The organism is Nitrosomonas sp. Is35 (assembly GCF_033063295.1).
In the GTDB taxonomy this organism is placed as follows: domain Bacteria; phylum Pseudomonadota; class Gammaproteobacteria; order Burkholderiales; family Nitrosomonadaceae; genus Nitrosomonas.
This window is the reverse complement of sequence record NZ_JAWJZH010000001.1, coordinates 173,015-230,288: the sequence shown is the minus strand read 5'-3', so window position 1 is coordinate 230,288 and position 57,274 is coordinate 173,015. Positions and strand designations below refer to the sequence as shown.

The 57,274-nt window shown below is 50.7% G+C and carries 61 protein-coding genes, 1 tRNA gene and 1 CRISPR repeat array (2 of these 63 cut by a window edge); of the genes, 26 read left to right on the top strand and 36 right to left on the bottom strand.

The features are described 5' to 3' along the window. The 8 genes from tolA to R2083_RS01075 form a co-directional block, all read right to left on the bottom strand. A protein-coding gene (gene tolA / locus R2083_RS01110; RefSeq protein ID WP_317537237.1) for a cell envelope integrity protein TolA crosses the window boundary here: on the bottom strand, nt 1–58 show its beginning. It extends 986 nt beyond the left edge of the window; only the first 58 of its 1,044 coding nucleotides appear in the window; it begins with the start codon at nt 56–58; its stop codon lies beyond the left edge, outside the window. 9 nt (nt 59–67) lie between these two features. Beyond that, entirely contained in the window at nt 68–481 is a 414-nt protein-coding gene (tolR, locus tag R2083_RS01105; protein ID WP_317529721.1) for a protein TolR, read from the bottom strand. Between the two features lie 19 nt (nt 482–500). Beyond that, nucleotides 501–1,181 (bottom strand): protein TolQ, encoded by a 681-nt coding sequence (gene tolQ, locus R2083_RS01100; protein ID WP_317529720.1) that lies wholly within the window; start codon nt 1,179–1,181, stop codon nt 501–503. After that, entirely contained in the window at nt 1,178–1,588 is a 411-nt protein-coding gene (ybgC, locus tag R2083_RS01095; protein WP_317537236.1) for a tol-pal system-associated acyl-CoA thioesterase, read from the bottom strand. Before ybgC ends, tolQ begins: the two co-directional genes overlap by 4 nt. Nucleotides 1,589–1,633: 45 nt before the next feature. Further along, nucleotides 1,634–2,521, bottom strand: a complete 888-nt coding sequence (cysM, locus tag R2083_RS01090; RefSeq protein ID WP_317529718.1) for a cysteine synthase CysM — start codon at nt 2,519–2,521, stop codon at nt 1,634–1,636. A gap of 129 nt (nt 2,522–2,650) precedes the next feature. Further along, nucleotides 2,651–2,938, bottom strand: coding sequence for a ComEA family DNA-binding protein (locus tag R2083_RS01085; RefSeq protein ID WP_317537235.1), 288 nt, complete (start codon nt 2,936–2,938; stop codon nt 2,651–2,653). A gap of 201 nt (nt 2,939–3,139) precedes the next feature. Next, on the bottom strand, nt 3,140–4,792 hold the full coding sequence (locus R2083_RS01080; protein WP_317537234.1) for a hypothetical protein: 1,653 nt from the start codon (nt 4,790–4,792) through the stop codon (nt 3,140–3,142). A gap of 42 nt (nt 4,793–4,834) precedes the next feature. Then, a complete protein-coding gene (locus tag R2083_RS01075; protein ID WP_317529715.1) occupies nt 4,835–5,974 on the bottom strand; it encodes a Do family serine endopeptidase in 1,140 nt (379 codons plus the stop codon). A gap of 81 nt (nt 5,975–6,055) precedes the next feature. On the opposite strand from R2083_RS01075, the gene R2083_RS01070 reads away from it, so the two are divergent. Continuing rightward, on the top strand, nt 6,056–6,802 hold the full coding sequence (locus R2083_RS01070; protein WP_317537233.1) for a Nif3-like dinuclear metal center hexameric protein: 747 nt from the start codon (nt 6,056–6,058) through the stop codon (nt 6,800–6,802). 66 nt (nt 6,803–6,868) lie between these two features. Here R2083_RS01070 and R2083_RS01065 read toward each other — a convergent pair whose 3' ends face one another. After that, entirely contained in the window at nt 6,869–7,006 is a 138-nt protein-coding gene (locus R2083_RS01065; RefSeq protein WP_317537232.1) for a hypothetical protein, read from the bottom strand. 34 nt (nt 7,007–7,040) lie between these two features. Between R2083_RS01065 and R2083_RS01060 the strand changes: the two genes are divergently transcribed. Continuing rightward, nucleotides 7,041–8,243 carry a murein transglycosylase A gene (locus tag R2083_RS01060; protein ID WP_317537231.1) on the top strand — a complete coding sequence of 401 codons (1,203 nt, stop codon included), beginning with the start codon at nt 7,041–7,043 and terminating at the stop codon, nt 8,241–8,243. Between the two features lie 54 nt (nt 8,244–8,297). On the opposite strand, the gene R2083_RS01055 is transcribed toward R2083_RS01060, so the two are convergent. Together R2083_RS01055 and R2083_RS01050 are read right to left on the bottom strand one after the other, a co-directional pair. Next, entirely contained in the window at nt 8,298–9,020 is a 723-nt protein-coding gene (locus R2083_RS01055) for a DsbC family protein (RefSeq protein ID WP_317537230.1), read from the bottom strand. Between the two features lie 27 nt (nt 9,021–9,047). Further along, nucleotides 9,048–10,217 (bottom strand): UbiH/UbiF family hydroxylase, encoded by a 1,170-nt coding sequence (locus R2083_RS01050; RefSeq protein WP_317537229.1) that lies wholly within the window; start codon nt 10,215–10,217, stop codon nt 9,048–9,050. Nucleotides 10,218–10,444: 227 nt separating this feature from the next. Here R2083_RS01050 and R2083_RS01045 point away from each other — a divergent pair. Beyond that, a tRNA-Met gene (locus R2083_RS01045) sits at nt 10,445–10,520 on the top strand. A 935-nt stretch (nt 10,521–11,455) separates the two neighbouring features. On the opposite strand, the gene R2083_RS01040 is transcribed toward R2083_RS01045, so the two are convergent. Further along, nucleotides 11,456–11,683 carry a CRISPR-associated endonuclease Cas1 gene (locus tag R2083_RS01040; RefSeq protein ID WP_317537228.1) on the bottom strand — a complete coding sequence of 76 codons (228 nt, stop codon included), beginning with the start codon at nt 11,681–11,683 and terminating at the stop codon, nt 11,456–11,458. 153 nt (nt 11,684–11,836) lie between these two features. Here R2083_RS01040 and R2083_RS01035 point away from each other — a divergent pair, with 153 nt between their 5' ends. Together R2083_RS01035 and R2083_RS01030 are read left to right on the top strand one after the other, a co-directional pair. Then, complete coding sequence (locus R2083_RS01035) at nt 11,837–12,154, top strand: hypothetical protein (RefSeq protein ID WP_317529710.1); 318 nt, start codon at nt 11,837–11,839, stop codon at nt 12,152–12,154. Beyond that, nucleotides 12,142–12,525, top strand: coding sequence for a type II toxin-antitoxin system PemK/MazF family toxin (locus R2083_RS01030; RefSeq protein ID WP_317537227.1), 384 nt, complete (start codon nt 12,142–12,144; stop codon nt 12,523–12,525). The genes R2083_RS01035 and R2083_RS01030 overlap by 13 nt, the downstream gene beginning before the upstream one ends. Before the next feature lie 133 nt (nt 12,526–12,658). Then, nucleotides 12,659–16,902: direct repeats of the CRISPR family, unit length 29 nt; unit sequence CGGTTCATCCCCACGGGCGTGGGGAACAC. Nucleotides 16,903–16,962: 60 nt separating this feature from the next. Here the strand turns inward: R2083_RS01030 and cas2e are convergent. From cas2e to R2083_RS00970, 12 genes are all read right to left on the bottom strand, one after another. Continuing rightward, on the bottom strand, nt 16,963–17,259 hold the full coding sequence (cas2e, locus tag R2083_RS01025) for a type I-E CRISPR-associated endoribonuclease Cas2e (protein ID WP_317537226.1): 297 nt from the start codon (nt 17,257–17,259) through the stop codon (nt 16,963–16,965). Next, the gene (gene cas1e, locus R2083_RS01020; RefSeq protein ID WP_317537225.1) at nt 17,240–18,151 is read right to left on the bottom strand and encodes a type I-E CRISPR-associated endonuclease Cas1e; all 912 of its coding nucleotides are present in this window, start codon (nt 18,149–18,151) and stop codon (nt 17,240–17,242) included. The genes cas2e and cas1e overlap by 20 nt, the downstream gene beginning before the upstream one ends. Beyond that, nucleotides 18,151–18,573, bottom strand: coding sequence for a type II toxin-antitoxin system VapC family toxin (locus tag R2083_RS01015; protein ID WP_317537224.1), 423 nt, complete (start codon nt 18,571–18,573; stop codon nt 18,151–18,153). Before R2083_RS01015 ends, cas1e begins: the two co-directional genes overlap by 1 nt. Then, entirely contained in the window at nt 18,560–18,820 is a 261-nt protein-coding gene (locus tag R2083_RS01010; protein WP_317537223.1) for a hypothetical protein, read from the bottom strand. Before R2083_RS01010 ends, R2083_RS01015 begins: the two co-directional genes overlap by 14 nt. Before the next feature lie 129 nt (nt 18,821–18,949). Beyond that, nucleotides 18,950–19,681, bottom strand: coding sequence for a type I-E CRISPR-associated protein Cas6/Cse3/CasE (cas6e, locus tag R2083_RS01005; RefSeq protein ID WP_317537222.1), 732 nt, complete (start codon nt 19,679–19,681; stop codon nt 18,950–18,952). A gap of 1 nt (nt 19,682) precedes the next feature. Next, a complete protein-coding gene (gene cas5e, locus R2083_RS01000; protein WP_317537221.1) occupies nt 19,683–20,408 on the bottom strand; it encodes a type I-E CRISPR-associated protein Cas5/CasD in 726 nt (241 codons plus the stop codon). Nucleotides 20,409–20,413: 5 nt separating this feature from the next. After that, nucleotides 20,414–21,469, bottom strand: a complete 1,056-nt coding sequence (gene cas7e, locus R2083_RS00995) for a type I-E CRISPR-associated protein Cas7/Cse4/CasC (RefSeq protein WP_317537220.1) — start codon at nt 21,467–21,469, stop codon at nt 20,414–20,416. Between the two features lie 32 nt (nt 21,470–21,501). Then, entirely contained in the window at nt 21,502–22,014 is a 513-nt protein-coding gene (casB, locus tag R2083_RS00990) for a type I-E CRISPR-associated protein Cse2/CasB (RefSeq protein ID WP_317537219.1), read from the bottom strand. 19 nt (nt 22,015–22,033) lie between these two features. Next, nucleotides 22,034–23,671: a type I-E CRISPR-associated protein Cse1/CasA gene (gene casA, locus R2083_RS00985; protein ID WP_317537218.1), complete on the bottom strand. Its 1,638-nt coding sequence runs from the start codon at nt 23,669–23,671 to the stop codon at nt 22,034–22,036. Continuing rightward, complete coding sequence (gene cas3 / locus R2083_RS00980) at nt 23,668–26,445, bottom strand: CRISPR-associated helicase Cas3' (RefSeq protein WP_317537217.1); 2,778 nt, start codon at nt 26,443–26,445, stop codon at nt 23,668–23,670. Before cas3 ends, casA begins: the two co-directional genes overlap by 4 nt. Before the next feature lie 125 nt (nt 26,446–26,570). Next, entirely contained in the window at nt 26,571–26,966 is a 396-nt protein-coding gene (locus tag R2083_RS00975) for an HIRAN domain-containing protein (protein WP_317537216.1), read from the bottom strand. 215 nt (nt 26,967–27,181) lie between these two features. After that, nucleotides 27,182–28,165, bottom strand: coding sequence for a helix-turn-helix transcriptional regulator (locus tag R2083_RS00970; protein ID WP_317537215.1), 984 nt, complete (start codon nt 28,163–28,165; stop codon nt 27,182–27,184). Nucleotides 28,166–28,327: 162 nt separating this feature from the next. On the opposite strand from R2083_RS00970, the gene R2083_RS00965 reads away from it, so the two are divergent. The 7 genes from R2083_RS00965 to R2083_RS00935 all read left to right on the top strand — a co-directional run bounded on the left by R2083_RS00965 (nt 28,328) and on the right by R2083_RS00935 (nt 35,561). After that, nucleotides 28,328–28,696 (top strand): hypothetical protein, encoded by a 369-nt coding sequence (locus R2083_RS00965; protein WP_317529700.1) that lies wholly within the window; start codon nt 28,328–28,330, stop codon nt 28,694–28,696. Nucleotides 28,697–28,714: 18 nt separating this feature from the next. Continuing rightward, nucleotides 28,715–30,043: a tRNA (N6-isopentenyl adenosine(37)-C2)-methylthiotransferase MiaB gene (gene miaB, locus R2083_RS00960; RefSeq protein WP_317537214.1), complete on the top strand. Its 1,329-nt coding sequence runs from the start codon at nt 28,715–28,717 to the stop codon at nt 30,041–30,043. A gap of 84 nt (nt 30,044–30,127) precedes the next feature. After that, nucleotides 30,128–31,132, top strand: coding sequence for a PhoH family protein (locus R2083_RS00955; RefSeq protein WP_317537213.1), 1,005 nt, complete (start codon nt 30,128–30,130; stop codon nt 31,130–31,132). Nucleotides 31,133–31,138: 6 nt separating this feature from the next. After that, nucleotides 31,139–31,606 (top strand): rRNA maturation RNase YbeY, encoded by a 468-nt coding sequence (gene ybeY, locus R2083_RS00950; RefSeq protein ID WP_411172370.1) that lies wholly within the window; start codon nt 31,139–31,141, stop codon nt 31,604–31,606. 48 nt (nt 31,607–31,654) lie between these two features. Then, a complete protein-coding gene (locus tag R2083_RS00945) occupies nt 31,655–32,503 on the top strand; it encodes an HlyC/CorC family transporter (protein WP_132427214.1) in 849 nt (282 codons plus the stop codon). Between the two features lie 27 nt (nt 32,504–32,530). Next, complete coding sequence (gene recJ, locus R2083_RS00940; protein ID WP_317537212.1) at nt 32,531–34,315, top strand: single-stranded-DNA-specific exonuclease RecJ; 1,785 nt, start codon at nt 32,531–32,533, stop codon at nt 34,313–34,315. After that, the gene (locus R2083_RS00935; protein ID WP_317537211.1) at nt 34,305–35,561 is read left to right on the top strand and encodes an MgtC/SapB family protein; all 1,257 of its coding nucleotides are present in this window, start codon (nt 34,305–34,307) and stop codon (nt 35,559–35,561) included. The genes recJ and R2083_RS00935 overlap by 11 nt, the downstream gene beginning before the upstream one ends. A 122-nt stretch (nt 35,562–35,683) precedes the next feature. Here the strand turns inward: R2083_RS00935 and R2083_RS00930 are convergent, their stop codons facing one another. Beyond that, nucleotides 35,684–35,929 carry a type II toxin-antitoxin system Phd/YefM family antitoxin gene (locus tag R2083_RS00930; protein ID WP_090314772.1) on the bottom strand — a complete coding sequence of 82 codons (246 nt, stop codon included), beginning with the start codon at nt 35,927–35,929 and terminating at the stop codon, nt 35,684–35,686. 179 nt (nt 35,930–36,108) lie between these two features. Between R2083_RS00930 and R2083_RS00925 the strand changes: the two genes are divergently transcribed. Then, a protein-coding gene (locus R2083_RS00925; RefSeq protein WP_317530936.1) for an IS5 family transposase occupies nt 36,109–36,872 on the top strand; the annotation gives its coding sequence in 2 pieces (ribosomal slippage) (nt 36,109–36,424 and nt 36,424–36,872; 765 coding nt in all). Between the two features lie 24 nt (nt 36,873–36,896). Here the strand turns inward: R2083_RS00925 and R2083_RS00920 are convergent. Both R2083_RS00920 and R2083_RS00915 read right to left on the bottom strand, forming a co-directional pair. Continuing rightward, the gene (locus tag R2083_RS00920) at nt 36,897–37,496 is read right to left on the bottom strand and encodes a histidine phosphatase family protein (RefSeq protein WP_317529695.1); all 600 of its coding nucleotides are present in this window, start codon (nt 37,494–37,496) and stop codon (nt 36,897–36,899) included. 129 nt (nt 37,497–37,625) lie between these two features. Then, the gene (locus R2083_RS00915) at nt 37,626–38,447 is read right to left on the bottom strand and encodes a TRAP transporter TatT component family protein (protein ID WP_317529694.1); all 822 of its coding nucleotides are present in this window, start codon (nt 38,445–38,447) and stop codon (nt 37,626–37,628) included. Between the two features lie 273 nt (nt 38,448–38,720). On the opposite strand from R2083_RS00915, the gene mfd reads away from it, so the two are divergent. From mfd to R2083_RS00900, 3 genes are all read left to right on the top strand, one after another. Then, the gene (mfd, locus tag R2083_RS00910; protein ID WP_317537210.1) at nt 38,721–42,185 is read left to right on the top strand and encodes a transcription-repair coupling factor; all 3,465 of its coding nucleotides are present in this window, start codon (nt 38,721–38,723) and stop codon (nt 42,183–42,185) included. 119 nt (nt 42,186–42,304) lie between these two features. Then, on the top strand, nt 42,305–42,577 hold the full coding sequence (locus R2083_RS00905) for a BrnT family toxin (protein ID WP_317537209.1): 273 nt from the start codon (nt 42,305–42,307) through the stop codon (nt 42,575–42,577). Then, a complete protein-coding gene (locus R2083_RS00900; protein WP_317537208.1) occupies nt 42,564–42,809 on the top strand; it encodes a hypothetical protein in 246 nt (81 codons plus the stop codon). The genes R2083_RS00905 and R2083_RS00900 overlap by 14 nt, the downstream gene beginning before the upstream one ends. 319 nt (nt 42,810–43,128) lie before the next feature. Here R2083_RS00900 and R2083_RS00895 read toward each other — a convergent pair. Further along, nucleotides 43,129–43,892 (bottom strand): IS5 family transposase gene (locus R2083_RS00895; protein WP_317537102.1). Its coding sequence is split into 2 segments (ribosomal slippage): nt 43,129–43,577 and nt 43,577–43,892, totalling 765 coding nucleotides; the frame shifts between segments, so codons are not numbered across the junction. A gap of 83 nt (nt 43,893–43,975) precedes the next feature. Between R2083_RS00895 and R2083_RS00890 the strand changes: the two genes are divergently transcribed. From R2083_RS00890 to R2083_RS00865, 6 genes are all read left to right on the top strand, one after another. Then, a complete protein-coding gene (locus tag R2083_RS00890) occupies nt 43,976–44,197 on the top strand; it encodes a hypothetical protein (RefSeq protein WP_317537207.1) in 222 nt (73 codons plus the stop codon). A gap of 283 nt (nt 44,198–44,480) precedes the next feature. Then, entirely contained in the window at nt 44,481–44,714 is a 234-nt protein-coding gene (locus R2083_RS00885; protein ID WP_317537206.1) for an addiction module protein, read from the top strand. Beyond that, complete coding sequence (locus tag R2083_RS00880; protein ID WP_317537205.1) at nt 44,699–44,995, top strand: type II toxin-antitoxin system RelE/ParE family toxin; 297 nt, start codon at nt 44,699–44,701, stop codon at nt 44,993–44,995. The genes R2083_RS00885 and R2083_RS00880 overlap by 16 nt, the downstream gene beginning before the upstream one ends. Before the next feature lie 54 nt (nt 44,996–45,049). Next, nucleotides 45,050–45,583 carry a cupin domain-containing protein gene (locus R2083_RS00875; protein WP_317537204.1) on the top strand — a complete coding sequence of 178 codons (534 nt, stop codon included), beginning with the start codon at nt 45,050–45,052 and terminating at the stop codon, nt 45,581–45,583. A gap of 174 nt (nt 45,584–45,757) precedes the next feature. After that, complete coding sequence (locus R2083_RS00870; RefSeq protein WP_317537203.1) at nt 45,758–45,952, top strand: type II toxin-antitoxin system VapB family antitoxin; 195 nt, start codon at nt 45,758–45,760, stop codon at nt 45,950–45,952. Between the two features lie 65 nt (nt 45,953–46,017). Then, nucleotides 46,018–46,353, top strand: coding sequence for a hypothetical protein (locus R2083_RS00865; protein ID WP_317537202.1), 336 nt, complete (start codon nt 46,018–46,020; stop codon nt 46,351–46,353). 121 nt (nt 46,354–46,474) lie between these two features. Here the strand turns inward: R2083_RS00865 and R2083_RS00860 are convergent, their stop codons facing one another. From R2083_RS00860 to R2083_RS00845, 4 genes are all read right to left on the bottom strand, one after another. Beyond that, nucleotides 46,475–46,771 (bottom strand): type II toxin-antitoxin system RelE/ParE family toxin, encoded by a 297-nt coding sequence (locus R2083_RS00860; RefSeq protein ID WP_317537201.1) that lies wholly within the window; start codon nt 46,769–46,771, stop codon nt 46,475–46,477. Then, nucleotides 46,761–47,009 (bottom strand): type II toxin-antitoxin system Phd/YefM family antitoxin, encoded by a 249-nt coding sequence (locus tag R2083_RS00855; RefSeq protein WP_317537200.1) that lies wholly within the window; start codon nt 47,007–47,009, stop codon nt 46,761–46,763. The genes R2083_RS00860 and R2083_RS00855 overlap by 11 nt, the downstream gene beginning before the upstream one ends. A 64-nt stretch (nt 47,010–47,073) precedes the next feature. Then, nucleotides 47,074–48,246 carry a M20 aminoacylase family protein gene (locus R2083_RS00850; RefSeq protein WP_317537199.1) on the bottom strand — a complete coding sequence of 391 codons (1,173 nt, stop codon included), beginning with the start codon at nt 48,244–48,246 and terminating at the stop codon, nt 47,074–47,076. Between the two features lie 82 nt (nt 48,247–48,328). After that, on the bottom strand, nt 48,329–49,816 hold the full coding sequence (locus tag R2083_RS00845; RefSeq protein WP_317537198.1) for a DegQ family serine endoprotease: 1,488 nt from the start codon (nt 49,814–49,816) through the stop codon (nt 48,329–48,331). A 136-nt stretch (nt 49,817–49,952) separates the two neighbouring features. On the opposite strand from R2083_RS00845, the gene yaaA reads away from it, so the two are divergent. The 4 genes from yaaA to phoU all read left to right on the top strand — a co-directional run bounded on the left by yaaA (nt 49,953) and on the right by phoU (nt 52,671). Then, a complete protein-coding gene (gene yaaA, locus R2083_RS00840) occupies nt 49,953–50,735 on the top strand; it encodes a peroxide stress protein YaaA (protein ID WP_317537197.1) in 783 nt (260 codons plus the stop codon). Between the two features lie 31 nt (nt 50,736–50,766). Further along, nucleotides 50,767–51,147: a nuclear transport factor 2 family protein gene (locus R2083_RS00835; RefSeq protein ID WP_317537196.1), complete on the top strand. Its 381-nt coding sequence runs from the start codon at nt 50,767–50,769 to the stop codon at nt 51,145–51,147. Nucleotides 51,148–51,235: 88 nt separating this feature from the next. Next, on the top strand, nt 51,236–51,895 hold the full coding sequence (rpiA, locus tag R2083_RS00830) for a ribose-5-phosphate isomerase RpiA (RefSeq protein ID WP_317537195.1): 660 nt from the start codon (nt 51,236–51,238) through the stop codon (nt 51,893–51,895). A gap of 68 nt (nt 51,896–51,963) precedes the next feature. Then, entirely contained in the window at nt 51,964–52,671 is a 708-nt protein-coding gene (phoU, locus tag R2083_RS00825; protein WP_108698158.1) for a phosphate signaling complex protein PhoU, read from the top strand. Between the two features lie 50 nt (nt 52,672–52,721). Here the strand turns inward: phoU and R2083_RS00820 are convergent, their stop codons facing one another. The 4 genes in view from R2083_RS00820 to R2083_RS00805 are tightly spaced (at most 27 nt apart) and all read right to left on the bottom strand, a layout consistent with a single transcriptional unit that may run on beyond the window. Beyond that, nucleotides 52,722–53,279: a GspH/FimT family pseudopilin gene (locus tag R2083_RS00820; protein WP_317529685.1), complete on the bottom strand. Its 558-nt coding sequence runs from the start codon at nt 53,277–53,279 to the stop codon at nt 52,722–52,724. 27 nt (nt 53,280–53,306) lie between these two features. After that, nucleotides 53,307–56,411, bottom strand: coding sequence for a PilC/PilY family type IV pilus protein (locus R2083_RS00815; protein ID WP_317537194.1), 3,105 nt, complete (start codon nt 56,409–56,411; stop codon nt 53,307–53,309). 24 nt (nt 56,412–56,435) lie between these two features. Further along, complete coding sequence (locus tag R2083_RS00810) at nt 56,436–56,927, bottom strand: hypothetical protein (protein WP_317537193.1); 492 nt, start codon at nt 56,925–56,927, stop codon at nt 56,436–56,438. Nucleotides 56,928–56,938: 11 nt separating this feature from the next. Beyond that, on the bottom strand, nt 56,939–57,274 hold the 3' portion of the coding sequence (locus tag R2083_RS00805) for a PilW family protein (protein ID WP_317537192.1). It continues 741 nt past the right edge of the window; only the last 336 of its 1,077 coding nucleotides appear in the window; its start codon lies beyond the right edge, outside the window; its stop codon occupies nt 56,939–56,941.

The following is a 57,274-nucleotide window of genomic DNA, read 5'->3' as shown; positions in this document are numbered from 1 at the left end:
CTGCCAATAATGATTTTGGTTCTGAATGGGGAGAATTGCGCGGGTCGCTCGAACTCATGAGCAATCGTTATTTCTGTTGAGCCAGCAAACCGACTTTCTGTACCTGGTTCTGCTGCAGAATATCCATCACTTTGATGACTTCTTCATAGCGTACATTTTTGTCTGCGGCGATGACTACCGGTTGCTCGGCATTTTGCGCTTGTTTTTGCTTGATCGCTTCGATCAGCTGATTGCGATCCACTTTCTGCTCCGTGGCCGACTTGGCCCGATCGCGCAGTGTCAGGCTGCCATCCGCCTTAATGATTACTTCCAGCGGCGCCACCGGTGCCGCCAGCGATTTGCCGATTTGCGGCAATTCAATCTGGCCGTGGTTAATCATCGGCGCCGTGATCATAAAAATGATCAGCAACACCAGCATCACATCAATGTAGGGCACCACATTGATCTCATTCACCAATTTATGCTTGGCACGACGCGCCATAACAACCTCTCAATCTCGTTTATTCAGCTGCTCGCCGTTGCAACACATTGGACAACTCTTCCATGAAACTCTCAAAACGCGTCGCCAGTTGATCCGTTCTGCTGGCATAGCGGTTGTAAGCAACCACCGCCGGGATGGCGGCAAATAATCCCATCGCCGTGGCGATCAGCGCTTCGGCAATCCCCGGCGCGACATGGGCGATGGTCGCCTGGGTAACACTCGATAAACTGCGGAAGGAATTCATAATGCCCCATACGGTACCAAACAGTCCGATGTAAGGGCTGACCGATCCGACGGTCGCCAGAAACGACAGATGCGATTCCAGATAATCCATTTCCCGTTGATAGGTAGCGCGCATGGCCCGGCGTGTGCTTTCCATCACCGCGTCGAGATCGGAACCGGCGGGGTGCTTGGTGAATTCGCCGAAACCGGCGGCAAAAATGCGCTCCAAGCTGCCCGATTCATAACGCGAACTGATGATGCGCTGATGCAGTGCATTCAAGTCGACACCGCGCCAGAAAATATCCTCGAAATCATCGGTTTTCTTGATTTCGTAGCGAATGACGAATAATTTCCGAAAAATAAACCACCACGATGAAAGCGAAATCAAGACCAGAATCAGCATCACCAGTTGCACCAGCACGCTGGCACTGGTGATCAGATGAAGAAACGACATATCTTGTGTTACTGATGTACTCATGCGACTTTCCCAATTTTCTCACGTAATGGCGCAGGAATACGCACCAGCTTAAGCGTATCCGCACCGACACAAACCACCTGAATCGTGGCACTCACTAGTTTGACATGATTGCATATTATTTCCTGAAATAATGCAATCCGGCTTCTACCGACCTCTGTCACCGCAACCGTTACACTCAACAAATCATCCAGGATAGCTGGTTTCAAATATTCAACCTCAAGCGAACGTACCATGAACAGTATGTTGTGCACTTCAACCATGGAGTGCACATTGAATCCCAGCGCCCTGAGCCACTCATAGCGCGCCCGTTCCATGAAGTTCAGGTAGTTTGAGTGATAGACGACCCCGCCTGCATCGGTATCCTGGTAGTAAACTCGAACGGGCAGCGAAAAATTATCGTTTAGCATGACTTCAATACCAGCATGGCAATGATACCGCAACCAGCGCCATCGCTATGCAGCAAAAACACCGGTTGACAAATAGCGATCGCCCCGGTCGCATACAATGAATACGATCACTGCGTTTTCAACCGTAGCGGATACGCGCAAGGCCGCGACCAATGCGCCGCCGGATGAAATACCGGCAAAAATGCCTTCTTCACGCGCCAACCGGCGCGTCATCTCTTCCGCTTCAGGTTGAGACACGTAAATCATGTCATCCACTTGTTTGGTATCGAAAATTTTCGGTAAATATGCCGGTGACCATTTGCGGATACCGGGAATCTGCGCCCCCTCTTCGGGCTGCACACCGATCACTTTAACCGGCGTCGCTTGCTCTTTAAAAAACCGCGAGCAGCCCATGATCGTTCCGGTGGTTCCCATACTACTGACAAAATGGGTGATTTTCCCTTGGGTATCGCGCCAAATCTCCGGCGCCGTGCTTTCATAGTGCGCTAGCGGATTATCCGGATTGGCAAATTGATCGAGAATGATTCCTTGTCCTTCATCGCGCATCTTTTCGGCCAAATCGCGCGCTTGCTCCATGCCGCCGCTTTTCGGCGTCAGAATGATTTCCGCACCGTAGGCGCTCATCGATTGGCGCCGCTCGATACTGAGGTTTTCCGGCATGACCAGCACCATGCGATAGCCCATCATGGCGGCAGCCATCGCCAGCGCGATGCCGGTATTGCCACTGGTGGCCTCGATCAGGGTATCGCCCGGTTTAATTTCACCGCGCTTCTGTGCATGCGAAATCATCGATAGTGCCGGCCGGTCTTTTACCGATCCAGCCGGATTATTGCCTTCAAGTTTGGCGAGAATAACATTACGGGTTGTGCCAGGCAGGTGCTTGAGTCTTACTAAAGGCGTATTGCCAACAAAATTCTCAATCGTTTTATACATGAACTTAGACTTTATAACGAATGCTCGAGATTATCGCACAAGCAACCGGCATTGAAACAATGTTATTACGCAAATAAAAACCCCCTCCGAATTTCTCCGGAGAGGGTTTTTTAATCTACCGCCGGAACATTACTCCTGCTTAGCTGGCGCTTCCACGCTTTTTTCGCCTTCGACGGTAACCGCATCACGCAATTGCTTGAGTGTTCCCGCACCAATTCCGCTCACTTTTGCCAAATCATCAACGGAAGCAAAAGCACCGCTTTTTTCGCGATACTCAATGATCGCTTTTGCTTTAGCGGGGCCAATCCCTTGCAGGGACTCAAGCTCAGCTTGCGAAGCGGTATTGATGTTGACAGCCGCGAACGTGGTGCCAGTAACCAGGAAAAACAAAGTCATTATTAAAAATAATTGCTTCATGCACTCTCCTTATCAAAACAAAAACAAATACTAATGCGCAAGTAAAAAAACGCTTCAGTTTTTGCGGATTAAAAAAACCTGCATACATAAGCTGCTATGTAGGCAGGTTTAAGTGATATCGGATTGGGCTAAAATTAATTTAGCGAGTATGTGAACTTTCAAGCACTTGCGAGAAAAATAACAATTCCTTCATCAAGCCGGTCAAGCATTACGGAAGCGCGAGTGCTTAACGATCAGAATCGTAACGAGTGGCAAAACAAAACCGATAATCGTGACAGTAATCAATAAATGCCCCAGCTCGCTGTAATCGGCCGGAACCGTGATCTGGCCAGTTGCCATATCTTTCACTTCGCGCTTCACTTCATAAATCTGGTTGAGATACTTGGTGCCCAGTTGCGAAGCCGACAACGCCAGGTTAGTAAACGAAGCCATCACGGCAAAAAAAGTGGCTTTGAGTTTTTCCGGTGCGGAATTGGCAATCCACGCGAGCATCGGAATCATGGCAATTTGCCCCAGCGGTGACTCCAACGCGGTATCGACCAGTGCAATAAAACGCGCATCGACAATGCCGCCCGTGACCGCCGCCGTCCATTCGTGCAGACCAAAGTACATACCGACGATCGGCAGTGACAGGAAGCTGCTCACGATGGTGAGAAAAGCGATGATATACGCGATTGAGCGCTCCGCCATGAAACGGCGGAAAATGAACATGCCAAACAGCGTCAACACCGCACCAATCAGCGATAAAACCGCCAGAAATTGCTGATCGAACCCCAATTCATCGATCATCCACCAAGTAGAACCTGCGCCGGGACTGGGAATCGCGCGGAATATGAAAATCATCACGGCGGTTCCAACCAGCACATTGCGCGCATCGGGCTCGAGTTCTCCAGTCAATCGCCACATCAGAAACACGATAATCGCCATGGAAATGGCAAACACGATCTCCTCCCCGCCGGATACACCACTGACACCAACGCCCAGCGACATGACGGTAAAAACCAATCCGCCGCCAAGAATCCACCAGTTGATTGCGGGCGGTTCCGAATGCATACCGAGTAATTTATCCACTTCCTGCCGGTTATACCCTTGCGCCTGAAAGCGCTTGCGTTCACGCCGCTGTAACCAAGCCGCAAAAACAACCCCGAAAATGGAAACCGCCGGAATGATTAAAGCCAACTCGTAAACCAACAGATACAACGCATCCTTTTCCACTTCCGGTAATGATGCTGCATCGCGCAGTAAAACAACGTTGGCAACGGATACCAGCACACCGCCGCCAATGATGGCGACACGCCCCAAAGTCTGCATGGTGACGTGCATCAGTTTGCGTTTTTCCGCATCCAATTTATTGCCGTTCTCGTCGACGCGCGGCACCGCTTCAACGGTCATCGCATCGGCAACCACATCCTGCAACACATAGCCGACCGGTGCCAGCAAAGCGGATAACACATACCAGGTTTCAACCGGCGCCAGCGCGGCCATGGCTTCGGTGTGCCCGAGCAGGCCGATCATGATAATCAGGCTCAGCATGATCAAGCTGGCGCCCAGATACACCAGCAACCCTTTCCAGCGCCACACTAAATCGACCAGATGACCCAGCGGCATCTTGAGCGCCCACGGCAACATCATCCAGAATCCGAGCGCCGCCAGGAATTCGGCGGAAAGGCCGAGCTTTTCCTTGACGTAAAATGTGCCCACAATCCCCGTTAAGCCGGAAATACCGGCGGCAACGTACACCATCAACGGCGGCAGGTAAGACAAGCGCATTTCCCGCCCGAGCGCCAGAATATTGGCGCTAAACCACTGCGCGATGATGGATAAGAATCCGTTAGCAGGTAATAGATTTTTCATAAATTTTAATTGGCATCATCACATTAGAATGCTGGCATGCGGTTACTTCTGTTTAGGGCGCACGCCTACTTTGATCGGAATCGATTTTTCCTGCTTGTTGCGGATGACCGTAACCGTCACGGTTTCACCCGGCGCCAGCGCGGCCACCACATTCAGCATCTCGGAAGAATTCTTGAGCGCTTTGCCCGCTATCGCAACCAAAATATCGCCCGCCTTGATGCCAGCCTTGTCCGCCGGACCATCTTTCAGCACGCTGGCGATCAATGCACCACCCGGTTCTTCAAGACCGAACGATTCCGCCAGCTCCTGCGTCATGTCTTGCATACTGACGCCCAGCCAGCCGCGAGTCACACCGCCGGTTTGCACAATTTGTTCCATGATCTGTCTGGCAATATGCACCGGAATCGCGAAGCCGATACCCAACGAGCCGCCGCTGCGGGAATAGATCGCTGTATTGATACCGATCAAATTGCCCGATGTATCGGTCAGCGCGCCGCCGGAATTACCGGGATTGATCGCGGCATCGGTTTGAATGAAATCTTCAAAGGTATTGATACCAACCCGGCTTCTGCTCAGCGCGCTGACAATGCCCATGGTAACACTTTGTCCGACACCGAAAGGATTGCCGACCGCCAGCACCACATCGCCAATCTTAACTTGTTGCGATTGCCCGAATGTGATCACCGGCAAATCCTTCAGATCGGTTTTCAGTACCGCCAGGTCGGTTTCCGGATCGGAACCGATCAATTTGGCCTTGGCTTTTCTGCCGTCGAGCAGAGCGATTTCAACTTCATCCGCGGCTTCGACCACATGATGGTTGGTTAGGATATAACCGTTAGCGCTGACGATCACGCCGGAACCCAGGCTCGATGTGCGCTTCGGCCTGGATTCGAATTGCTCGCCAAAAAACCGCCGCAATGCGGGATCGTCCAGCAAAGGATGCGATGGTTCCTTGGTTTCTTTGCTAGTAAAAATATTCACCACCGACGGCATAGCAACTTCCGCCGCTCTGGAATAACTGTCCGGCCTATCCGCTTCAACCGCTGGTGCGGCTTCTCGGATGGTCACGATTTCTCCGCGCGGTTTCAACGGCAGCAACTCCGGCCGTAGCGTGGAAATCACAAAAAAAATAGCCAGCAAAACTGCCGCCGTTTGTGCAAAAATCAACCAGAGTCTGTACATCAAAGTTCGTTACTCCAAAATTAAAATAGCCGCAGAAATGAATTGATTGCGGTGTAGTATATGCACCAAGGAGAAAAATCAATGCATCGAGATGAACTGGAAAATCATCTGAACCAACTACTGGACATATCCCGTTTTCATGATTATTGCCCAAATGGCCTGCAAGTGGAAGGGCGTGACAGCATTCATGTCATGATCAGCGGCGTTACCGCCTCGCTCGATCTGCTGCAAGCCGCTGCCGCCGCGAAAGCGGATGCCATTCTCGTGCATCACGGCTATTTCTGGCGCGGCGAGGATATGCGCATCACCGGCATGAAAAGCCGCCGCATTGCGCTGCTGATGCAGCAGCACATCAATTTGTTCGCTTACCATCTGCCGTTGGATGTGCATCCGCATTTAGGGAACAATGCCATCCTAGGGAAAAAACTGGGATTGATCGAAACAGGCCGGTTTGGCGAACAGGACATCGCCGCTCAGGGAGAATTAGCGCAAGCCACAACTTTAAGCGCATTGGCCGAGAAAATATCCCGCACGCTGTTACGCAAGCCGATGATCATCGGCGATCCTGACAAGCCTATCCGGCAGATTGCATGGTGTACCGGCGCCGCGCAAGGTTATTTCGATGCCGCCATTCAGTTGGGTGTGGATGCCTATATTACCGGCGAGATCTCGGAGCAGAACGTGCATGCCGCGCGTGAATCCGGTGTTGCATTTATCGCCGCAGGGCATCATGCGACCGAGCGGTACGGTGTGCAAGCGGTGGGCGATCACATCGCGCAGAAATTCGGCATCCAGCATCAGTTTATCGATATTGAAAATCCGGTGTAACCCAGCCACAGCCTGGCGGTATCTATATCACAGCAGCCGCGGCAAACCTGAAGGAAGGGTTGTCATCTATTGATCCTTGCTGTCATCATCCTGCTTCTTTCTGCCTGAAAACATGGTCCACCAGATGACAAACAAAAACAAACCCAGCGCCACTGCCGCCTCGACTACAAGCCACCACCAATTCATAATGTAAGTTACGCTCAAGTTAAAATCAGACCGTTACTCTAACCAAAATCCGATGAAAAACCAATTAAGTTTTATTATTGCCGTTTCATACCTGCTGCTCACCGCTTGCGCTACCGGAACCATCAGCCCCACGCTGCCGCCCAGCGAACCGGCGGAAACCGTTGCACCGCCGCCAGCGGAAAAACCCCTGACAAAATCGGTTCACAAACGCGTTCAGTGGTCTGCGTTGACCGGCTGGAAACACGACGATCTGCAACCGGCGTGGCAAGCATTCCAAAAAAGCTGCACGGCTTTAAGCAAGCAACCAGCTTGGAAGGAAACTTGCCGGATGGCTGTAGCACTGAAAAAAACCGATAACACCGCGTTGAGAAACTTTTTTGAAACTTATTTCACGCCGTATCAAGTCATCAATACCGATAACACCGAAGAAGGATTGATCACCGGCTACTATGAGCCCCTGCTGAAAGGCAGCCGGAAGCCCTCCAACCGTTACCGCTACCCGGTGTATGCCGCGCCGAATGATTTACTGACGATCGAGCTGGGCACAGCGTATCCGGAATTGAAAGACCTGCGTTTGCGCGGCCGTCTGAATGGACGCAAAATCGTCCCTTATCACAGCCGGGCGGACATCATGAATAATCCGAAATTGCTGAATGGCTACGAGCTTTTGTGGGTGGAAGACGAAGTTGAATTGTTCTTTCTGCACATACAAGGCTCCGGACGGATCGTGCTCGATAACGGGGAAACGATGAAAATCGGCTTCGCCGATCAAAATGGCCACCCGTATAACTCGATCGGCAAACTTCTGGTCGAGCGCGGCGAATTGCCGCTGGAAAAAGCCTCCATGCAAGGTATCAAACAATGGGGGCAGCAAAACCCTAAAAAACTACCCGAACTGTTGCAGCAAAACGCCCGCTACGTATTTTTCCGCGAGCTGCCATCCGACTTATCCGGACCGATCGGCGCTTTGGGCGTGCCGTTGACCGCTGGGCGCAGCATCGCGATCGATCCGCAGTCGATCCCGCAAGGCGCACCGGTATTTCTGTCAACCACTTGGCCCAACAGCAACAAGCCGCTAAACCGGCTGATGGTGGCGCAGGATGTCGGCAGCGCTATCAAGGGCGGCATTCGTGCGGATTTCTTCTGGGGATTTGGTCATGAAGCCGGCAATCAGGCAGGAAAAATGAAACAGCGCGGAAAAATGTGGCTGTTGATGCCGCGCGACGCTAAACCGCCCGCACTTTCACGGCAATAAAAAAAGCTTGCCGGATTTCCCCGGCAAGCTTTTTTAAAACCGTTTGTTTGGAATTTATTTGCTTTTGCTCGCGTTTTCCAGCTTTTCCTCGATGGTCGCAGCGGGAATCATCCCGCCGACAATCGAGCCATCGGCAAAAATCAACGTCGGTGTACCCGTTACTTTATTCTCATGGCCTGATTTCACCAATGCATCCAGCGGTGTGTCGCACTCTGAACTGGATGGCGCAACGCCTTTCAGCATAAAGTCATCCCAGGCTTTGATTTGATCCTTCGAACACCAGATCTTTTTCGACAATTCCATCGACCCTTTCAATACCGGATACAGCAATGTATAGATCGTGACATTGTTGATGCTCAGCAACTCTTTTTCCAATTGTTTGCAATACGGGCAGTTGGGATCGGTAAAAACAGCCATTTTGCGTTTGCCATCGCCTTTGACGATTTTGATGGCATGCTGCAATGGCAGTGATTCCAATGGCACACGCCGCGCCGCTTTGATTTCCTGGATGCGCTCGTTCGTCATGCTCACCCGGGTTTTGGGATTGATCACATGACCGAAGAAGAAATAGTCCGCTTTATCATCGGTATAAAACACTTCATCGCCGACAACCACTTCATACAAACCCAAGTAAGGTGTTTTTTTCAAGCTATCGATAGTGCTCCCGGCAAAATGCGGTTGAATGGCCTTCCTTAATGCTTCTTCATCGGCCCAGGCGGATCCGGAGAAAAAACTGATTACCAGAATTGAGATGAAAAGCTTTAAGCGCGTGGCCATAATGACTCCAGTGTTAGAAAATAAAATTTAATTCAATGCGTGCTGCATCAAGCGATTCTTGATCAGCGGCAAGTGGTTGGTGATCTCCAGCCCGAGATTGCGCAGGCGCGCCAAGGTCGGATTGGAATTATTGAATAGTTTCTGCAAGCCGTCGGTGACCAGTTCCAGCGCCAGAATATCTTCCTTGCGCGCCAGCTCGTAACGCCGCAGCAACATAAAATCGCCGCAATCCGTCCGCATCCCGCGCGCACTGAGAATCGCCGCAAGCTCACGGGTATCGCGCAATCCCAGATTGACGCCCTGCCCGGCCAGCGGATGAATACCGTGCGCTGCATCGCCGATCAGCACTAGCCGCGGTTTGATCAGTTTATCCACATGCACAAAATTCAACGGGAAACCCACGGGTGGGGTAATCAACTGCAATTTACCCAACGTATGCGAAGAAGCTTCTTCCACACGGCGGCACAACTCATCTTCGGGCAAATTACGCAGAAATTCCGCGTGATCCTCGGTCGTCGACCACACCATCGACACCCGCTTATCGGGCAGCGGCAACAACGCCAGCACACCGTCGCGCCGGAACCATTGATGGGCAATCTGGCGATGCGACCGTTCCGTGCTAAAGTTGGCGACCACACCGATCTGGTTATATGCATGGCGCGACACGTCAATCTCCGCTTGCTTGCGCACCCACGAATTCACACCGTCCGCACCTACCACCAAAGCGGCTTCAAGCTGGCTGCCATCGTCCAGTTGCACCTCGACATGCGATTCCTGCCAGGTAATCGCAGTGCATTTCGCCGGACAAAAAATGTGCAGATTTTCATTCAAGGATTTGAGCACTTCCCAAACTGCCGTTTGCAGTTGGCGGTTCTCAGCGATAAATGCCAGCTCCGGTATACCGATTTCGTATGCGCTGAAGTTAACATGCGCGGCATTGTCATCGCCAAACACCGCCATCTCATAAACCGGCGCCAGGCGCTCGGCCTCCATCAACTGCCACACACCTAATTCCTGCAGAAAAGCCCCGCTGCCCGGACTGATCGCATACACCCGGCTATCCCAGCTGTCATCCTGCGGCAACGGCGGTGTTTCGTGCGGCTCTATCAGCGCGATCTTCAAGCCGCTATCCTTCAGCGCAGCCACCAGGCTTGCTCCTACCAGTCCGCCACCGATTACGATCATATCGAATTTCATGGAATTGATTATACAGCCGCTTTGTTATGGACGGGTAACACAAACTTCAACTTCATGATAAGCGTGCATTTCCTGTACTGCGCAGACTCATCGTCCACTCGCTTTAAACCACCGGCCAACATCACCCAACCCCCTGAAAGAACGCATAAACCCTTGTCAAGTCACATTCTTGATCTTGACAAGCCCACCCCTCAAAGGCACAATGCTGCCCTTGCGTTTTAGCATATGGCGAATTAGCTCAGTGGTTAGAGCAGCGGAATCATAATCCGTTGGTCCGGGGTTCAAATCCCTGATTCGCCACCACCTCAAAGCTCCACACCGCTTCAAAAAATCAGCAGCGCTTCAATGGGTTTAAGCGGCGGCAACATCAGTCATCGGGCAATAATAAGTCTCAAATGGATGATGATTTTTCCAGCGATAGGCTTCAAAGTCACGCGTATCAGTGGAAAAGATACGTCCATGCCCTAGCGCCTCAGTTCAGCTATGTAACGTTTATAATTTACCGAACCATCTTCCGGTCCATGACCGATTCCCGCCAGTTTAACCAGCAGCCCTCTGTTTTTCCTTCACGCTTAATTCCGCTTGCTCATACATCAAGTCAATGGCCTGTTAGTAGATCGAAGAGCCGAAGCCAGGACGCGACTCTTCAAGCTCAACGTATCAACGCCGCCCTTGCGTTCTAGCACATGGCAAATTAGCTCAGTGGTAAGCAGCGAAGTCATAATCCGTTGACTCGGTGTTCAAACCCCTGATTCCCATCTGACACACCAAGTTGAGCGAAGAAATTACCCCCTTCGATTCGAACCGCCTGATCTTCCAGGCCGCGGTCGATTAGCCCTTTAATTCTGCTTCTATTTTTGAGACCAGGCACTACCGAGGTCGACAATCTTTTGGAAATATAATCATGAAATACAATCGTGCCGCCGCACTTAAATTGATGGCAATTAAGGATTAAAGAATCAGAAGAGAAAATCTGGCAGCGGGATCCAATGCACGCTTGCGCGCCCCTGAACTATACGTCCGAAACGAACCGCTATGAAAGCGATACTAACGCAATCAATCACTTTGATCAATTCAAGGAACTGATAAACACTTAGAACCTGCTATCTGAATAGGTCAGTGGAAGAAAGCGGACTTAACAATAAGCAATTTAACTATGCTGCAAGCGTAATGTTTCAATCCTCGCCCGGCTTTGGGGCCGGGCGCTATCTGGCGGGAATTACTCAATTTTCCGGCGATCATGGCTTAGCTATGGCCAATGCAAACGACTCCTCCGCCGCTTTGCTGTGTTGCGCTTGTCGCAGCAGAATATTATGACTGACTGCGCCATCCAACCAAGCCTTGAATCGCCCGTTACCATCGAGCAACACCAAACCGATGCCATCGTCGGCGCAGCGGTGCATTAGCGCCGGAGAAATCATGATGTTGCCAAAGCAAACGAGCGTGCCCAAATGATGCAACGGCACTTGAAGTTTTTTTGCCGTTCTACATCGATGCGTACGGTATCGTTTTCCAAATGTGCGTAGGGATTGGGCATCATAATGTAAAGCGTGTTGAGGATTTGGTACATTTTGTATTACAATTCGTGTAGCACTTTATAACATGCCGAGGAATACAGCATGACCACACTCAATATCCGGCTGACCGGGCAGATTGAACAGCGGCTTTCGGAAGAAGCGGAACGCGAAAATAAAACCCGTTCCGAAATCGCTCGCGATGCATTGAACTGGTATTTATTGGAGATCGAGAAAAAACGTTTCATGGATCAACTCCTGGAAGAAGCCCGCACAGCGTACTCAAACGAAAGTATCCGGCAAGAAGCACAAGCCATTGCCGAGGAATTTTTACCGATTGAAAATGAAATGCTGGAGAATGTTGAGGGCCGTATATCCGGCGATCTATCGCAGACGGAATCTCCCGGGAAATGGTGGAAGTAATCCGCCGTGGCGAGATCTGGACCGCCAACCTGAATCCGCCGCGCGGGCAGGAAATCGGCAAAATCCGTCCGGTTTTGGTTTTTCAGGACAATGCGCTGACTGCGATCGGCGCACCGATGGTCATCATCTTGCCACTGACAACACAGGTTTATCCCGCTTTCAAACAATGGCGCATTACCGTTACCGCTCGCCACCGCCTGCTGAAGGACTGTCAGATCGTTGTCGATCAACCGCGAACCTTGGATCGTTCCCGATTCGGAGAAGGGCCTTTGGCGACACTCAGCGAAGAGGAAATGATTTCCGTTGAGCGAGCCTTTCTCGGTATATGCGGCATGTTTCACTATGCGATCTGTTCGCGGCAAGAGCGATAACAACCCGGAGTATTCATGACTTGCCAAATTGATCATTGACCTGCTTCTTCAAACACCATGAACTTGGTTGCGATTTACCTTCCCACGGGTGTGAGGAATACTCGTTCGACAGGAACACCACATTGATATGATTCGGTTCATCCCCACGGGCGTGGGGAACACAATCACGTTGACATGCTCGCGTGGGAGATTTACGGTTCATCCCCACGGGCGTGGGGAACACGTTACAACCGGAACGACAGCAGACCCGCCAGCAGGTTCATCCCCACGGGCGTGGGGAACACAATCACGTTGACATGCTCGCGTGGGAGATTTACGGTTCATCCCCACGGGCGTGGGGAACACGTTACAACCGGAACGACAGCAGACCCGCCAGCAGGTTCATCCCCACGGGCGTGGGGAACACCTTATAAGTCGCTCCGTAAATCTCTCGGCTATCGGTTCATCCCCACGGGCGTGGGGAACACAGGAATAACGCTAGGCACACCAAACAGGTTTTCGGTTCATCCCCACGGGCGTGGGGAACACCAGATAAATCGCGCGCCTGGATTGATGCGATTCGGTTCATCCCCACGGGCGTGGGGAACACTTTAAGCGGGGATCAAAACCACCTGAAACCCGCGGTTCATCCCCACGGGCGTGGGGAACACCCATTGCTATAAGTTCAGTTACTTTTCTCATGCGGTTCATCCCCACGGGCGTGGGGAACACTGCCAATATTTGAGCAATACCGGCAAGAATTGCGGTTCATCCCCACGGGCGTGGGGAACACAAGTCTTCGCATCGCACTAAACCGCATGAATTCGGTTCATCCCCACGGGCGTGGGGAACACCCTGTCCCTGTCCCTGTCCCTGTCCCTTGCGATCGGTTCATCCCCACGGGCGTGGGGAACACTGTTTAATATGTCCATCGCAGTATTTGCGTAACGGTTCATCCCCACGGGCGTGGGGAACACCGGATAACTTCCAGAAGAACCACTAAAATCAACGGTTCATCCCCACGGGCGTGGGGAACACTTGGCTTGGCCGGATTCGGTCAGGGTATCGGTCGGTTCATCCCCACGGGCGTGGGGAACACCGAAGTCAATTTGCTGATTGAATCGTTTACGCCGGTTCATCCCCACGGGCGTGGGGAACACATCTTGGCGCATCGGTTGGATATGCGAAGCAGCGGTTCATCCCCACGGGCGTGGGGAACACCCATCACGGCGTTAAGGTTGATAAAATTATTACGGTTCATCCCCACGGGCGTGGGGAACACAAGCTTGGTGAAATCACCACGGTTTGCCGTGGCGGTTCATCCCCACGGGCGTGGGGAACACTCAACGATTGCAACACCAGTGGAGACAAATCGCGGTTCATCCCCACGGGCGTGGGGAACACTTATCGTTAATCTCGACGCGGATCATGGTTCACGGTTCATCCCCACGGGCGTGGGGAACACCGCCCCTGTGATACCCTCAAACAGTATCCACTCGGTTCATCCCCACGGGCGTGGGGAACACGAGGAAGGGTGCTGTTTGGGCAAGTGCTGGAGCGGTTCATCCCCACGGGCGTGGGGAACACAAAATGCTGGCCTGTTTTATGACATTGTCGCTCGGTTCATCCCCACGGGCGTGGGGAACACGTGAAGGGCTGCCGGTATCTGGCGCACCCAGGCGGTTCATCCCCACGGGCGTGGGGAACACTTATCAAGGCGGATTTGCAAGAAATGAAAATCCGGTTCATCCCCACGGGCGTGGGGAACACCAGTTCAATCGTGTGCTCCATGATTCGAGCGGCGGTTCATCCCCACGGGCGTGGGGAACACTCTTCGGCTTTAAGCGTATCCATTACGGTTGTCGGTTCATCCCCACGGGCGTGGGGAACACTTACAAAGCCACAGGCAATCTGGTGGAGTTTCCCGGTTCATCCCCACGGGCGTGGGGAACACATATTAATTAATTAATTAATTATTGGTTATATCGGTTCATCCCCACGGGCGTGGGGAACACTCACTAAAGCCATTCAGATTTGATTCAAAATCCGGTTCATCCCCACGGGCGTGGGGAACACTACGGAAGAAGTTACTGGCGCATAGGCTAGTTGCGGTTCATCCCCACGGGCGTGGGGAACACCCATTTATACAGCCAGAAACTTATGAATACAGCGGTTCATCCCCACGGGCGTGGGGAACACTTCTAATGGAATTAGAGCTTGAGTGCGGGCACCGGTTCATCCCCACGGGCGTGGGGAACACTTTTTGTCTGGCTCATACAGAAATGGTGGAACCGGTTCATCCCCACGGGCGTGGGGAACACTTCTTAATTCTCTATAAGCGTTAATACTCATCCGGTTCATCCCCACGGGCGTGGGGAACACATAACGGATAATGCCACATATAACGATATAGCCGGTTCATCCCCACGGGCGTGGGGAACACAATATTCACATTCCGGCATTAGTTCAATCGTTCGGTTCATCCCCACGGGCGTGGGGAACACAAATGGGCAAAACATTTCCCCATTTAGTATACCGGTTCATCCCCACGGGCGTGGGGAACACATGGGCCGCATCAGTTCCTACGTGCCGCCTGACGGTTCATCCCCACGGGCGTGGGGAACACGTTGATTTACCTGGTGCTGGTATCGCAACCAATCGGTTCATCCCCACGGGCGTGGGGAACACTTCGACCGCAGCCAGTTCACAGATTTTCACGGCGGTTCATCCCCACGGGCGTGGGGAACACGCCATCGGTAACAAGCTGGTATTGGTCAAAATCGGTTCATCCCCACGGGCGTGGGGAACACGTTATCCGCATAAAGCAGGATATCGTCCAACGCGGTTCATCCCCACGGGCGTGGGGAACACCACAAAGAAATTCATAGAGTATCGGTTACGGACGGTTCATCCCCACGGGCGTGGGGAACACATGATAATCAAGCAACATTTCAAAAACATGATCGGTTCATCCCCACGGGCGTGGGGAACACGCGCTACTTTTAATTCACTAAAACCATTAACGCGGTTCATCCCCACGGGCGTGGGGAACACCTTGTCGCTGGAAAAGCCGGGATTCTTTCTTACGGTTCATCCCCACGGGCGTGGGGAACACTTGATTTACCTGGTGCTGGTATCGCAACCAATCGGTTCATCCCCACGGGCGTGGGGAACACTAAAAAAATAAAAAACATTGCTGACACTTTACCGGTTCATCCCCACGGGCGTGGGGAACACCTTCTTTGACTTCTCTCTATACTGTTCAATTTCGGTTCATCCCCACGGGCGTGGGGAACACTTTTCCATGGGCATTTGAGGTCACTGCAAATTCGGTTCATCCCCACGGGCGTGGGGAACACGGCGATACGCTGGTAATAAGGTAGGTATAGAACGGTTCATCCCCACGGGCGTGGGGAACACCACCCGGGTTGCTAGAAACTCCGCCCACAGGTCGGTTCATCCCCACGGGCGTGGGGAACACATTTATTGCTCACTTCTAAAAGTAATTCCTGCCGGTTCATCCCCACGGGCGTGGGGAACACCTCTTATGAAAAACTTGATCATTGTTTCTTTCCGGTTCATCCCCACGGGCGTGGGGAACACCGGCGTTCCTGATGTGTCTCGCCAATACATATCGGTTCATCCCCACGGGCGTGGGGAACACTTGAACAAGAGCAGTAGAAGTCGTAGTAATGCCGGTTCATCCCCACGGGCGTGGGGAACACACTGGGGAAAGAACAACGATGAAGTCCTCGTTCGGTTCATCCCCACGGGCGTGGGGAACACGTCACACTTCCCGCGCAACGCCGTTATTATTTCGGTTCATCCCCACGGGCGTGGGGAACACTCTTTAGAGTTTTCTCGTTCATTTGTTTAGCTCCGGTTCATCCCCACGGGCGTGGGGAACACGACATGGTCGGCAATACACAAGCCGCAATAGACGGTTCATCCCCACGGGCGTGGGGAACACTTTGTTTTTGTTGAATCAATAGAAGCATTATACGGTTCATCCCCACGGGCGTGGGGAACACAACAGTCGGCCTATTGTTTTCGCCCAAAAGGACGGTTCATCCCCACGGGCGTGGGGAACACGCGTAATGTCCAACCTGCACCGCGTAACCCGGCGGTTCATCCCCACGGGCGTGGGGAACACATTGAATTAGCAACGAAGGATCACGCTTTTTCGCGGTTCATCCCCACGGGCGTGGGGAACACATCTGTCTGTTGGCGTATCGCTCCCAGTTTGACGGTTCATCCCCACGGGCGTGGGGAACACGTCGTAGGCTAGGTTCGCGCCTACCAGTGTTCCGGTTCATCCCCACGGGCGTGGGGAACACGGGTGCCACAATCAACACAAAATCAATCCAGCCGGTTCATCCCCACGGGCGTGGGGAACACACTTCTTCTATCTCGCTGAAATATCAGCGATAAAAGGAGTGCCTGAATTCTACCAAATTTTTAAGGAGCGTTTTCCTTTTCTTCAGGTAAAAACGAAACCAGTTTTGCGCCGTCAATTTCGGTCGGAATTCTTCGATTAGTGCCGAGTGTTACAAAATCAAAACCCGCTTCGTTATTGGTACGCCATGCCATCACGGCGTTGCCATCTTCAAGCCCTTGCTCAACTTGATCCCAAATGTAAGTGCGTACTTTAGCCGAGTAGTTTCCAACATAAACACCTGCGCGAATTTCCAGCAACCAGATTGCCAGACGCCCGCGCAACCGGGGTGGTGCGTTTTCAAGCACGATGACCAGCATCGCCTAGATTCTCAGGATTCGGTATGGCTGGCTGCACGGCATCATTAGGTGCAGCAGGTGGGGAAATCTCACCGGCGGACAACATTTCCTCAATACCCGGTATGATTCTTTCGAGTAGCTTGCTTTCACGGAATATGTCCCGGCACGCAAGCCTTACTTGCTGCTCCGGATTGCCTGGGTGTTTTGCAGCAATTTTGAATGCCAGCGGAACAACGGTTTCAAATTTATAAATATCCGCCACATCGTAAACAAAAGACAGTGGCTTTCCGGTATGAATAAAACCTACCGCAGGCGCGTAACCGGCAGCCAGCACCGCCGCTTCCGTCACTCCATAAAGGCAGGCCGTCGCCGAGCTCAAGCAGCGATTGGCGATATCTCCTTTATCCCAATCTCCGGTATCGTAATTTCGGGCTTTCCATTCCACGCCATACTTTTTTGCGATTAACTTATACGTTTCTCGTACCCGTGCGCCTTCGATTCCCCGCAATTGCTCAACGCTGCGGCGAGCCGGCGGTTCCTCACCGAAACGCATGGCATACATTTTGCGCACCACTTTCAGACGCAACGTTTCATCCAAAGCCAGCTTGGCCTGATATAGCAACCGATCGGCACGCGCACCACCCGGTTGACCGGAAGAATAAAGCCGCACACCTGCTTCACCAATCCATACCAATAAAGTACCCACGCGGGCTGCCAGCGCTGCTGCCGCATGCGAGACTCTCGTGCCTGGTTCAAGCATCAAACAAGCAACACCGCCCACCGGAACATGTGTGCGCACGCCCGTTTTATCCACAACGACAAATGCACCGTCGAGCACATCCAGATGACCTTTCTCGATAAAGAGAATCGACAAACGCTCTTTCATGGCAATGGGTTTAAGCGGCGGTAACATCAGTCATCGGGCAACAGCAAATTCTGGAATGGATAATGATTCTTCCAGCGATAGGTTTTGAAGTCTCGCACATCAGTAGAAAGAATTTCACCGTGCCCTAATTCTTCTGCAAGCAAAACTAAAGATGCATCAGCCAAATCCATGGGCAAATCTTCGTATTGTTTAATTAATTGGCGAATTCGGATTAAATGTAAAGTTTGCAGATCAAAAACCTCGATATAACCCGTTTCTAAAACCGAAATAAATCGTAATTGACTGGAAACGCCCAGGCGTTTACCCAATAAATAACTGGTTTCAGTGATGACAGGCCAGGTAGTTATCAAAACTTCTTCCAGCTTTTGCATTCTTTCTACAGCCATTGCATGAAACCGATCATTAGCGTTAAAGAATGCAAGCCAAAATCCAGTGTCACTTAATACCATGCTTCTCTTTCCAGTCCTGATCGAGATATTTTTTATAATTAACCGATAGATCTTCCGGGCCTTTAGCTGTACCCGCCAACATTTCTATTAACTTCCAGTTTTTTTCCTTTGCACTTAATTCCGCTTGCTCATACATCAAGTCAATAGCCTGTTTAATGACATCCGTGGTATTAAGCTGCATTCTCTGCTGAATGACTTTGATTTTTTGCTCATAGCTGTCATCAATCCGTACCGTTATTCTCATCATTCACTCCTCGTCTGACAATTTGTCGGACAGACTATAACATTGTGTACTGGCGATGGGAAGAAAACTGTAGTTAGTCAAAATATTATCTGTCAGACTCAGTCCATCAATAATGCGCATTTTTGAGTAAATTTATAATCTGCGAACCAATAATAAGCCGCAACCGAAGGCTTTGGCATGGCCAATTCCGCTTAGCAATGTTTTGCGAAATGCTAATGCGTTAGTTATCTCCAGTTCTCCTGCGAAATCAACTGTTGAGAAGCGAATATTTTTACACCCACCTCGATGTTGCGTGTAACCATCGATTCGAACAGATTTTTCTGTATGTGCGCCGCGTTCGCGATCATGTAACTCACGAGTCAGCAAATGAAATCCTGCTTGCTCCGCACGTTGCTCCAACCAATCCAAGCATCTTTCTTGTACTAACTCATATAATGCCGGTTTTGCTTCATCTGTGTTCTTCCAATCGGACCAACGATTCAGGCCACGTTCTCCTAACAAGCGTTTTTTCTCATGCATCACCACGTCAGCACGACGTGATATGCCGTTTACTTTATGCACTAAAACTGGATTGGCTCTTAATTCGAAAGATAGGTACTGCCCTTCTTGTAACTGTGGATTGTAATCGCGGCTTTGCACTTGCCAAGCATCGAAAAATGATTGTGGCTTACGTGCAGATACTACGTAGAAACCTGGCATATGATCTTCACCATCACGTCGGCGAAATAAAAAATCCCGCTCAGTGCCTGGTTCTGCCTTTAAGAACTGCCACAACCACTGGTGATCACCGTAAGGACCTTTTGCCCATTGCATGGCAGCGTCTCGTTCTGCGCCGGGTGAGGGAGTAATAAGACTGAAATACATGTTATTGCTCTCCTTGCGATGCTAAAGCAATGTATTCGATACGATCGCCAAATTGCCAATGTTCCCGCGATAACAAACGATCCTTGCGCACAACTTCCAAATCGTGAGTCATACCGGATTCAATCCCCTCACCCCAGACGATGCGCTCAAATGCGGAGACTGTTTCGCCGCTACGCTCAGCAAGTTTCTGGCGGTAATCATGCAAAGCGGTCTGCGCATTGTCTGCCGGAATGATCTGCGGATTGAGCGGTAATGCCGGTGGGCAGGCTTTACGCCCAAGATAAAGAGTGAAGCGGGGTTTTGCGAGTGCCTGCGCTAGATCGTTTAATGTATGAGGCGCACCGTCACGCATCTGGATCGCAACCAGACTTGCCGCATCCTGCCGGTAGTCGCGAGTGGAAAGGATGGTATTGAGATCGTTCTTAGGTAAGTTAAACTCGTCTCGCCGGGTGTAGTGAGGGCGATTTTTTAACGCAACTCGCCCTGGTACTTGCGCTGTGTGGTAATCGCGGAGTAATCGACCTGAAGCCAGTACACCGATAGCAAAGCCATAACCCTTACACAAAGCAGCGTGTGAGTCTTCTTCCCGGCGTATCCCCAGTGCTGCTGCCAGCAGTCCTAATAAAGCGGACTCACTGGGATAGTTTGCGGTAGGTCGGAATTCGCCAACCGCAGTTTCACCCCAAGCAGAGAGCGGCGCCTGTAACTGAAAGACCAGATAGTCCATGGTCGTCATTCCGTCACAAACTTCACTAACTCATGCAAGTTACCTTCGCCCGTTTCCACATTGAACTGGTAACGGCTATCGGAACAAGCTCCATAAACGGCATCAAAATTCTTGTAACGCTTGGTCAACTCGTTGACTGCGCGTTCCAGCATATCGCCGCCCGTTACTGGTTTGAGAAATGCCTGCGCCAGCGAACGTGGTTGCTGATCTCCTTTCTCAGCCAATGCATAGGCGGCATAAGCGCGCGAGGCAAAACTGTTTTGCTTGCCGGTTGGTGAAACTTTGGTAGCCGCGTGCACCAGTGCTTGCAGTGTTTTAGCAGTCAATGCAGCATCGTTACCCAGATTTTCAAGCAACAGTTCTCGATTGATACACAAATAGAGATAGAAAACCCCGGCACCAAAACCGGCTTCGCCAATGTGGCCGGCTCCTACATCTTCTTCACCGCGATTAAGATCGTCGACTGCGCTGAAGTAGTCATCTTCCACCGCTACCTTGTGGATGGTAATGGCATGGGCTACTTGAACGGCGGCTTCAACATTGAAGGCGGGCGACGATGCCAGCATGCGGCCAAACATGGCAATATCCGCTGCTTGACGAGGTTTCCTCAGCAGCTTCAAATCTTCTTCTGTTGGATTTTCACCCGATACTGACAACTTATCCATCAGTATTTCTATGGCAGCCTGCTCTTCGGGACCAAAGTGTGCCAACTGCTCAATGTGCAAGTCCTGGTTATTTTCAGTTTTTTTGTCAGATTTTAATTTGCCAAACTGACCGACAATTAGCTTTGCCCATTCACGAGCTTTCTTTTCCGATACTTCCTTCTTCAAAAACATATCATAAATTTTTTCACCCATTTCCTTGGTTCTAATACCGATATGCCCTTGAAGTGTACTTTCAAATACATCCGATGTCCGCCATGCGCGCTTAAGGCTTTGGGACGAAATTCTTAATCGATTGGCATCGCCAATCATGGCGGTTTTGGGTCGCCCTGTATCGTCCCGGTTGAGATTCGAAGGTGGATAGCTGACAAGCAGGTGAAGCTGAACAAAACGCGACATTGCATTCTCCATTATTTAAAGAAAGATAAGATTCAAACTGCCGATTTGGCGGGCCAGCGATAGGTATAAGCCCAGCGTTTTTTTACGCCATCGCTCCAAAACAAAACATCATTTGCCAATTCCAATGCATTGACCTGATAAGCGACTAATGGCAACGCCCGGCGCAAACCGCTAAACACTTCATCCAACGAAGAGGATTCCAACAGGCGACGGAAGCGCAATTCGGAAAAAGGCGGTCGCTCTCCCTCAGACATGATGACCGGCAAACTGCGTTCATCCAGACTTTTTATATGAGCGAGCAAACCAGCAATGGCTGCGAGCCGTTCGTTTCGCCAATTGCTTTCCGGTTTGCCTTCCTCAGGCCACCCGCGCGACAAGAGAATGCGATACAAATGCTGGTAGGCGCTTGTCAGAGTAATCGCCGTTAAATTGTGCGCGCGCCGCAACTCAGCGCGATCTCCACGATTATTGTCCAGTTCCTGCCACCATTTCAGCAGAGCCTGTCCCAACACGGTTTCCGGTCGAAATGAAATATTGTTACTCACGTAATTTTCTCCTTGTGATTTAAGTCGATGCCTTAACAGATTTTTTCTCCGGTTTTCTGGCTTCTACTGGTAATCCCAGAGTTTCCTTTAGCTTGTCGCCATACAAATTGGCGCGTAACCGGTTGTGTGCTTCCGCCACACGGCGCGGGTTCTGCCGCTCAATGGGCGCAGAACCAACTAATTCGCCATCAAATAGTTCTAGCGCTGTCTCGATTAGCTCAGTGCGCCATTGATTATTTGGACGCTGCAATCTTGCGGATGTATCTTCGTCACTCTCGTTTTGTGCCTGATCAATGAGATCGCTCAATAATCTAAAAAACCCGGGTTCGGTTCTCGACCAGAATGCAGCATCAACAAATCCCCATTCGCCTTTAACTTCCGCGCCTTCGCTGAACCATGCCGAACGAACGGCTGAACGCAATAGAAATGCAACATGATCCGCGGCAGTTATCCAGTTCGCTACACCTTTTTGTATCAGCTTGCGCCCATCCTTGTTGCATTCAGCTAAACCATATAATGGGAAAGTAGACTCATACCAGCAGCGGGCTTTCATGTTGTCCATGTCATAACCGAAGACCCATAGTCTGAATTGCCCTTTGAGTCTTCTGCTACCCAGCACATGCGAAACTTGTGAGGCAGGTTGGATTTTTTTCTTGTCTCCCTGCACCCCGAGAACCCAGCCCAACCAAAGCTTGTAGCCCAATCCACCCGGCTGAGGATGCATAGGCAACCATTCTTCTGGCTTGCTCTCATAGTACGGTGACAACGGATGCTTCCATGCTCCCTTGTAATCAAAACCTTTTGGCTTGGTAATGTAACGAGTCACTAACTTCTCCGATTCACGGCCACAGGTATCGCAACGACCACTGACGGTGTTATCCTGATCAAGCCGAATCCGGCGAGGCATACCCCAGAATACATGAGCAGGATGAACTTGAATGGGAGCGGTTTTTCCTCCGGCAGCCTGTATCGAGTGCATATCCGCGAGCCAAGGAAAAATAAAATGTGGCGCAATTTTGCTGGCATCGCCGCAATTTCCAAGAAAAGAAGCGCGTTCACGCACATTCAACCAAACCGTATGCCAAAGCGAACGGACAGGTGTCGCAACGATCAATGTGGTCAATGGACCGCCTCCTCGAAGTGAGGTGTAATGCCCATTTCCTCCGCCTGGTGCATTAGTTTGCAGGGTAAACAGTGCCGTTGCAGCACAGTGAGGACACAAGCCGGAAGCGAATCCACGTTTAATGAAATGATCCTTGTTTTCCTTGAGTGAGTTATCGCCTGGCGCTTCAATCAAGAGGGAACCGATATCGTTGAATTCTGAATCTTTCTCGCTATCTGTGCGCAAACTGAAATCCTGCATGAATCTCGCACCATCACCCTCGAATTCAAAAGCGTTTTCTACTAGTGCAAACCAGTCTTTCAAGGTTTCCGCCGAAGGTGGTGCGTCATACCACTGTTGCCACTCGACATGACTATTCATCGGTGTCGTGGTCTGCACCAAGCCAATCAAAAACTGTACTAAAGCGCCGTTAAAATCTGGCCGCCGGGCGTCCAGCGCAACAATCTCCGGCTCGCCGATCTGCCACGGCGCTATCCAATCCTGAATACCGTTCTTGCGGTGCACAGGTATCCAGACTTCATCCAGCAGGTTCATTCCGTCTCCTCAATTGTAGATTTTTCATCTGCCACCAGTCGCAGCCCCATTTCGCCATCATATTCCCACAAGCAAAGTTGTGCTGGCCGCCCCGGACTTTCTCCACTCCATGCCTGCGCTTGCCAGCATCCGGTCTCGGTTTGTTCCAATGCCAACAGGATTGACCATTTGCCTTTGCTTGGTAGCTGGTCTGTGATGCGTAGCAATTCCTGCTGAAGGATGCTGTCTTCAGGCTGCGGAACACTGGTCAGCAAACGTTCAGCTACACGTACTGTGCTGTACGCCCAGGCATGAGTTGAGTGCTCTGCCCACGGTAGTAGTTGCCCGCCAATCCAGCGGGCCAGCAACACATTGACGCTGGCGTCACCCAGACGCGATGGTGTTTTGACTTCACTCCACCAATCCATTACATCTCCACGACGATAACCCGTTGCAAAATTCAAGGCATTCATTTTTGCCAGACTGGCTTCCGCCATTTGTTGTCCTTGAGCGCTGAGGCTATTCCGTTGCAAGTTTTTCGGTATTTCTGAAGCACCACCAAACACATTTTCGATTAAAGTGCGCGCATCTTCTGGCATAGTGAACTTGCCCGCCCGCAAGGCTTTGGCCGTTAGCCACAGTTGTGAATGATCGGGGTAGACTCCCGCAGCTCTGGGGAACGCATTTTTAAACCAATGTGCTGTTGGCTCGTCACTCCATGCAGGACCAAAAACCATCATGAGCGACATACCCCGCTGATCCGGTTCGCCAATTGTTAAGCGATTGCCGGATGTATCGCGATTATGCCGCCGTAAACGTCCGGCTCTTTGGATCAAGCGATCAATCGGCGCTAAGTCGCTGATCAGCAGATCGAAATCCACATCCAGTGATTGCTCGATCACTTGGGTTGCAATCACTAAACGACCTGAGCGTTTGCTTGCGTTACTATCTGAACCAAAGGCGGTGAGAATATCTTCCTCCTTCGCCAGCCTATCGCTCAAAGCAAAACGGGCATGGAACAGGATAAGTTTTTCTTGCGGCAAACGTTCAGCGAATAATTCAAACGCTTCCGTGGCATCCGTCACGGTATTGCGTATCCAGCAGACGCATTGCCCGGCAGCCAATGCCGCGTCGATTATCGCCACAATCTCGGTTTGTAGATGGCGGTAATCAATAGCAACGGTACGTTTTACGGCCTCGCGCGTGGCTAAAGCAATCTCGTCTGGCTCGGTATTTGATACGCGCCAAGTTGTTGCGAGTGGGTATTCATCTTTTTTAATATCTGGACAAAGACCGTTGCGTCCATTGGCATAAGCATTCAAGAAAGCTTGTTTCATCTGATTCGGTAGAGTTGCCGACAGCAGAATCGCGCTGCCGCCAGCGCGCGCATGAAATTCCAGAAGCGCTTCCAGCACACCTTGCATATAAGCATCGCAGGCATGAACTTCATCTACGATCAGCACTTTGTGGAACAAGCCGAGCAGCCGAAGGGATTGGTGCTTGCTGTGCAACACCCCAAGCAAAACTTGGTCTATGGTACCGACACCTGCTTGAGATAATAATGCGCGCTTATTGTGATCAGCCAACCATGCCGTGCAGCGCGCCGATGCTGTTTCATCCTGTTGTTCAGGATCATCTTTAGTATGTGAACGGGGAAGAATAGATTTCGCAAAACTTTCTACCAGTTGGCGGCTACCATGGGCTAATACCAGATTGGCATCGCCTTCAAATAATACCTTGTAAAAATTGGCTGTTCGATCGTACATTGCGTTAGAAGTAGCCATCGTGGGCAGCCCAATGAAGAAACCGTTTGCTGTGCCTTTAGCCATTAAGCGGTAAGTAAGTGTCAGTGCGGCCTCTGTCTTCCCCGCACCGGTTACGTCTTCCAGCAAAAAAATCTGTGGTTCTCCTGATATGTCTGTATCTATCGCCCACTGCTGCAACGGGGAAGGAATCGGAATTTTTTTAAAAAGATCGGAGAAAGTGAGATTTGCAACAACTTTATGGGATACCACGCCACTATCATTTAATGCCTTCTTTGCTTGCTGACGCGCATAGCGCCAGTATTCCTCTAAAGACATATGTACAGCATGATAAGGAAAATAATCGGTATTGGAACCAAGCCAATCAGCCAATACAGTAATCCCAGCAAACCACCAAGACAATGTATGGCTGACATGCTCAAACTTGGTAGCATCGAGTGCGGTGGGCACATTTGCTGCTGTCCATGGAAATAGCAGTTCACGCATGGCTTCGACAAAGGCAAGTGATGTTTTTTTATCTGACTTAGAGTAATAGCCGCTAATATCACAGAAAGCAGGAAGCACTTTCGGTGGCTGACCATGATGCCCTGTAACCGACCTCATCCAAATATCGAGATTGGGCATTTGTGCTTCTGTTATTTCACCAAACCAACCATTCTCAATTGCATGGTCGGCAAGATAATCGCACCACAACCACTGCCCTAATGAGTCATGGCGCTCGGTATAGGATTTTCCCGAATTGGGTTTGCGCCCTTGCAACACTTCAAATAATTCGGATTTTTGTGACTGAAAAGCTTCGCTGAATTTACCCAAATCATGCAGAGCTAGCCAGAAAGAGGTCCATTGTAGCCAATCGGAATGATTGCAGTTCAGTTCACTACAAAACCAATCAGAAATAGCTTTTTCCTGGTTTAAATATTCAAATCCCACTGCCGCCACATCCAAACAGTGATAAGGCAGCGGATGCCATTTCTGCTCGCCCGGATAGTTAGGATCAGCTTTACCCCAATAATCAAAAATTGGATTTCTCATATTTTCTTCTTTATATCAATGCTCTTTTTGATGTTAAGAATTATATTTTCATTACAGATTTAGAAACCGATACAGTTCATTCATTAATGCCTCCGTTTGGATCGATCTTTTCGCGATAAAAATCGTCATGTTCTCCACCTCACCTCCACTTCAATCCGCTCCCACGGATTATTACTTTTTTTCAACCCTACGATCAAAGCCGACATTGTTTCGCCACGGTCCAACAGTTGCGAGACGGCGGCATTGTCTTTTGCGGGGATGTAACCGAGTTTTTCGCCTTGCCAGTCGATGCGGACAGTGCGTTGGTCGAAGCGGTTACTGGGTTCGCGAATCAGCGTGACCGTTTGGCGGGTGGCGAGTTGCGGCCAGAGGGTTTCGCCGTGGTGATACTGAAATCCCGCCACTGGTGAGATTTGCAGGGTTTTCCATTGATTTAACTCCGGTTTGGATTGCAGCAGCGCAGGGAAGGCAAATCCGCCGAGTAGAGCGGTGAATGATTGCAGGAATACGCGCCGGGACATGGTGTTTCTCCATTGAAAATGACACTTTTGCATTATCCCAAGCAGCAGGCTCAAAACCTGAGCCTGTGAATTTTACTTTTCAGCTTTTTCTAATCCCGGTCATTTACACAAGCTTTGCATTTCAAAATTGCGCAACAGTTTACTCAGTTGTTTTGGGTTTTAACCGCTTGCAGCGCTGTTTCGCTGTTCGGTACGAGCGGCGTTTCGTGCAAGTTTCACTCTTTCTGCTTGGGTAAATAATTCTCCTGCGCTTGCTGTAAGTTTTGCAGAATAGTTTGGCGTAACGCTTCCGGCGCGATGACTTCGACCGCCGCTCCGTGCTTGAGGATATCCATCACCAGTTCGGTTTCATTGGCGTACGGGATACGCAACTCGTAACTGCCATCGAGCAGAAATTGGCCTTGCTGGTGCGGATGCCATTGTTCATCCGCGACCCAGCGGGCGCGTTCGGCGGTAAAACGCAACACTGCGGTATGTTTTGCCTGACCGGCGAAAATACCGTAACTGGAAGCGAAATGGCCATTGAGTTCATTGTCGGTGATGTTACGGGCTGCGTGATCGAGCATCTGGCACGCGGCGATGCGTTCCACGGCGAAACTGCGCAGTGCCTCGCGCTTGTGGCACCAGGCGTCGAGATACCAGTTGTCGCGGTAATGCGTGAGCCGCTGCGGTGAAACGATGCGTTCGGTTTGCTGATCGCGGCCACGGCCGTGATAGACGATGTCGAGTTGCTTGCGTTGCAACACCGCGCTGGCGGCAGACTGAAAATGCTGCAAGGCCGGTTGCCTGCTCAACATGGTCAAAATGCGGATGCGCTTGATCGCATCCGGATCGTTCAGTTGCTGGGTTGCCAGTATCTTTTTCAAGTGTTCCTGCATCGGCTTGAGTTGCAGGGCGAGCAAGCCCGGCTGAATTTGTTCCAGCAGCTGCTGCATGGTGAGCAGCGCGTGCAATTCCTGCGCATCAAACCAAACACCGGGCAATTCAAACACGGTTTTTCCCTGCGTATCGTAGTAATAACCGTTGCGTTCCCGGTCATAGAGGATCGGCGCGTTGAAATACAGCCGCAGCGATTCGATGGTGCGGTTGACCGTGGCCCGGGAACATTCCAGCAGTTGTTCGAGCGTTTGATGCGACACCGGCAGGGTGCGGGACGCCAATATGCGGTGCAATTGATAGATTCGCTGGAGATTGCCCATAAATTGATTTCAATGAATGCGAAAGCTACAAATTCGTTGATACGGAATTTCTCTTTAGCGTATCATAAGGTCCTCGGAAACATCAGGTGCCGGTCAAGATTCAAACCCCTGTTTCGTACCGTTTATCCGTTTGTTTTTATCCCGTTGCCATTCAGTAAAACTATGAAAGAAACGCAGGCGATATCCTTGCTATTGATTTTCGTATTGAGCATGCTATCGCACTCCGCTTTTAGCCAGCAAACCCGGAAATTTCCTCCCAATAGTCAATTGGGCAACCTGACGGCGGTGGCTTTTCCGCACTTCACCATCAACGGGCAGCAAATGACGATGGGCGCGGGCGGGCAGATCCGGGGGATCGATAATATGATTATTCTGCCGTCTACGGCGAACTATATCGGTTTGATCCGCTTTCAATTGGATACAATGGGCAATCTGCACCGGGTCTGGATTCTGACGCCCGGCGAAGTCAAGGAAGCGGAAAGCGAAGGGCAGCAGATACCGAAACCGAAAAAACGTTTTTTCTTTTTTTAACACAACGCTAAATAATTCGTGAGTAACAAGCTTTATATCAAAACCTTCGGCTGCCAGATGAACGAGTACGACTCGGAGAAAATGGCCGATGTCCTGCACGCCGCCTATGGCATGGAATCCACCGACGATCCGGCGCAGGCCGATATCATTTTGTTCAATACCTGCTCGGTGCGCGAGAAAGCGCAGGAAAAGGTGTTTCATGATCTGGGACGGGTGCGGCATCTGAAGGAAAATAATCCCAATTTGCTGATCGGCGTCGGCGGTTGTGTCGCCAGCCAGGAAGGCAAGGCAATTGTCAGCCGCGCGCCGTACGTCGACGTGGTATTCGGGCCGCAAACCCTGCATCGCTTGCCGCAATTGATCGAAACGCGCAAAGCCACCGGCCGTTCGCAAGTGGACATTTCTTTCCCCGAAATCGAAAAATTCGACCATCTGCCGCCTGCCCGCACCGAAGGGGTTACGGCGTTCGTTTCGATCATGGAGGGATGTAGCAAGTATTGCAGTTTCTGCGTGGTACCGTATACGCGCGGCGAAGAAGTGTCGCGCCCGTTGAACGATGTGCTGACCGAAATCGCCATTCTCGCGGATCAGGGCATCAAGGAAATCACCTTACTGGGACAGAACGTCAACGCCTACCTGGGTACCATGGACGACGGCGAGATTGCCGATTTCGCCCTATTACTGGAATATCTACACGAAATTCCGGGGATTGAACGTATCCGTTACACCACATCGCACCCGAAAGAATTCACCACGCGTTTGATTCAGGCTTACAGCCAGCTGCCTAAATTGGTCAACCACCTGCACTTGCCGGTGCAATCCGGTTCCGACCGGGTGCTGGCGGCAATGAAGCGCGGCTACAGCGTGCTGGAATACAAATCGATCATCCGCAAGCTGCGCGCGATCCGCCCGGATATTTCGCTGTCCTCCGACTTCATCATCGGTTTTCCGGGAGAGACCGAAGCGGATTTCAACGCGACGATGCAACTGATCGAAGACATGAATTTCGACGAATCGTACAGCTTCGTCTACAGCCCCCGCCCCGGCACACCCGCAGCCGATCTGCCCGACGATACACCGCCGGAAGTGAAGCTGGAGCGGCTGCAACGCTTACAAGCGCAAATTAACCAGCAAGCCCGCAAAATCAGCTTGGGAATGGTCGGATCGATACAGCGTGTGTTGCTGGAAGGTATCTCCAAAAAAAATGCCGATGAGTTTTTCGGGCGCACCGATAACAACCGCGTTGTTAATCTGGCCAGCGATCCCACACTGGTGGGCAGTTTTGTCAACGTACGCATCACCGAAGCACGGTCGCATACGCTGCGCGGCGAAATTGTGCATGGATAAAAACACATCCACGGCAAAGTTTTGCGCTTGCAAAGTATCGCGCCCGCTGAGAGAATCGCGTTATCGTAACTGCAACAGCCAACTTTGAAACCGACACCCCTGGAAATTTCTTTCACACCCGCCGACAACCAACGTCTCGCCAATTTGTGCGGCGCGCTGGATGAGAATCTCAAGCAAGTTGAAACCGCATTGGATGTCACGATCTCCCGGCGCGGCGAACATTTCAGCGTATCGGGAAAATCCGGGCAGACCCAACTGGCGGCGCAAGCGCTACGCAATTTTTACGATCAGTCGCAACACCATATCAGTCTGGAGCAAATCCAGCTCGGCTTGATTGAAGTGCTGAATCCGCACGATACATCCGATCAAATCAGCGGCCCCAGCCACGACGACGGCACCGGCGCCAAGCAACCCGCCGCGCTCACCTTGTTAACCCGCCGCAGCAATTTACATGGCCGCACACCGCGCCAGTCAAAATATCTGCAACAAATCCAGGAACACGATATTACGTTCGCCATCGGTCCAGCCGGTACCGGCAAAACCTATCTGGCGGTCGCCAGCGCGGTCGATGCATTGGAACGCGGTCTGGTGTCGCGTTTGATTCTGGTGCGCCCGGCCGTGGAAGCGGGAGAGCGTCTGGGCTTTCTACCCGGCGATATGACCCAGAAAGTCGACCCTTATTTACGCCCTCTCTATGATGCGTTGTATGATTTAATGGGTTTCGATAAAACCGCCAAACAATTTGAACGCAATACGATTGAAATCGCACCACTGGCTTTCATGCGCGGACGCACCTTGAACCAGTCGTTCATCATTCTGGATGAAGCGCAAAACACGACGCCGGAGCAGATGAAAATGTTTCTGACGCGCATGGGCTTGGGCTCCAAAGCGGTCATTACCGGTGATGTGACGCAAGTCGATCTGCCGAAACATCAGAAAAGCGGATTAGTGGAAGCGCAACAGGTGCTCAAGGACATACGTGGCATCGCGTTTACCCGTTTTCTATCCGAGGACGTGGTGCGGCATCCTCTGGTACAGCGCATTGTCAATGCCTATGAGAAACACGACAAACAGCAGCAGGAATCCTGATTCGCCTTGCAGACAAAGAAACCGTTCAAACTGATGGTGCAATATGCAACGGACAGTTCCATTGTACCCACCCGGCCGCAGTTCCGCCGCTGGGTCAAAGCCGCGCTGATGCAAGAAGCCGAGATCGTATTACGGCTGGTGGACGAAGCCGAAGGGCGAGAGTTAAACCAGCAATTCCGCGGCAAGGATTATGCGACCAACGTGCTGACCTTTGTTTATGACGATATGCAACCGCTGACCGGCGATATCGTGCTGTGCATGCCGGTTGTCAGCCAGGAAGCACAGCAACAGCATAAAGACCTGCTGGCGCATTACGCGCACTTGACCGTGCACGGCGTGCTGCATTTACAAGGTTACGATCATATTGAAGACGCAGATGCAGCGGAAATGGAACAACTGGAAACCCGCATACTGGCGGCGCTGGGCTACGCGGATCCTTACGGTGAACCAGCTGGCGCCGTTGCAACGCAATAATCATGCATTCCCTTTTTTTATTTTTACCCATGCAAATTCTTAAACACTATGGATGACCCTTCACCTAAAAGCGGCTGGTTAGAGCGATTAGGCGCCATGCTGATCCGCAAACCGGAAGACCGCGAACAACTGATTACCCTGTTACACTCCGCCTTTGAGCGCAACCTGCTGGACTCCGACGCTCTCAGCATGATCGAAGGCGTCATGCAAGTTTCCGAAATGCAGGCACGCGATATCATGGTGCCGCGTTCGCAAATGGATGTCGTCGACATCAGCAAGAAACCCGAGCAATTCATTCCGTTTGTCATCGAAGCCGCACATTCGCGCTTTCCCGTCATTGAAGGTTCCGAGGATGAAATCATCGGCATTCTGCTGGCGAAAGACCTGCTGCGTTATTACGCTGATCCGGAAGAATTCAATATCCGCGACATGCTGCGCCCGGCGGTTTTCATCCCCGAATCCAAACGGCTGAATGTATTGCTCAAGGATTTCCGCAGCAACCGCAATCATATGGCGATTGTCGTCAATGAATACGGCGGTGTGGCCGGATTGGTGACGATCGAGGACGTGCTCGAACAGATCGTCGGGGAAATCGAGGACGAATACGACTTCGACGAAGAAGAGGACAATATCGTCATGGAAGCGGACGGACGCTACCGCGTCAAGGCGATCACCGAGATCGATAATTTCAATGAAGTGCTCGGCGCAAACTTCAGCAACGAAGACTTCGACACGATTGGCGGTTTGGTGCTCAGCAAGTTCGGCCGTTTACCCGTGCGTAACGAATCGGCCATCATCGGCCCATTTAAATTCACCGTGCAACGCGCCGATAGCCGCCGCTTGCACGTACTGAAGGTGGAAAAGCTTGCCGCAACAGTAGAAACCCCGGCAGAATGAGGATACTTATCCTATTTCCGCATCAGCATGCCCAAAATCACCATCCGTCCGTATGATCCGCACAGTTTCCAGACACTCAGCGGTAGCGGATTGCCTCCGGTACTGGCGCGTATTTACGCCGCGCGTGGCATTGAGGATTCCAGCCAGCTCGAAACTGAACTGACGCGCCTGATCCCGTTCGGTCAGCTGAAAAATATCACCGCAACGGCAGCCTTGCTGGCCGATGCCATCGCAGCAAAAAAACGCCTGCTGATCATTGCCGATTACGATTCCGACGGTGCAACCGCGTGCGCCACCGGTATGCGCATCTTGCGCAAGTTCGGCGCTAACGTGGATTATCTGGTGCCGAACCGGTTTGAATTCGGTTACGGCTTGACACCGGAAATCGTGCGCCTGGCGCATGCCTCCAAACAACCGGATGTCCTGATCACGGTCGATAACGGCATCGCCAGCGTGGATGGCGTGGCTGAAGCCAATCAATTGGGCATGCAGGTGGTGATTACCGATCATCATCTGCCCGGCGATCAATTGCCCGCGGCACTGGCCATTGTCAATCCCAATCAGCCCGGCTGCCCTTTTCCGAGCAAAAGCATCGCCGGAGTGGGCGTCATTTTCTACCTGATGCTCGCACTGCGCGCCGAGTTGCGTCAGCGCGGCGCTTTTGCGGCAGGCCAGGAACCGAATCTCGCCAGCTTTCTCGATCTGGTGGCGTTGGGAACCGTCGCCGATGTGGTCAAGCTGGATAGCAATAACCGTATTCTGGTGCAGCAAGGTTTGCAACGTATCCGCAAAGGCAAGGCTTGCGCCGGTATCAATGCGCTCATGCAGGTCTCGCGGCGCGATGCCCGGCAAATATCCACTTATGACCTGGGCTTCATGCTGGGGCCGCGGTTGAATGCTGCGGGGCGGCTGGACGATATGTCGCTGGGTATCGAGTGCCTGATCACCGATGACGAGGCGTATGCGGCCGACATCGCCAAGCAACTGGACGAACTGAACCGGCAACGGCGCGAAATCGAATCGGCCATGCAGGAAAGCGCGCTCGTCAAGCTGGAAGATACGCTCAATGCACGCCAGCCGGACATCCAGAGCGCTTACAGCATTTGTTTGTTCGATGCCGATTGGCACCAAGGCGTCATTGGCATCCTCGCGTCGCGTATCAAGGACAAATATCACCGCCCGGTGATCATTTTCGCACCCGGCAACGACGGTGAAATCAAAGGTTCGGGCCGATCAATCAACGGTTTTCACCTGCGCGACGCGCTCGATCTGGTATCCAAACAACACCCCGAGCTGATCCGCAAATTCGGCGGCCATGCAGCCGCTGCCGGGTTGACCATTCACAGCGATGCTTTTGAAGCATTCCGCGCGGCGTTCGAGCAGGTTGCGCAAACGCTGCTGACACCTGCCGATTTGACGCGCGTGATTGAAACCGACGGCGATCTGGAGCTTTCCGAAATCAAATTGGAACTGGCGGAAACGCTCGAACGCCAGGTGTGGGGGCAAGGTTTCCCGCAGCCGTCGTTTAATGCGCGCTTTTATGTCGAAAGCCAACGCATCGTCGGGGAAAAACATTTGAAATTGAAGCTAAAAAAACTGCACTCTGCAGGTGCCGGTGACGCAGCGCAAGCCGCGCGGAAATCGGCTGAAACCTACGACGGCATTCTGTTTTTCCACAACGACCCGCTGCCGGATGTGATCGATGCGGTTTATCGATTACAGATCAATGAATATAATGGCAAATCATCCTTACAATTCCTGCTGGAGCATTGGTTCCACGCAGATAACCCGGTGACCGGCGATGCACACTGAATTCACGTTGAATGGCGAATTGGCCGCTTTACCGCATTTCCTGACCAGCCTTGCGATTGGCTTATTGATCGGATTGGAACGCGAACGCAATCCCGGCTCGCGCGCCGGATTGAGAACATTCGCCTTGGTCGCGATGTTCGGCACATTGGCTGCCATGCTGTCGGAAAAAGCCACGCCGTGGTTATTGCTCGGCGGTTTATTCATCGTTGGCTTGATGATGGTGGCGGCGTATTCCCGCGTCAAGGACGACAACGCCGATCCGGGCACCACCACGATCGCCGCGATTCTTGTCTGCTACGGATTGGGTGCTTCGGTGTGGTACGGCAACGATACCTTGGCCGTCATGCTGGCCATCATCACCACGGTATTGCTGTACTTCAAAGCGGAATTGCACGGCATAACGGAGAAACTGACCCGGCGCGATTTAATTTCGATACTGCAATTTGCCGTGCTGACGTTTATCATTCTGCCGATTCTGCCGGACAAGTATTTCGGTCCGTATGAAGCGATCAATCCGCACCAGATCTGGTTGATGGTAGTCCTCATCTCCGGCGTCAGTCTGGCGGGTTACGTCGCATTGCAACTGATCGGCCAGCAACATAGCGTGATACTGGGTTTATTCGGCGGGCTGGTATCCAGTACCGCCACGACACTGGTTTATGCGCGCCGCAGCGCGGAAAACCAGAACTTCACACAACTCGCCGCAATTGTCATTCTGATTGCCAATTTAACGGTGCTGCTCCGTTTATCGATCATCAGCGCGGTTGCCTCGCCTGCCATTCTGCCGCAGTTGCTCCCTGTGCTCGGCAGCGGCTTCCTGCTCGGAGCAGGCATCACGGCATACTGGTGGTTCAAGCTCAGTCACCAACATGAAATGCCCGTACCGGAAATCAAAAACCCCACCGAATTGCGCGCCGCAACAACTTTCGGATTGATCTACGGCAGCGTGCTGTTTTTTTCCACCTGGCTTTCCGATATCGCCGGCAGCAGCGGCCTGTACGCCGTCGCGCTCGTTTCCGGCCTGACCGATGTCGACGCCATTACGTTATCGAGCCTGCATCTGTTCGAGCTGGGTAAGCTGGAAGCAAATCAAGCGATCACCGCAATCACACTCGCGATACTTTCCAACATCGGCTTCAAACTCGGCCTGATTTTCTTCATCGGCAGCCGCTTTCTCGCCAGACAATGCGTATCCGGCATGCTGGCCTGCGCCGCCGGTCTCGGGCTGGCGTTGTTGTTCATTTAGAAACAGTGATCACCAAATGCAGCGCAAGCCAGCTTACCACCCGCCAGGCCATGCTCCACAGCCTGTTGAGCGGCTATCGTCAAGCGCTCGCAGCGATCTGCCCAAAATAACAAAATTGCGTATCACAGATGATCAGCATCACCCAGCCATTCTTCATCCAGAGGCGCAAGGATGTCACCAACAATAACCGTGCCGCGCAGCGCATCCAAACGACTCAGCGCTGCTTCACGTTCGCTTTTTGCGTGATCGGGAATGATATGGGCGATGGTTTTGCCGTGCAAAGTGATTGCAATTGCTTCGCCTGCTTGCACTTGTTTAAGGTATTCGGGTAAATGCTGGCGTAATTCAGTCACATTCACTGAAGTCATGGGAGAACCTATAATGTACATAAAGTATGTACATTATAGGTATTTCATTATATCAAGCAATATATTAGAAAGTTAGGAATGCCTATTACTTAAACTTTACTGCTGTCAGACTCTGGGTCTTAGGGGAGATCTATATCGCTTATCTAGGGCCTGTTAACGCTATTTGATATAATTTGGTGATGGAAATCACCGAAACTCAATATCAACAGATCGAGCACTGCCTGCCGCGTCAGCGTGGCAACGTCAGCCATTCCAATCTGCAAGTTCTCAATGCCATTCTTTACGTTGCCGAGCATGGCTGCAAGTGGCGAGGACTTCCCAAGCGATTCGGCAACTGGCATACCATCTATACCCGCATGAATCGCTGGGCAAAGAGTGGTGTACTGAGCCATGTATTTGGGCAACTTCAGCATCAGCAAATCATCCGTATCCGTATTGAAACTGTTTCGCTGGACAGCACCAGCATCAAAGTCCATCCCGACGGTACGGGTGCGTTAAAAAAAACGGCCCCCAATCCATCGGAAAATCTCGAGGTGGATGGACCACCAAAATTCATCTGGTTGCCGCAGATTCCAGAACAACCATAAGCTTTGCCCTCTCGCCCGGTCACGCCCACGATGCGCCAGAGGGCAGGCAGCTTTTGCTTTCCCTCGGTCCCGTCAATACGCCCACCTACCTGCTGATGGATCGTGCTTATGAGGGCGACCAAACCCGGCAACTGGCACTAGATTTGGGTTACATCCCGGTTGTTCCGCCCAAAGCAAATCGCTTGTCACCCTGGGAATACAACCGTGCCATGTACAAAAAACGCAACGAGATCGAACGATTGTTCAGAAGGCTCAAGGGATTTCGCCGCATCTTCTCCAGGTTCGATAAGCTCGATGTCGTCTTCATCTCCTTTATCCACTTCGCTCTCATCGTCGAAGCAATCAGATTGTGTTAACAGGCCCTAAAGAGAAATTGTTATTCAACCTGACAACTTCCCATTCAACAATTCCAGCACACCACCCGTTTCGGTCTGGCGAATGCGCGTTATCCCGCCGTTGCTGATCTTGATTCGATACAGCCCAGCCGGGGCGGCATGCACAGTTTTAGCAACAACTGCGCGCATCACGCCGGCATGTGCGACGATCAGAAAATGGCTGCTGTGGTAGCGTTCGATCGCTTCTTCATAGGCGGAGCTGACGCGCTGGATAAAATCATCGAGCGGTTCGGCGCCGGGCGGGCGGCAGTTGACCGGATCGCGCAGGAAAGCCTGATAGTCAGTAACACGGCCAATCTTGATTTCATCGTGGCTGAGCCCTTCCCATTCGCCGAATCCGACTTCCTTGAAGCGCGATTCGACCGTAACGTCGATGCCGTGACGTTCTCCGAGTGCAAATGCAAACGCCTGGCAGCGTTGCAGCGGGGAAGTGATGATGTGGTTCCAGTCATTATAGTTTCCGACGGCATGCCACATTTGCGACCAGCCCTTCTCGCTGAGCGGATCGTCCACACCGTGGCCGCGATAGCGGCGTCCGCCCGCAGGCTGACCGTGGCGGATCAAATCGATCACTGTTTCTGTCATAAAACTTTGCCAGGATATTAGAGAGATGCGCTAGTGTAGCTGATTTGCTCAGTGGAGAAGCAAGTTAGATCAAAAAAGAAAACCGGATGCCGCACCGCAGTGCGCAGATAGCCCTTGTTCGGGAGGAAGTTAGTAATTACCAACTCTGAATTCAGAGCCGCCGGTTTTCTTGATCACGTCCAGTGCGATATCGACATACTCGGAAAATTCCAATGCATCCTCATCGGCGATCGGTGTCGCCAGCACAAAATTCGCATGCTTGCGCGCCTCTTCTTTTCTGCCGACGTCGTACAGCAATTCGGCGTAAAAAGCGCGTGTGATGACATCGCGCGGAAACAGTTCATGCGCCCGTTTCATGTGCATCAGGGCTTTTTGGTTACTGCCAAAACTGATGGGAAATCCGGGTAGTTTGTGATAAATGCGACCCAGCGCGCGATGCGCTCCGGCGTTCTCGTATTGCTCGTCCAGCGCAACCACTTTCAACAGCATTTTCTCCATCGGTCCGATCATTCTCAGCGCACTTACAATGCCGCTGCTCTCGGCCATTTTTCCCATCGCGGCAGCTTTCCAGAAAAGTCCGCGCACGTCATTCGCGTTCAGCGCCAGTGACTGGTCTGCAATCGCAATACAATTCTCAAACAATTGAATGCGGCGGTTTGAATCCAGCTCGAGTTGCGCGCGCATGAACTCCAGACGGGAAAGCTCGGCAATGGCGGCCGATTCGCGCGAATTGCGCGTCAGGTCGCGAAACCAGTCGATCGTGCTCAACAATAAGGGTGTATCGATGGCATACTTCCACACGGCCAGTTCAATTTTTTGTTGATTCTCGGTGGTTAATGCCGTGGCGGAAACATTTTGCGCAAAAGCCGGTGCCGTCAAACACGCCACCGCAATCATCCTGTACGTAAACAGCATTATTTTTTGTTCCAATCGCCACATATTCAGTTTCATGAAAGCACTCATATTCTTTCCACCGGCTAAGCTATTTAATATTCTACGATAAATACCAGCCATTTATGACCGGCGTATTAAGAATAGCGCTATCCAACGCAATTTCAAATGACAAATAACACAACAATTTGCACTTTTATAGTTAATCCACCACCGCAACTTGTTCCTAAAAGAAAGGCATCTTGAAACTGGCATATAATATGATGCTTTCGATTTCACGCCGGTTTCTGCGCGCACGCTGCATTTTCCGGCATGGCAACTGGCACATTCACTATGCAACAAAAGCACACTCTACCCGCACTCGGCACCGTTTTACGTTACGCTCATTTTGATGGCTCCAGTGACGCGCTGTTTCTGGCGCAATTGGCACAGCAAGCGAAACCGGTCACCATCATCACAGCGAACGCGCTAGATGCGCAGCGGCTATTGGAAGAAATTCCCTATTTTGCGCCGGAACTGAGAACGCATTTGCTGCCGGATTGGGAAACGCTGCCGTACGATACGTTCTCGCCGCATCACGATCTCGTCTCGGAACGTCTGGCCACGCTCTATCAGGTCATGAATGGCGCTTGCGATGTGCTGATCGCACCGTTGACGACGGCGCTCTACCGCATGCTGCCGCGCGAATACCTCGCTGCGCATACGTTCTTTCTGAAACAAGGCGAAACATTGGATGTTGCGGGATTGCGCAGTCAGTTGACGCTAGCGGGCTACTCGCATGTCACGCAAGTTTTCTCACCGGGTGAATACAGCGTGCGCGGCGGCTTGATCGATCTGTACCCGATGGGCAGCCCGCTACCGTACCGCATCGATTTGCTGGACAATGACATCGACACCATCCGCACCTTCGATGTCGACACGCAGCGTAGTATTTATCCGGTCAAGGAAATCCGCTTGTTACCCGCGCGCGAATTCCCGCTCGACGAAGCCGGCCGCACTTGCTTTCGCGGCAATTTCCGCGAGAAATTCGAAGGCGATCCGTCGAAAAAACAAATCTACAAGGACATCAGCAAAGGCCTGACGCCTGCAGGCATCGAATATTATTTGCCGCTGTTCTTTACGCAAACCGCCACACTGTTTGATTATTTACCCGAAAACACCTTGCTCTGCCTGCACCAGGATGTGCGTCCGGTGATCGACGAATTCTGGCACGACACCCAGTCGCGTTATCAATTGTTGCGCGGCGATAGCGACCGGCCGTTGCTGCCTCCGGCTGAATTATTCCTGACCAGCGATAGCTTCTTCGGCCAGCTCAAGCCGTATGGACGCATTGAGATTTTGTCCAACGGACAGGATGTCAAACTGGCCGCGCCCAAAACTACCGCACCGTTGCCATCGGTGCAAGTCAACCGGCATGTGGAAAACCCGCTGGAAAAACTGGCAGTGTTCATCGCACAGTTCAAGATGACCGGCGGCCGGGTGCTGTTGCTGGCGGAAAGCATGGGGCGGCGCGAATTGATTGCCGAGTATTTGCATCAATACGATTTGCATCCGGATCTTTGCCAGGACTACGCTCAGTTTCTGAATAGCGCGCAATCCTTCATGCTGAGTGTCGCGCCGCTGCATACCGGTTTCATCGATGCGCCCGAAAAACTGGCTTTCATCACCGAAAGCGAATTGTACGCCACGCATGTGCATGGGCGGCGCGAGCGTGAATCGCGCAAGACCACATCGACCGACAACATCCTGCGCGATTTGTCGGAAATCAAACCGGGCGATCCGGTGGTGCATGAACAGCATGGCATCGGACGCTATCTCGGCTTGGTCAGCATGGATGTGGGCGAAGGTGAGCCGGGCGAAATGAGCGAATTTCTGGCGCTGGAATACGAAGGCGGCGACAAATTGTACGTGCCGGTCTCGCAGCTGTATCTGATCGGCCGCTATAGCGGCGCCGCGCCGGAATCCGCGCCGCTGCACAAGCTCGGCAGCAGCCAATGGGACAAAGCCAAACGTAAAGCGATGCAGCAGGTGCGCGATACCGCGGCGGAATTGCTGAATCTGTATGCGCAACGCGCCGCGCGCGAAGGCCATCAATTTACGCTGCGGCAACATGATTACGATGCCTTTGCCGAAGGTTTCGGGTTTGAGGAAACAGCCGATCAGGCGGCAGCGATCAATGCGGTGATCGGTGATTTAACTTCCGGTAAGCCGATGGATCGGCTGATTTGCGGCGATGTCGGCTTCGGCAAAACCGAAGTGGCGTTGCGCGCCGCATTTATCGCGGTGGCCGACGGCAAGCAAGTCGCGGTGCTGGTGCCGACCACGCTGCTCGCGGAACAGCATTTCCAGAATTTCTCCGACCGTTTCGGCTTGATCGCCGATCAATGGCCGGTCAGAATCGCCGAATTGTCACGCTTCCGTTCCGCGAAGGAGCAAACGCAAGCGCTGGCCGGTCTTGGGAAAGGCGAAATCGACATCATCATCGGCACGCACAAACTGATTCAGAAAGACGTGCATTTCAAAAATCTGGGCTTGGTCATCATCGACGAAGAGCACCGCTTCGGCGTGCGGCAAAAGGAACAGCTCAAAAAACTGCGCGCCGAAGTCGACGTGCTGACGCTGACCGCCACGCCGATCCCGCGCACGTTGGCGATGTCACTGGAAGGGCTGCGCGATTTCTCCATCATCGCCACTGCACCGCAGCGCCGCTTGGCCATCCGCACCTTTGTCAGCAGCTTTTCGATGGGCATCATCCGTGAAGCGTGCTTGCGCGAACTGAAACGCGGCGGGCAGATTTATTTCCTGCACAACGAAGTCAGCAGCATCCAATTGATGTACGAGAAACTGTCCGGCCTGCTGCCGGAAGCGCGTATCAACGTCGCCCACGGGCAAATGCCGGAACGCGAACTGGAACACGTCATGCGCGACTTTTATCAGCAGCGCTTCAACATTCTGCTGTGCACCACCATCATCGAAACCGGCATCGACATCCCGAGCGCCAACACCATCATCATCAACAACGCGCACAAATTCGGCCTAGCGCAACTGCACCAATTGCGCGGACGAGTCGGGCGTTCGCATCATCAGGCTTACGCGTATTTGCTCACACCACCGGAAGAAGCGCTCGGCGGACAAGCCAAGAAACGTCTGGAAGCGATTCAAGCGATGGAAGAACTCGGCTCCGGCTTTTATCTGGCGATGCACGACCTGGAAATCCGCGGTGCTGGGGCGGTGCTCTCCGAATCGCAAAGCGGGGAAATGCAGGAAATCGGCTTCAGCCTGTACAGCTCGATGCTGGATACCGCGATCCAATCGCTCAAGCAAGGCAAGGAACCCGACATGCAGCACCCATTGGGCGTCGCCACCGAAATCAACCTGCACGTGCCCGCGCTGCTGCCGGAAGATTACTGCCACGACATCCACGAACGCCTAGTGCTGTACAAACGCATGGCCAACTGCACCGACAACGACCAGCTCGACGACATGCAACGCGAACTGATCGACCGCTTCGGCCTGCTGCCCAACCCGGCGCGCGCCCTGCTCGACTGCCACCGCCTGCGCATCATCGCAAAACCGCTCGGCATCACCCGCATCGACGCCAGCGCCGACAGCATCCAAGTGCAATTCATCCCCAACCCGCCGATCGACCCGCTCAAAATCATCCAACTGATCCAAAGTAGCCGCGAATATTCCCTCTCCGGTCAGGATCGGCTGAAAATTCTGGTGAAGATTGAAGATGTGAATAAGCGGGTGATGCGGATTAAGGAGTTGGTGCAGAAGTTGGGCACTAACAATTAACAGACCGTTGAAAAACCACCTGCGAAACGCTATTCAGACGTATTTTGTGATAACTTAACCGTCAGTTGGAAAGTATTTTCTAAAGCGATTTCATTAAAAGCGGAGGCACATCGGTCTTTATGCACTTTGAGTGGAATGCCAAGAAAGCTGCGCTTAACCATCGTAAACATGGTGTCACTTTTGAAGAAGCATCCAGTGCATTGCGCGATGTATTTTCTGCGACTACTCATGATCCCGATCATTCGGAAAACGAGGAGCGATATGTAACATTCGGCATTTCCTCCCAAGGACGTTTACTCGCGGTGGCGCATACGGAAAGCGGTGATACGATTAGAATCATATCAGCACGATTGGCTACAAATACGGAGAAGAAAATTTATGAAGAAGGTTAAATCTGAAGTGACAGACGAGCTAAGACCGGAATACAAACGGTCTGATTTCGGTAAAATTATTCGCGGAAAATATGCCAGCCGTATCAAGGTAGAAACCAACGTGGTGCTTCTTGAGCCCGACATCGCGAAAGCTTTCCCGAACGATGAAGCGGTTAACAATGCTCTGCGGCATTTACTGGAAGAAACAAAAACTTTGATCAACTTAACCCAGCAGCCGGGCAAATCCAGTTAATATTGGGATAACAGGAATCACCGTGATATTAGCGCATCAACGCCAGCGCCGACAGCATTCAAGTGCAATTCATCCCCAACCCGCCGATCGATCCCATAAAAATCATCTAACTGATTCAAAGCAGCGGCGAATACTCGCTCTCCGGCCAGGATCGATTGAAAATTCTGGTGAAGATTGAGGATGTGAATAAGCGGGTGATGCGGGTTAGGTAGTTGGTGCAGAAGTTGAGCACTAATAACTGAAGTATCTCTTTTCCTTCTGCTGATGAAAACCAAAATGCGTCAAATATCTATAAAGCTACCGAATGCACTAGGGTCTGTTAACACAATCTGATTGCTTCGACGATGAGAGCGAAGTGGATAAAGGAGATGAAGACGACATCGAGCTTATCGAACCTGGAGAAGATGCGGCGAAATCCCTTGAGCCTTCTGAACAATCGTTCGATCTCGTTGCGTTTTTTGTACATGGCACGGTTGTATTCCCAGGGTGACAAGCGATTTGCTTTGGGCGGAACAACCGGGATGTAACCCAAATCTAGTGCCAGTTGCCAGGTTTGGTCGCCCTCATAAGCACGATCCATCAGCAGGTAGGTGGGCGTATTGACGGGACCGAGGGAAAGCAAAAGCTGCCTGCCCTCTGGCGCATCGTGGGCGTGACCGGGCGAGAGGGCAAAGCCTATGGTTGTTCTGGAATCTGCGGCAACCAGATGAATTTTGGTGGTCCATCCACCTCGAGATTTTCCGATGGATTGGGGGCCGTTTTTTTTAACGCACCCGTACCGTCGGGATGGACTTTGATGCTGGTGCTGTCCAGCGAAACAGTTTCAATACGGATACGGATGATTTGCTGATGCTGAAGTTGCCCAAATACATGGCTCAGTACACCACTCTTTGCCCAGCGATTCATGCGGGTATAGATGGTATGCCAGTTGCCGAATCGCTTGGGCAGTCCTCGCCACTTGCAGCCATGCTCGGCAACGTAAAGAATGGCATTGAGAACTTGCAGATTGGAATGGCTGACGTTGCCACGCTGACGCGGCAGGCAGTGCTCGATCTGTTGATATTGAGTTTCGGTGATTTCCATCACCAAATTATATCAAATAGCGTTAACAGGCCCTAATTGGAATCTATCCGCCATGGAATTACATTGTTTATCCCACTTTGGGTATGGAAAATGTAGAAACTATAAGAATCATTAGAGCAGCAGGATATCATTTAATATTCACACCTCCTTCTTTAGATAGGAAAGTTCTGGGTACATTATTTGGTAATAATGGAACCGGTATATTTGAGGTTGAAATAGATTTAACTCGCTTAGCTATTCATCTTGTTATCATGTTAATAGTTGCAGCATTAGGTACATTGATATTTAAAACGGATGATTCTTAAATATTATCCTAATTAATGTCAAATATCTCAAATCTGTCTCACAAACAAATACTTGTTTTTATGATATTGCAGCCCGATAGGATGTGCAGACTACATGGAGGCGCATCAATCAATCAGCAAAATGGTGCAATGCCCTGCGGTTATTGCACCCTACTCGTGACGGCAGTGGTGATAATGGCGGCATTGGCGGCCATATCCACCGGACTGCCGGATAACAACGAGACAATTTTCATCTAAACAATTGCTTGCGGCACTAACATTTTTATAGCGTACAATCATTGCCATGAAAAATATTTCCATTGCCGACATTCTTCAATTACCGGTGCAGGAACGTATCCGCCTTGTTGAGCTCATTTGGGATAGCGTCGCGGCCGTACCGGAAGCTGTTGAAATATCACCCGAGCTAAAAGCCGAACTTGAAGCCCGTTTGGCGGAATTTGAGGAAAATCCGGATGCCGGGTTTTCATGGGAGCAAGTCAAGTCTCATCTGAATGATGGTTCATGGCGTTCCGTCTGAAATTTTCCGCGCGTGCATTGCGGGAAATTGGGGAAGCTCGCACGTGGTATGAAACGCAGCACTCCGGGTTAGGCGAAGAGTTTATCGCTGCTATTGAGCTACAACTAAAGCGCCTGGAACAAGCACCCCTGCTTTATGCAGAAGTCATCTCCAAAGTGCATCGCGCACTACTTCCTCGCTTTCCTTACGGTTTGTTTTATGTTGTGCGCCATGACTTGATATATGTTTTGGCCGTTTTGCACGATGCCCGCAATCCCAGTCATTGGCCGAGAGCACGGTAGGATGTGCCGACCGCAAGGAGGCACATCAATCGGATAAATACCTAAGCACGATCATTGCAAAAGCCTGAAAAACTTCAGGCATCAAATTTCACATCAACTTATCTACTTGCGATGAACACAAAAATTCATTCAATTACCGCGCTTGACGCCGCGCCACGAGCCACGCCCTCGTCCTATCCGGAGCCGTTTCGTTCGATGATGAACGGGCGCGTGAAGCGGCCATTGGGGGATTTGTTCGGTCTCACTAACTTTGGCGTGAATATTACCGTGCTTGCGCCGGGAGCGGTGTCGGCGCTGCGGCATGCGCACAGCAAACAAGACGAGTTCGTCTACGTCGTGTCCGGCACGCTGGCACTTTATTCCGGCGCTGGCCGCACGGAACTGCATACGGGCATGTGCGCTGGTTTCAAAGCGGGTTCTGGCGACGCACACCGCCTTGTCAACGAAACCTCGTCCGATGCGGTGTACTTGGAAGTCGGCGACCGGACGCCCGGCGATGAAGTAACCTACCCAGATGACGATCTCATCGCCCGGTTTGCCGATGGTTCATGGCATTTCTTCCACAAGGATGGCAGGCCGTACCCATAGTGCAGTAACCATCGCTCAATTCAAATACGATAGCACGGTAGGATGTGCCGACTACAAGGAGGCACATCAATCAGCGGATGATTCTCACTTTTCGCAGACAGTTAAATCGAATAATCAGTCTTGATCCAATATGCATAATTCCCTACACTCTTATGCATTGAAGGAGAAAACATCATGAGAACTACGTTAGATTTACCTGAACAGTTGCTGAGCGAAGCAATGCGCGTCACTCAAGCTGAAACCAAAACAGCGGTAATTGTACTGGCTTTGGAAGAGTTGGTACGGAAAGCAAAAATTGCCGAGCTGAAGCAATTCAAAGGGAAGATCGAGCTGGATATCGATCTTGATAGCATTCGAGCACGCCGGTAATGATGGTGCTGGTCGATACCTCGGTTTGGATCGATTATTTTTGATCCGGTCATCAATCAGCCGAATTGGATGTTCTAATCGACCTAGACATTATCGTAACCAATGATTTGATTCTGGCCGAACCGATTCCTTTCTTGAAATTGAAGCACCAAGTAAAAGTAATCCAACTATTGAGCGAAATTAAACGAATCCCGTTGAAAATTGACTGGAGCGGTATTATCGAGTCGCAATGGTTGTGCTTAAAATCGGGATCAAACGGCATCGGCATTCCCGATCTCATCATTGCGCAAAATGCAATAAAAAATTCCTGCGAAGTATTTTCACTCGACAAGCACTTCCTGATGCTGAGCCCAATCCTTGACATTAAACTCTATCAAACGCAAAATCTATCATCGCCATAACTCTTTTTAGCCCGGCAGGATGCCGCCGACTACAAGGAGACGCATCAATCAATCGGAAAAAGATGCAGACCCTTGCGAGTATTGCACCCATCGGGTGTTCACAGCATCGATTATCCAATCGTCACGATTTGCCGCGCATTCTCGATAGCGCGATATCGTAAATTTCGTTGCGGTCGCGCCTTCCAACCGCGATGACCATGACGGTAATCATTTGATCTTCAACCGAATAAACAAGCCGGTAACCCAGTTGACGCAATTTTATCTTGTAGGTGTTTTGAGCGCCGGACAATGCGGCGGATGGAACGTGAGGATTTTCGAGTCGTTGCTTGAGTTTCTTTTTGAATTGCGCTTGAACGGTATGATCCAATTTTTGCCATTCTTTGAACGCGGATTGTTTGAATTCCAGGTTATAAGTCATCGAGCAAAACACTAACAGCAGGCTCGTCCATGCGCTCCTTGACAATCTTCAGCAGTTCCGCGTCATCTAGTAACTCCATCATGGCTTCGTAGGCTGCGGCCGGTACGCAATAAAAAGCGAGTTCATTGCGGTTCAATACCGCGATTGGCATACCATTGCCGCTGGCCACGACCTTCATGGGATTCGTTTTCAATTCGGAAATGCTGGCGGATACCTCGGCAAGTATTCGATGCGTCATCATTAATCCTTTAAAAGTTTTCCAAGAGACCTGATTATAGGTTTTTTAACCGGTCTCGGAAAGACTACCCCGGCAGCTCATTCTCCACCAGCTTAACCCAATACGCCGCACCCAGCGGCAAAATCTCATCGTTAAAATCGTAATGAGGATTATGCAGTAAGCAGCCACCTCCCGAGCTGCCGTTGCCGATCCAGATGTAGCAGCCGGGTTTTTGTTGCAGCATGAAGGCGAAGTCTTCGGCACCCATACTGGCGGTTGGTGCAGTGTCGACGCATTGCTCACCGGCAACAGCGATGGCGGCGCGTATGGCGCTGGCGGTTTCTTCCGGGCTGTTGATGGTCACCGGATAACCGGGGTTTTCGGGGTTGAAGAGGATTTTGGCGTGAATTCCAAAACCCTGCGCGACACTGTCGGCAAGATGCCGGATGCCTTGTTCGAGTTGTTCGCGGACAGAATTCTTGAAGCTGCGGAAGGTGCCGCGAATGACGGCGGAATCCGGCAATGCGTTCCAGGTATTGCCGCCGTGTATTTGCGTGACGCTGACCACTGCGGCATCGGCGGGATCGATTTGGCGGCTGACGATGGTTTGCAACTGCGTGATCAAATGCGCGGCAGCAACCAGCACATCGTTGCCGAGATGCGGCATGGCGGCGTGAGTGGCTTGGCCTTGCAAGGTGATTTCAAAGCAATCGAACGAGGCCATCATCGGACCGGTTTTGACGGCGAAATGACCAGCGGGCACATCCGGGAAATTATGCATGCCGAACCGCTGCGCCGGGAATTGCTCGAACAGCCCTTCGCTGATCATTTGATGCGCTCCGGCACGGCATTCTTCCGCCGGTTGGAAAATGAAATACACCGTGCCGTCGAAGCGGCCATGCTTGGCTAGGTAACTCGCTGCGCCGAGCAGCATGGCGCAATGCCCATCATGGCCGCAGGCGTGCATTTTGCCGCTGTGGCAGGAAGCATGATCGAAGCGATTTTGTTCCTGAATGCGCAGCGCATCCATATCGGCGCGCAGTGCAATACTTTTGCTGCTGTTGCCACGGCGCAAAACGCCGACGATACCGGTTTTCGCCAGCCCTTGATGCACTTCGATTCCGGCTTGTTGCAGAAGATCGGCAATCAAACGGGCGGTTGCGGTTTCTTCAAAAGCGGTTTCCGGGTGTTGGTGGATGTGCCTGCGCCAACGTTGCATGTCTGCTTGTAATGCTTGAATTTCCGGGGCAATGTTCATAGTTAATTAAGAGAAATTTGTAGTCATTCTTTGGCCGTAGCATACATGCACCGGCCAAAGAACTTGCGGTAACTTACGCGGATCAACGCCAGCTCAGCACCACATAGCGCGACACCTCATCATCGCGCACCAATAACAGCACTTTATTATTAGCGCTGTTTTTTATCGCTTGATCGAACTCGGCAGCGGTATTGACGGCTTTACGATTGACCTCGAGAATTACGCTGCCGCGGCCGATACCCGCCATCGTAGCGACCGATCCCGGCGCCACTTCGGTCACGATCACACCTTTTCCGGCCTTGATACCCAGTTGTTTCGCCAGATCGGCGGTAATCGTTTGTACCACGATGCCCAATTTCTCGCTGGCTTGCGATGATTCTTGCGCGAACTGCTTGTGATCGCTGAGTTTGTCGACTTTGACCGAAATGTTGCGTTGCTTGCCGTCGCGAATGATATCGAATTCCACTTTACTGCCCGGTTGCGCCAATGCGACTTGGTTGCGGAAGTCACCGGTATCGCTCATCGGCCGCCCCTGATAGTTCACGATCACATCGCCGGCTTTGAGTCCTGCCTTGTCGGCGGGCGAATTCTTTGTCACTTGCGCAATCAAAATGCCCTTGTCGTTCTTCAAATCGAAGGATTTGGCCAGATCGACCGTCAGCGGCTGGATCATAATGCCGAGATAGCCGCGTTCCACTTCACCTTTCTCGATCAATTGATTGGCGATACGCGCGGCCAGATTGATCGGAATGGCGAAACCGATGCCCATGTAACCGCCGCTGCGGCTAAAAATGGCGGTATTCATGCCAATTACTTCACCGTCGAGATTGGCCAGCGGTCCGCCGGAGTTGCCGGGATTGATCGCGGCGTCGGTTTGAATGAAATCTTCGTAATCGTTAATACCGAGCGATGTTCTACCTTTCGCGCTGACCACACCGACCGTCAAGGTATGGCTCAGCCCGAACGGATTGCCGATCGCCACCACCCATTCACCCACTTCCAATTGGGCATAATCGCCGATTTGCACTGTGGGCAGATCGCTGGCTTCGATTTCGATCACGGCGATATCGGACTTTGGGTCGGTGCCTTTGATTTTTGCTTCAAACTCACGGCCATCGAGAAACTTGACACTGATTTTGTCGTTCCCTTCGATCACATGATTATTCGTCAGAATATAGGTTTTTTTATTGTTGGCAGCAAAAACAAAGCCGGAACCTTGCCCGACAACGGAACGTTGCTTACCCTGTTGTGGTTTCTTTCCCGGTGCATTAAAGCGGGGAGAATCCGGCAGGCGATCGCCAAAGAAGCGCCGGAAAAAATCATCACCAAACGGAAAGTTATCGCCACCGCCATTGCCAAAAGGGATACCGAAAGGCGACATCTGTACCGCTTCAGTTTCCCGTTCGACCTGAATCAGTACCACCGATGGAGAAACTTTGCGCGCCACTGCGGCAAATGCCTTGCTAGTCTGACGCAAACTTTCCACGCCATTGCCCTGCTGCGCCAACAGATCAACCGGCATCAACAGCGCCAGCGTCAACAGCACAATTAAATTACGATATCCAAGCATGATTCGCTCCTCCGATCGACAAAAAAATGTTTGATAGATTAGGTCAGCAATAGTTTGGGGCTGCTGACGCAAATTACAAGTAACCTATACTCAGTGAGCGAATCTGATAGTATTTTTTATTTCAGGATGAAAACGCATGATTATTGTCATTTCACCGGCAAAAACACTGGATTTTGAAACACCGCCATCGACGCAAACGCATACACAACCGGATTTTCTCGACGATTCGGCGATGCTGATCGATGAACTGAGAAAACTGGAACCCAGCCAAATCGGTGCGATGATGTCGATCAGCTCTAAATTGGCCACGCTCAATTCCAATCGCTACCTCGCCTGGAATCGCCCGTTTACGCTGCGTAATGCCAAGCAAGCGATTCTCGCATTCAAAGGCGATGTCTATACCGGCTTGGATGCCGACACGATGACCGGAAACGAACTGGCGTTCGCGCAAGATCATTTGCGTATTTTGTCGGGATTGTATGGCGTGTTGCGCCCGCTGGATCTGATGCAACCTTACCGGCTGGAAATGGGCACTCAATTCAAAAATCCGCGTGGCAATAATTTGTACGAATTCTGGGATGATAAAATCACCCAAGCGCTCAATCAGGATTTGGCCAAACAAAAAGATGACATCCTCATCAATCTCGCTTCCAATGAATATTTCCAATCCGTCCAGACGGGTAAACTCAATGCGCGGATCATTACTCCGGTTTTCAAGGATCAGAAAAACGGTGTTTACAAAATTATCAGCTTCTTCGCCAAGAAAGCCCGCGGCATGATGAGCCGCTACATTATCCAGAACAAACTCACAAACCCTGAAGCCATTAAAAGCTTCGATGTGGCAGGCTATCGTTTCAGTCAGGAAGGTAGTGGCAAGGATGAATGGGTCTTTATCCGCGCGGAATCGAAATCGGCATAACCCGCAGCAGGTATTTATGGGAGCGAAATCAATGAACACCGGTCAATCCATCGAATTGGCAAGAAACTATGTCACTTTATCCAACAATCACGACCTGGTGCAGATCGAGCGCCTATTTGCTGCCGATGCCACTTATTATTCTGCTTACTTCGGTGAATACAAAGGCAGTTCGGCCATCCATGCCATGATGGTCAACTTCTTTGGTCGCTTTCCTGATGCCCATTGGGAAGTTACCGGATATCGCGGCATTGAAAATAATGGCGTGGAATTCGCGTTTACAATGACCGGCATGGATGCTTCTTCCGGTGAGCAGGTAAAACGGCAAGGATTGGAACGCATATACTTCACGCCGGAGGGATTGATCAGGCACATTGCTGTCTACAAACCCGGCGATTTTCCCAAGCTTGATTGATAACACGGATCGTTAGAAGCATTGTCTAAATTCGCAGATAACGCTATCCTGACGGGCTATATCAATTTTTGTCTGGATAGGGCCATAAATGACACAAGACGAACAAAAACGAGCGGTTGCAGCAGCTGCAATTCAGCATATTCCGATGGGTTGTATTGTTGGGGTAGGCACAGGCTCCACCGCTAATTACTTCATTGATGAATTAGCCAAAATTAAAAATAAAATCGAAGGCGCTGTTGCCAGCTCAGACGTAACGGCACAACGTCTTAAAGGTCATGGTATCGAAGTACTGGATCTGAATAATGTCATCGATCTTCCCGTGTATGTCGATGGCGCGGATGAGATCACCGAACATTTGCATATGATCAAAGGCGGCGGCGGTGCGTTAACACGGGAGAAAATTGTCGCGGCGGTTGCACGGAAATTTATCTGTATTACCGATCAAAGCAAATTAGTGAATATTCTTGGCAACTTCCCGCTGCCCGTTGAAGTCATACCAATGGCGCGCAGCTACGTGGCGCGTGAGATTGTGCAACTGGGCGGACATCCGGCCTTACGTCAGGGCTTCGTCACGGATAATGGTAATGTCATCCTGGATGTGCATGGTTTGCAAATTATGAATCCGGTTGAATTGGAAGCAACGCTCAATCAGATTACCGGTGTTGTAACCAACGGCCTTTTTGCCCGGCGTCCGGCAGATACGTTATTATTGGGAACAGACAAAGGTGTACGCACTATTACTGTCTGATTAATTTAAAGCATGGATAATTAAGACCATAAAGCATCACATACTTCGATATCCTCAAAAGGCAGACCATGGCAACTAAAGAACATATTTCCAAGCAGTTCGACGCTGACCTTGAAGAAGTGCGCACGCGCGTTTTGCAAATGGGGGGCTTTGTTGAAGAACAAATCGAGAATGCGATCGATGCGCTGACGAGTGGCAATGAAGAGCTGATTGATCTGGTGATTACCCGTGATCACCGTGTCAACGCGATGGAAGTTTCAATTGATGAGATCTGCAATCAGATTATTGCGCGCAGACAGCCGACTGCAAGCGATTTACGCATGATCATGATGGTGATCAAGACAATTACGGATTTGGAGCGCATCGGCGACGAGGCCGCAAAAATCGCCCGCATGGCAAAATTGATTTATTCAACGGATCGTATGCACATTCCGCGTTTTAACGAAGTTAAGCATGTTGCCAGTATCGCCATGGATATGCTGCACAAGGCGCTTGATTCTTTCGCCCGCTTGGATTTGAATGCCGCTGCGCAAATTGTGCGGCAGGATGAATTCGTCGATGAAGAATTCCGCTCCATCTTGCGTCAACTGATTACTTTTATGATGGAAGATCCCAGGAAAATTTCAACTTGCCTGGAAATCGTATTTATCGCCAAGGCCATCGAGCGCATTGGCGATCATGCAAAAAATATGTCTGAATACGTTGTTTATATGGTCAAAGGTAAAGATGTCCGTCACGTGACAGCCGACCAGATCGAACAGGAAATCAGGGAATAGGTCCCCTTGATCAAGTGATTTATCTAGAGTCTACAAACAAAACACTCAAATCACGAGCAAGTAGTAATCTTTGCTATACGCGATCTTCCGCTACTGCTTAATATGACATCACGCCCATTACCACCTTCTGCAGGTGGTGTTGGACACAAGGTAATTGTTCCGGATTGAAATCCGCCGCTAGTGAGTTTGGGAATTCCTTGTCCATCATAGGAAATATAATTACTGACGTTGGAATTCCCGGAAAAACTATAGCCGGTTGGTAAAGCTGGCATCGTAGTAATGATTTGCTCGCCGCTACTGATACTCGCATTATTATCCACATCAACAAATACAACCCACCCTTGATTCCAATTACCCGAACTCGTACACGATAACCCATCCGAGCTCTTGCAGATTGCAACACGCAAATTACGCTTTATCGCTTCCGATCTGGCTAATGCCATGTGCGAGAATAGCGTATTGGCATAACTATTCAAACGAGTGCTAGCAGTAAATTGATTAAAAGATGGCACGCCTACAGTTAATAAAATAGACAATACCGACATTGCAACTAGCAATTCAATCAAAGTTACACCACGGTAACCTTGAAGTCTTTCTCGAGTATGCATTCTTTTTACCCTAGTCATTGCTAGACATTACTGTTGTAAATACCAATATGCTCGAGTCTTAAAACTAGAGGGGGTTGCAATAGCTTTTGGTGATGCTCCTTCCAGTGGAGAATCAGGACTCGAACCGATCACAAATGGCACTGTAATATTCTGTCCAGTGGTCGGATGTACCACAGTCACCAATCCAGCCACTGGAGACGGCGGCAATCCCCCCCCCGTTATTGGTACATATCGTGTTGCTCCAACAGCTGGTCTTCCATCCAAGAAGCCGAGATTGTATACACGAGCCATCCCTAAATTGGAACCACAGCTACTTATGTCTGTTGGAGTTGGTGTATGTGTACTGAAGGTAACAACACCAAGTACTGCAATCGCTGATGTAACAACTTGCTCTTTATCATGACTACCTGCGCCAAAAGGCATATACCACCCTTTTTTGGCATCCAATTGCGTCTCTGTCGGTAGTACCGTACTATCTGGATCTATCGCAAGTAATGAGGTCATACATGCCAACGCTTGTGACAGACAATTAGCCGTTTCAGATGACCACCAAGCAGCATCGGTTGGCTTATCTTTAATCATGAAAAATGCATTATCGACACCAATCGTGGTCGTATGACTCAGGAGTGGATGCTCACGATCACCCGAACCGATTAAAATAATATTGTAACTAGGTGTTACAACTACTTCCGGGGCAAACATGAATTTGCGATTGGCTACTCCTCCGGGACAATTGGTAGTACTGCATCCCAGTGATGCAATTTTCGTAATTGTCCAGTTGGCAGGTAATGCAGAACCTATGGTTATGCGATAAACATTCCCGCCTGTATCGGCTGCATACGCATATTCAGCCAGTCCGGTAACGGTATTGGGTACAACAGTTACGTCACCCACCACACTGCGGTCTGTTGAGAATGTCTTAAGTAATGCGCCACTATTTGCATCCAGTACAAAAATCTTATTCCCTTTGGGTGCTGTGCAAGTGTTTAGATCACTTCCACTTGCCCCATCCTCACAGGTATCATAACCGCCACCTAAAATAAGCATAGGTAGAGAAGTTGATCCAGAAACATAACCGGATGATTTCAAATTAACGGCTGCCGACCAAGTTTGACCAATGCCACTAAAATCGGCCGAAGTACAACCTGTATCATCAGTCAAATTAGGGCAACCTTGGCGCCATTTCAAGCCAGGGTTGGTTGGAGTGCTAACATCAAAAGCATAAATCATACGCCCGCCACGCCGTTGAGTCGCATAAACCCAAACTGTACTACTATCTTTATAGGCTGTAACTCGCCCATCAAAGAAGTATGGTTTGGCTGTTGCATCACCCACACTGGGCAGCGTTAAGGCAGGACTGTTGTCATAAATACGCTTTAACCTTCCATAGTGCTCTGGTGCAACGAATGTCCACAATTCACTACCTGGTGTTAGAGTGCCAATATTACTTGATTGACTTCCATTAATTGCATGCAACATGCCGTCACTGGCCCCATAAAATACTACGACCCCAGTACTTCCACCATAATCAACAGCAACTGGTCTGGAATGTACAATATCACCATGTGCAGACGGTCTAGTTTCAGTAGTATTGCCGTTAATATTTTCGTCTTTAACATCCTGACCACGCACCCAATTAATAATACTTGTACGTTCAGTGCTATTAGTCGCGCCTAAAAGTGCTTGTGTTATTGAAGTATTAGCATCATCAAAACTGTTAAATCCAGTACAACTCGCTGGATTACAGGTTTTAACGACGCGTGATGAAGGATTGATTGACCGCACTCTATATGCAGCTGCACCTTTCTCTACAACTTCACCATCTGGAGTATTGGATAGCTCCGAATTGGCGATCGCCAAGCAAGATCCTTGTGGTGCAAAAGACCAATACGTATCAATACTTGCTGTAGTCGGTGTCCAGAAGCTACGGGCGCATTGCGTAATAAAACCGGTAGTATTATTAATTGCCAATACACCATCAGCATCTGCCAATTTTAATTCGATCTTATTATTCGTCAAACTTGGCTTAAACTGATATTGTTTGAGATTACCCACCCAGCGAGGGCTTGCCGTTGCATCTGGGCGAAACATACCGACGAAAATCTGGTTTAAATAGGTACCTTGTGTGTTAACACTGACAGGCAAGCTAGCTGAAGCAAAGACACTATCTTTTGCTTGTATTTCTGAAAATATATGATTTAACGCATCTGAAATTTGCACGCCACTATCGACTGAAGAATTTACCGCAAAATATTTTCCTTTACCCTGACCTGCCATGCTTTTTAACAATGCAGTAAATCCGGGACCTTGTCCTGTTGTTCCTGGATCCACGTCAATTGTGTATGTGATAATTTGCGGATTACTTGAATTCGCCATAAAGCGCGCCCATTCATCGCCAGAATTGGATTGCGAGCCACTCGGAGAAATTGTAATTTGTGATGTACTACCCCCTGCCGTAGATAATTTTGAATTAGAGGTAGAAGTGTCAGAACTATTATCCTGTACAGGGCCGTTACTGATATAAATAATAAAATTCTTCTGGCAACCTGAGCTTACCGGGCTTTCATAACCTGTATCACTCGATGACGATAATGCATTTCCACTTAATGCATAAATTGCATTGGATGCCGAAGTTCCAGAGACATTACCGGCATAGTCCCGTTTGGCCTTATTATGTCCCGCATATGCATTTGTACCGGCAAAATAATAGTAAGCCTCTGCCAAAGTTAGGCCTAGTTTACCGTTATTAGATTTATCATTTAATATGTGTAAGCTATTTACGAGACTCTGGTATATTGGCTTATTCGTTGAGTTCATCAGTCTAACTGCAGCACGTAGATATCCGCCATCTGGATTACTGTTTCCTGATCCCGTTTCACTAAACATCATTAAACCGACCCGAAACTTGTTAACGGCTAAGCCACTGAGGACAGTGGATAATGCATGGATTTCATTTGTGAATGCTGTATTCCAGTTAGCAGTATTGTCCAATACTATCAAAACATTAGGAACATCTGCCGAGCCGGATGGCGTAACGCCTGTAAATAAATCAATATCTTCAGCAATGGATACTGTGCTGATAATCGCTAGAAATGTGACAACTAGCAAATTTCTTCTAAGTATTGTTAACATAGCCCCACTCCCTTTCCGAAATTCTTATGTTGAGCACGAAGACAGCAGATATTCGCTCTGCGTCATTTCTTTAGCGATTCCCTGTTTAGCAACTACCGATGCCCCTGTCGCTCCATTCTGAGCAGCTGCTTCAATTTCCCACAATGTCAAATAATTGGATGAATTCGTTATCGTGGAGTTAACTCCACTCAGCGCAGCTACATTTGCTGGAGCCAAAGTAGCTTTTAAACAGAGGGGAGCCTTAAGGGTTACGACATAATCAGTTGTATCATCCTGATCAATATCGATATCAACGGTAGTTGGATAGTTCGCCGGGTCGATTGCCACAAAATTGATATTGATAGTTTGTTCAATAGCCATATTGGCTGCTGCAATGGCTTCATTCCTGAATTGCATGTTACCAACTGCTTTTAGATTCCCGCCACTAAGCGAAAATGCAGATATCATCAGTAATGTAATGGCAACCAGCATAATGAGTCCAACTACCAAAGTAGCGCCGGTTTGTCGTGAAAACATAAATTCACTCCTCAAGGTTTCTCTCTACGACCTGATGGATTCACCAAGCGAACATAGCTTGTATAAACATGACGAATGTAGCCATCATTAAAAGGACCTAACGTTGCTGATCCAAGCCGATAGGTCTTATCTTCCACATAACCTGAAGAACTCTCCAGATTGCGTGCCAGCACATGCACTTGTACAGCCACTACGTTTGCCCAGTCCAATGCCGTGCAAGCAGAACAATCATCAAAAACATCTGCTCCACCATTTCCATCGGTATCGCGTCCGTATTCAAACTTAATACTTTGTATACCTTCGATAATTGGTTGGGCTGCCTGCAGCTTGACGACACCACCACTGAG

Excerpts from the sequence above, each read along its gene's own strand:
- R2083_RS00820 (WP_317529685.1), bottom strand. The coding sequence starts at position 53,279 with ATGCATACTCGAGAAAGACTTCAAGGTTACCGTGGTGTAACTTTGATT.
- R2083_RS00970 (WP_317537215.1), bottom strand. The coding sequence starts at position 28,165 with ATGGGCAATCTCCAGCGAATCTATCAATTGCACCGCATATTGGCGTCC.
- cas3 (WP_317537217.1), bottom strand. The coding sequence starts at position 26,445 with ATGAGAAATCCAATTTTTGATTATTGGGGTAAAGCTGATCCTAACTAT.
- R2083_RS00935 (WP_317537211.1), top strand. The coding sequence starts at position 34,305 with ATGCACACTGAATTCACGTTGAATGGCGAATTGGCCGCTTTACCGCAT.
- R2083_RS00815 (WP_317537194.1), bottom strand. The coding sequence starts at position 56,411 with ATGTTAACAATACTTAGAAGAAATTTGCTAGTTGTCACATTTCTAGCG.
- R2083_RS00965 (WP_317529700.1), top strand. The coding sequence starts at position 28,328 with ATGAAAGAAACGCAGGCGATATCCTTGCTATTGATTTTCGTATTGAGC.
- cas1e (WP_317537225.1), bottom strand. The coding sequence starts at position 18,151 with ATGTTACCGCCGCTTAAACCCATTGCCATGAAAGAGCGTTTGTCGATT.
- R2083_RS01075 (WP_317529715.1), bottom strand. The coding sequence starts at position 5,974 with ATGTACAGACTCTGGTTGATTTTTGCACAAACGGCGGCAGTTTTGCTG.
- R2083_RS00905 (WP_317537209.1), top strand. The coding sequence starts at position 42,305 with ATGCACTTTGAGTGGAATGCCAAGAAAGCTGCGCTTAACCATCGTAAA.
- R2083_RS00810 (WP_317537193.1), bottom strand. The coding sequence starts at position 56,927 with ATGTTTTCACGACAAACCGGCGCTACTTTGGTAGTTGGACTCATTATG.
- yaaA (WP_317537197.1), top strand. The coding sequence starts at position 49,953 with ATGATTATTGTCATTTCACCGGCAAAAACACTGGATTTTGAAACACCG.
- cas2e (WP_317537226.1), bottom strand. The coding sequence starts at position 17,259 with ATGCTGGTCATCGTGCTTGAAAACGCACCACCCCGGTTGCGCGGGCGT.
- R2083_RS00945 (WP_132427214.1), top strand. The coding sequence starts at position 31,655 with ATGGATGACCCTTCACCTAAAAGCGGCTGGTTAGAGCGATTAGGCGCC.
- R2083_RS00900 (WP_317537208.1), top strand. The coding sequence starts at position 42,564 with ATGAAGAAGGTTAAATCTGAAGTGACAGACGAGCTAAGACCGGAATAC.
- cas6e (WP_317537222.1), bottom strand. The coding sequence starts at position 19,681 with ATGTATTTCAGTCTTATTACTCCCTCACCCGGCGCAGAACGAGACGCT.
- R2083_RS01055 (WP_317537230.1), bottom strand. The coding sequence starts at position 9,020 with ATGGCCACGCGCTTAAAGCTTTTCATCTCAATTCTGGTAATCAGTTTT.
- R2083_RS00850 (WP_317537199.1), bottom strand. The coding sequence starts at position 48,246 with ATGAACATTGCCCCGGAAATTCAAGCATTACAAGCAGACATGCAACGT.
- cas5e (WP_317537221.1), bottom strand. The coding sequence starts at position 20,408 with ATGGACTATCTGGTCTTTCAGTTACAGGCGCCGCTCTCTGCTTGGGGT.
- cysM (WP_317529718.1), bottom strand. The coding sequence starts at position 2,521 with ATGTATAAAACGATTGAGAATTTTGTTGGCAATACGCCTTTAGTAAGA.
- R2083_RS00880 (WP_317537205.1), top strand. The coding sequence starts at position 44,699 with ATGGCGTTCCGTCTGAAATTTTCCGCGCGTGCATTGCGGGAAATTGGG.
- R2083_RS00885 (WP_317537206.1), top strand. The coding sequence starts at position 44,481 with ATGAAAAATATTTCCATTGCCGACATTCTTCAATTACCGGTGCAGGAA.
- R2083_RS01015 (WP_317537224.1), bottom strand. The coding sequence starts at position 18,573 with ATGGTATTAAGTGACACTGGATTTTGGCTTGCATTCTTTAACGCTAAT.
- R2083_RS00920 (WP_317529695.1), bottom strand. The coding sequence starts at position 37,496 with ATGACAGAAACAGTGATCGATTTGATCCGCCACGGTCAGCCTGCGGGC.
- R2083_RS00870 (WP_317537203.1), top strand. The coding sequence starts at position 45,758 with ATGAGAACTACGTTAGATTTACCTGAACAGTTGCTGAGCGAAGCAATG.
- ybgC (WP_317537236.1), bottom strand. The coding sequence starts at position 1,588 with ATGCTAAACGATAATTTTTCGCTGCCCGTTCGAGTTTACTACCAGGAT.
- casA (WP_317537218.1), bottom strand. The coding sequence starts at position 23,671 with ATGAACCTGCTGGATGAAGTCTGGATACCTGTGCACCGCAAGAACGGT.
- R2083_RS00915 (WP_317529694.1), bottom strand. The coding sequence starts at position 38,447 with ATGAAACTGAATATGTGGCGATTGGAACAAAAAATAATGCTGTTTACG.
- cas7e (WP_317537220.1), bottom strand. The coding sequence starts at position 21,469 with ATGTCGCGTTTTGTTCAGCTTCACCTGCTTGTCAGCTATCCACCTTCG.
- tolR (WP_317529721.1), bottom strand. The coding sequence starts at position 481 with ATGGCGCGTCGTGCCAAGCATAAATTGGTGAATGAGATCAATGTGGTG.
- mfd (WP_317537210.1), top strand. The coding sequence starts at position 38,721 with ATGCAACAAAAGCACACTCTACCCGCACTCGGCACCGTTTTACGTTAC.
- R2083_RS01080 (WP_317537234.1), bottom strand. The coding sequence starts at position 4,792 with ATGAAAAATCTATTACCTGCTAACGGATTCTTATCCATCATCGCGCAG.
- R2083_RS00845 (WP_317537198.1), bottom strand. The coding sequence starts at position 49,816 with ATGCTTGGATATCGTAATTTAATTGTGCTGTTGACGCTGGCGCTGTTG.
- R2083_RS01060 (WP_317537231.1), top strand. The coding sequence starts at position 7,041 with ATGAAAAACCAATTAAGTTTTATTATTGCCGTTTCATACCTGCTGCTC.
- R2083_RS00890 (WP_317537207.1), top strand. The coding sequence starts at position 43,976 with ATGGAAAATGTAGAAACTATAAGAATCATTAGAGCAGCAGGATATCAT.
- R2083_RS00975 (WP_317537216.1), bottom strand. The coding sequence starts at position 26,966 with ATGTCCCGGCGCGTATTCCTGCAATCATTCACCGCTCTACTCGGCGGA.
- R2083_RS01070 (WP_317537233.1), top strand. The coding sequence starts at position 6,056 with ATGCATCGAGATGAACTGGAAAATCATCTGAACCAACTACTGGACATA.
- R2083_RS01030 (WP_317537227.1), top strand. The coding sequence starts at position 12,142 with ATGGTGGAAGTAATCCGCCGTGGCGAGATCTGGACCGCCAACCTGAAT.
- R2083_RS01050 (WP_317537229.1), bottom strand. The coding sequence starts at position 10,217 with ATGAAATTCGATATGATCGTAATCGGTGGCGGACTGGTAGGAGCAAGC.
- R2083_RS00835 (WP_317537196.1), top strand. The coding sequence starts at position 50,767 with ATGAACACCGGTCAATCCATCGAATTGGCAAGAAACTATGTCACTTTA.
- R2083_RS00855 (WP_317537200.1), bottom strand. The coding sequence starts at position 47,009 with ATGACGCATCGAATACTTGCCGAGGTATCCGCCAGCATTTCCGAATTG.
- R2083_RS01035 (WP_317529710.1), top strand. The coding sequence starts at position 11,837 with ATGACCACACTCAATATCCGGCTGACCGGGCAGATTGAACAGCGGCTT.
- phoU (WP_108698158.1), top strand. The coding sequence starts at position 51,964 with ATGGCAACTAAAGAACATATTTCCAAGCAGTTCGACGCTGACCTTGAA.
- rpiA (WP_317537195.1), top strand. The coding sequence starts at position 51,236 with ATGACACAAGACGAACAAAAACGAGCGGTTGCAGCAGCTGCAATTCAG.
- R2083_RS00930 (WP_090314772.1), bottom strand. The coding sequence starts at position 35,929 with ATGACTTCAGTGAATGTGACTGAATTACGCCAGCATTTACCCGAATAC.
- R2083_RS01085 (WP_317537235.1), bottom strand. The coding sequence starts at position 2,938 with ATGAAGCAATTATTTTTAATAATGACTTTGTTTTTCCTGGTTACTGGC.
- R2083_RS00860 (WP_317537201.1), bottom strand. The coding sequence starts at position 46,771 with ATGACTTATAACCTGGAATTCAAACAATCCGCGTTCAAAGAATGGCAA.
- tolQ (WP_317529720.1), bottom strand. The coding sequence starts at position 1,181 with ATGAGTACATCAGTAACACAAGATATGTCGTTTCTTCATCTGATCACC.
- R2083_RS01010 (WP_317537223.1), bottom strand. The coding sequence starts at position 18,820 with ATGATGAGAATAACGGTACGGATTGATGACAGCTATGAGCAAAAAATC.
- recJ (WP_317537212.1), top strand. The coding sequence starts at position 32,531 with ATGCCCAAAATCACCATCCGTCCGTATGATCCGCACAGTTTCCAGACA.